The following is a 54,093-nucleotide window of genomic DNA, read 5'->3' as shown; positions in this document are numbered from 1 at the left end:
CCGACGTCGAACCGCTCGCAGACCTCGCGGACGCGCTCGACGTTCTCCGGCGCTACCTCGTAGCACATGCGCTCCTGGCTCTCAGCGAGCAGGATCTCGAGGGCGTTCATGTTCGGTTCGCGCTGGTGGACGTCCTCCAGGCGGAGGTCCGCGCCGAGGCCGCCCTTCGCGACGAGTTCGCTCGACGCACCGCCGAGCCCGGCGGCGCCGAGGTCGCGAGCGGACTCGACGAGGTTCTCCTCGACGAGCACCTCGTTCGTCTCGATGAGGAGCTTCTCCGCGTAGGGGTCGCCGACCTGCACCGCTGGCCGGTCCTCAGTTTCGGCGTCCTCGCTCAGGTCCTCGCTCGCGAACGACGCCCCACCGAGGCCATCTCGGCCCGTGGCGTTCCCGACGAGCACGAGCTTGTTCCCCGGCTCCTGCGCCACCGCCGTAATCATGCGGTCCTCGTCGGTGAGCCCGACGCACGCGACGTTCACGAGCGGATTCCCCTCGTAGTCCGCGTGGAAGTCGACGCTCCCCGCGACCGTCGGGACGCCGATGCAGTTCCCGTAGTGACTGATGCCCTCGACGACGCCCTCGAAGAGGTACTTCGAGTGCTCGCGGTCGAACGCGCCGAAGTACAGCGAGTCCGCGAGCGCGATGGGGTACGCGCCCATCGACATCGTGTCGCGGACGATACCGCCGACGCCGGTCGCGGCGCCGTCGAACGGGTCGACGTAACTCGGGTGGTTGTGGCTCTCGATACCGAGCGTGACGTACGTATCCGAGTATCCCTCCGTGTCGGGGTTCGGGAGTGCGACGACGGCGGCGTCGTCGCCGGGCCCGACGACGACCTGTTCGCCCTCGCTGTCGAACGCCGACAGCAGGGGTCGCGAGGAACGGTACGCGCAGTGCTCGCTCCAGAGGTTCTCGAACAGCGCCGCCTCCGCTGGCGTCGCCTCCCGGCCGAGCTCCTCCTCGACGAGTTCGCGGTCCGAATCGGCGAGACTCATTCACTTCGCTGTACATCGACCCCCAGTAAAGGCGTTTCCATGTCCACGAACGTGCGTATTCGACCGGTGTCAGCCGGGACGGCGGTCAGCCGTCGCGACGGAGCGACCGGACGAGCGCCGCCTCGGCCTTCCGGAGGTGCTCGGCGGCCGTGCTCGGCGCGCAATCCAGCGCAGCCGCGACGTCCTCGACGCTCGCTTCGCGAGGGACCGCGTAGTAGCCGAGAGCGCTCGCGGCCTCGACCGCGTCGCGCTGCCGGGGCGAGAGCCGCGACGCGGCGAGCGGTCGCATGGACCCGAGACTTCCCACGGCCTCGACCGTGACGTTCATCGGCGCGGGCGTCTCCTCGAACAGCACCTGTATCTCGTCGCTCGGGCCGAACGCGGAGAGCTCGATGGTGCCGTCGCCGCGGTACTCGATGGGCGGGACGACCACGACCCCGCCGTTCTCGAGCGGGTCGAGCATCGCGCGAAGCCCCGCGGTCGCCTCGTCCCGGACGTACGCGTAGAACGCGTCGTCGCCGACGGGTTCGACCTCGTAGTCCACCACGACGTCGACCGCCTCGGTCGCCGCCCGGAACGCGTCGACGTCCCCCTCGACGTAGTGGAGGATGCCGAACCCCCGGTCCGAGAGGTTCCACTGCATCGCGGTCGCGTACTCGACGAACGGCGCGTTCGCCATCACGTCGTACATCGGGTGGATCTCGTCCTCGCGGCCGTTCGCGGTCAGCGTCACCCGGACGTGCTTCATCGTTCGAACCTCCTCGACGCACGACTTAAACCCACCAGACGACTCCGGCACACGACCTTCGGGACTGCACGCCGTAGGCGACGTATGGGCAGAATCCTCGTAACGGGTGCCACCGGGACGCTCGGGAACGCGCTCCTCCCGCGACTACGGGACGCAGGCCACGCCGTTCGCGCGGCGAGCCGCACGCCCGACGCCGCCGCTCGAACCGATTCGACGGACGCGGAGTGGATGGAACTCGACCTCGTCGACGGGACCGGCGTCGAGCGCGCCGTCGCCGACGTGGACGTCGTCGTCCACGCCGCATCAGCGCCGACGGGTGACGCCGAGGCCGTCGACGTGGACGGCACGCGCCGACTCCTCGACGCCGCCGAAACCGCCGGCGTCGACCACGTCGTCTACCCGTCGATCGTCGGTATCGAGGACGTCCCGCTCTCGTACTACGAGCACAAGCTCGCCGCGGAGCGGGTCGTCGAATCCGGATCCGTTCCGTCGACGATCGTTCGCGCCACCCAGTTCCACCAGTTCCTCGACCGCCTCCTCGGCCCGCTCCGCTGGCTGCCCGTCTGGCCGCTCCCGACCGACTTCCGGATGCAACCGGTCGACGCCCGCGTGGTCGCCGACGAACTCGTCGCGCACGCCGACGCCGCACCGCGGGGACGCACCGATGCGGTCTGCGGCCCCGACGTCCTCGACCTCCGCGAGATTGCGACGGCGTACCGCGACGCCCACGGGTACCGACGCCCGATCCTCCGGCTGCCAGTCCCCGGTGCGACCGCGACGGCGTTCCGGGACGGGCACGCGACGCTGCCCGCGGCCGCGTCCGACACGACCACGTGGCGAGAGTACCTCGCAGAGACGACCGACGCGACCCCGGACCGCGCACGCCGGACAGCGTCCGCCTCGACGTGACCGAGGAGTTCGCCACCGGCAGCTCGGTCGCCTTCGCAGCCGGTAACCGAGTTGTTTTTTACCGCCCCCAAGTAACGGACAGGCGTGCTCTCGGTCGAGCTCCACTGTCATTCGGCGCTGAGTTACGACGGGCGAGACCCCGTCGAACTCCTCTTAGAGCAAGCCGCCGCGGTGGGGCTCGACGCCATCGCCGTCACGGACCACGACGAGATCGACGCGAGCCTCGAAGCCGCCAGCAAAGCGGGTTCGTACGGTCTCGTCGGGATTCCGGGGATGGAGGTGACCTCTGCGGCGGGTCACATCCTCGCGCTCGGCGTCGAGGAGAAGGTACCGAAGGGGATGGGGTTCGAGGAGACGCTGACGTACATCCGCGAACTCGGCGGTATCGCGGTCGTCCCGCATCCGTTCCAGGAGTCGCGCTCGGGCGTGATGGCGAACATCGACCGCGAGACGCTCGCGACCGCGGACGCCATCGAGGTGTACAACTCGCGGCTGCTCACGGGTCGCGCGAACCGGCAGGCCGAGCGGTTCGCGGTGGACTACAATCTGCCGCGGACCGCGGGGAGCGACGCGCACATCTCGGAGATGGTCGGGCAGGCGGTGACGAAGGTCGAGACGAACGGCGAGGAGACCGTGGACGCCATCCTCGACGCCATCCGCCGCGGCGATACGACCGTCGAGGGGAAGCGGACGCCGTGGCACATCAGCTTCCGGCAGGCCGCCGGCGGCGCGAAACGCCGCGTGAAGAACCGGTTCGCGGAGTTCCTGTGACGACCAGCGACGGAGACGCGCTGCCGGCGGTGGTGGCCGTCGAGCGCGCGCTCGCTCGTCCCCATCCCGAGACCGCGTCGGGCCGCGAGGCCGCGGTGCGCGGGGTGCGCGAGGCGGTCCGCGCCGCCGGCGAGGAGGTGGACGCGCCCGCTGGCGACGTCGCGGTCGGGTTCTCGGGTGGCGTGGACAGCGCGCTCGTCGCCGCGCTCGTCGACGCGCCGTGTTACGTCGTCGGGTTCCCGGGGAGTCACGACGTCGCCGCGGCGCGGTCGGCGGCGCGCGCGATGGACGTCGACCTGACCGTACTCGAACTCGACCACGACGCGCTCGCCGCGGCCGTCCCGCGGGTCGCCCGCGCTATCGGCCGGACGGACGCGATGAGCGTCCAGATCGCGCTTCCACTCTTCCTCGTCGCGGAGCGCGTCGCCGCGGACGGCTACGGCCACCTCGCGGTCGGCCAGGGCGCGGACGAACTCTTCGGTGGGTACGCGAAGGTCGCGAAGGCACCCTCGGACCCGCGCGTCGACGCGGACACCGTCCTCGGCGCGCGCGACGAGATGACGCGGACGCTCCCCGAGCAACTCGACCGGGACGTCCGCGCGCTCGCCGCCGCGGGCGTCGACCCGGTCGCGCCCCTGCTCGACGAGCGCGTCGTCGACGCCGCTCGCGCACTCCCCGCGAACTGCCTCGTGAGCGACCGCGGAGAACGCAAGTTCGCGCTCCGACTCGCCGCCCGCGAGTGGGTCCCGGACTCGGTCGCGTTCCGCGAGAAGAAAGCGGTGCAGTACGGGAGTCTCGTCGGCCGCGAACTCGACCGGCTCGCGCGGCAGGCCGGGTTCAAACGCCGCGAGGACGACCACGTCACGCAGTACGTCCGGTCGCGGGTCGACGAGTGAGCATCGACCGGTTCACGGGGCCGGGTCGCTCGCGGCGGTCTGAATCGACCGCTAGCGCTCGCGGCGGTCCGGGCCGCTGACGAAACGCAAATGTGCCTCCCGCCCGGGGTTCCTGTCGTGAACCGACTTGCCGCCGCCGCCGGCGTCCTCCTCGTCGGCGTCCTCCTGCTCGGTGCCGGCCTCGCACCGTCGTTCGGTTGCGACCGCACGTACGCGCTCGAGACGACGCCCGCGCCGGACGGCGACGCGCCGGTCGCGAACGCGAGCGCGCTTCCCGAGGACGTCCGCGAGACGTTCGTCGACGCGGTCGAGCGCGACGCGCAGGTGAACGTCACGCAGGCCGCGTACCTGACGCACCTCGAGGACCGCCGCGTGCGGTACGACGGGACGACGTACGCGACGAGCATCCGCGCGGTCGAGACGTGCGGTGGCGGGGTCGAGGACGCGCTGGTCGTCGCCGGCAGCACGCTCTCCGCGCTCGGCGCCGTCGCGCTCGTGCTGTTCGCGCTCTACCGCGACGAGCTCGGGCCGCCGCTGGGCGTCCTGCACGCGAGCGCCGCGATAGCGCTCGTCCTCGGCGTCGCGCTGTTCTCGGGCGGTATCGCCGCACCCGCTGGGTGCACGGACAACTTCGCGCTCGACACCACGGAGATACCGGGCGGCGAGAACGCGACCACGGAGCGCGTCGTCGACGCGAGCGCGCTCCCGCTCGACCTCGCGAACGCCACCGAGCGCTCCGTCACGTCGAACCAGACCGCGTTCGTCGACCGTACCGCGTTCCGCGAGCACCTCGAGAACCGGAGCGTCCGCTTCGGCGGCAGCGTCTACGACGCCGACGTCGTGCTCGTGCAGGACTGCGGCGGCGGCCTCGACGACGCCCTGCTCGTCGTCGGCCTGGCGTTCGCGACGCTCGGCGCGGTCGCGCTCGCGCTGCTCGTCACGTTCGACCACGGCGAAAAAGTCCTCTGAATCGACGACGCCCGCCACGACCACCCGACCGGTTTCTCGCTCTCAGTCCGGGCTCTCGCGTACAGTCAGACCGGCTGCGCCGCTTCGAGGAGTTCGTGGTAGCGGTTCCGGATGGTGACCTCGCTGATGTTCGCGACGGAACTGACCTCCTTCTGCGTGACCTTCTCGTTCGCGAGCAGGCTCGCGGCGTACACGGACGCCGCGGCGAGGCCGACCGGGGACTTCCCGGAGTGGATGCCCTTCTCCTTCGCGGCGTCTAAGAGTTCGCGAGCGCGGCGTTCGCCCTCGTCGCTCATCTCCAGTTCGCTCGCGAACCGCGGCACGTACTGGACGGGGTCGGCGGGCTCTATCTCGAGGTTGAGCTCGCGGACGACGTACCGGTACGTGCGAGCGATCTCGTCCTTCTCGACGCGCGAGACGTTCGTCACCTCGTCGAGGCTCCGCGGCGTGTTCGCCTGCCGGGCGGCGGCGTAGAGCGACGCCGTCCCGACGCCCTCGATGCTGCGCCCGGGCAGGAGGTCCTCGGCGAGCGCGCGCCGATAGATGACGCTCGCGGTCTCGCGGACGTTCTTCGGGAGTCCCAGGGCGGAGGCCATGCGGTCGATCTCGCCGAGGGCCTGCTTGAGGTTGCGTTCCTTGCTGTCGCGGGTGCGGAAGCGCTCGTTCCAGGTGCGCAACCGCTGCATCTTCTGGCGCTGGTTCGACGAGAGGCTGTTCCCGTAGGCGTCCTTGTTCTGCCAGCCGATGTTCGTCGACAGCCCCTGGTCGTGCATCATGTTCGTGGTGGGGGCGCCGACGCGGGACTTCTGGTCCTTCTCCTTGGAGTTGAACGCGCGCCACTCGGGGCCGCGGTCGACCTCGTCCTCGTCGACGACGAGCCCGCAGTCCTCGCAGACGGTCTCGCCCTGGGACTCGTCGCTGACGACCCGACCGTCGCACTCCGGGCACGACAGCGTCTCCGCGCCGGAGTCGGTCTTGGTGTCTGTCTTCGTTCTCGCTGTGTCCGTCTCTCGTCGCCGGATGCTGGTGTCTGTCATCGTGGTGGGGGGAGGGTGAGCCGCGTGGAAAAAGCCGGGCTCTCCCTATCGCGTTGCATCCACGGCGACTTAAACGCATTGGCCAGATGCGTTGGTTTCTTCATGATTCTTCGACTGAAACTCGATTCGGCCGACGAATCTTCGACCGAGTCGCCGTTTCGGGTGACGGGACGACGACGACCTCCGGGCGCCGACCGGCTCCCGGAGTCCGCCCAACACACGTCCAGCGATATCGCGCCGTCGCACCTCCAACACCGCGCCATCGCACGTCCAACACCGCGGCATCGCACGTCCAACACCGCGGCATCGCACCACCAACCCCACCCCGTCGCACGACCTTCGGCGGGCACGGTATCGAAACCCTTACTCATGCCAGTGGAGTGCTTTCGACCATGAGCGACGACGCCGCCACCGCCGAGGACGTCCGGCACGTCGCGGACCTGGCTCGCGTCGACCTCGACGACGACGAGGTCGACGACTTCGCCGAGCAGTTCGCGGACATCCTCGAGTACTTCGACGCGCTCGACGACGTTCCGACCGTCGACACCGACGCCGACCTCGTGAACGTCATGCGTCCGGACGAGGAACACGACTGTCTCACTCGCGAGGACGCCCTCTCGAACGCAGAAGGCACCGAGGACGGCTACTTCAAGGGGCCGAACGTCTCATGAGCGAGAACATCTTCATCACGCGCGAGACCGTCGACGGCGCCGACGACGGGCCGCTCGCGGACACCACGGTCGCGGTGAAGGACAACATCTCCACCGAGGGCGTGCGGACGACCTGCGGGTCGGAGATGCTCGCGGACTACGTTCCGCCGTACGACGCCACCGTCGTCTCCCGACTGAAGGACGCGGGCGCGACCATCGTCGGGAAGACGAACATGGACGAGTTCGGGATGGGAACGACCACCGAGACGAGCGCGTTCGGCGCGACCGAGAACCCGGTCGCGCCCGGGCACGTCCCCGGCGGCTCCTCGGGTGGGTCCGCGGCCGCCGTCGCGGCGGGCGAGGCCGACGTCGCACTCGGCTCCGACACCGGCGGGTCCATCCGCTGTCCGGCCGCGTTCTGCGGCGTCGCCGGCATCAAGCCGACGTACGGCGTCGTCTCCCGGTACGGGCTGGTCGCGTACGCGAACTCGCTCGAACAGATCGGGCCGCTCGCGCCGACCGTCGAGGAAGCAGCGGCGCTCCTCGACGTCATCGCCGGCCCCGATCCGAAGGACGCGACGACGCGCGACCCCGAGCGCGACGCGCCGTACGCCGACGCGGCCGACGGCGACGTGGACGGGATGACCGTCGGCGTCCCGACGGAACTCGTCGACGGTGCGGACGACGGCGTCCTGGAGACGTTCGAGGACGCGCTCGACGACCTCCGCGCGCAGGGCGTGGACGTCGTCGACGTCAGTCTGGAGTCCGTCGAGTACGCGGTGCAGGCGTACTACGTCATCGCGATGTCGGAGGCCTCGTCTAACCTGGCGCGGTTCGACGGCGTGCGCTACGGCAAGTCCGGCGGCTACGACGGGAACTGGAACGAGGTGTTCGGCGAAGCCCGCGAGGAAGGGTTCGGTGCCGAAGTGAAGCGTCGCGTCCTCCTCGGGACGTACGCGCTCTCGGCGGGCTACCACGACAAGTACTACAAGCAAGCGCAGAACGCTCGGGCGTGGGTGAAGCAGGACTTCGACGAGGCGTTCGCCGAGGTGGACGTGCTCGCGAGTCCGACGATGCCGGTGCCGCCGATGGAGCTCGGTGAGAGCCTCTCGGACCCGCTCACGATGTACCTCGCGGACGCGAACACCGTCCCGGTGAACCTCGCGGACCTCCCGGCGGTGTCGGTGCCGGCGGGCGAGACCGACGGGCTCCCGGTGGGGATGCAGTTCGTCGCGCCGGCGTTCGACGAGGCGACGGCGATTCGTGCGGCGAGCGCGCTCGAGTGACCGGTCGGGCAGTGTTCGAGCAGGCGAGGCACCGGTTCGGGGGGAGCGACCGGACCGACCCTGGTTACCAAAGGCATATCGGGTTACTGACTCTTCGGTGCTCTGGTCGTGAGGCGACGCCGGCCACGAACGTTTTGTAGAACGTTCGACTGCTACAACGGTAGCGGCAAATTAGCCAGAACGCTCCTTCGAGGGACCTAGACTACGGATATCGGGCGACTCAGTTCTCGAAACGAAGCGGAGAACTATACGTGTGTCTCGTCTATGTGCAGGTACACACGACCCCTCCACAGCAAAGGTGACATACAAATGAAAATCTCTCACAACACTGACGTCGAATTCGGCGAGTTCTCGCGCGCCTGCGACCTCGTCGAGGACTACTACGGCGACCTGGTCGACGACGTGGCCCTCCACGCACCGGTCTCCCGTCGACAGCTCGTCGCCGTCCTCGCCCGCGCGCAGCTCTCCGGCCGCGACCTCGGCCCGGACGGCCTCGCCGAGGTCGGCGAGGAGACCTACCAGTCGAACGACGAGACCCTCTACTGGGTCGACGGCGAGTTCTGGTCGCGCCTCCGCCGCGAACACAACCTCCACCCCGACGAGGGCCGCGCCGCCCGCGAGGTCCACCGCCGACTCATCGAAGCCCTCGACGGCGACGTCTCCTACTACAACCGCGACCGCGACCCGTTCGTCCTCGTCGAACGCGTCACGCCCGTCGACTGACGGCGACGCCACGCGGACCGCGACCCCGTCCCCGTCTCGAACAGTTAACCGCCTCGGGGTCTAGCCTCCGGGTATGCGTTCCCGTCGATACGTCGACGCCGTCCGTCTCTCCAAGCCCGAGCTCGCGGTGTTCGTCTCTGGCGTGGCGAGCATGGGCCTCGAGATACTCGCCGGCCGGATGATCGCCCCCCAGTTCGGGAGCAGTATCTACACGTGGGGGAGCATCATCGGCGTGTTCCTCGCCGCGCTCAGCTACGGCTACTGGCGGGGCGGGAAGCAGGCGGCGCGGATGGCGACGAACGGCCGGATGGCGCGCGTGTTCCTCCTGACCGCGGGCTACGTCGCCGTCCTCATCGTCCTCGGGGACCTCCTCGTTCGCGGGCTCGCGACCGTCCCGCTCCCGAGCCGGTTCGCGTCGCTCCCCGCGATAACGCTCCTGTTCGGGCCGCCGACGTACCTCCTCGGGTACGTCAGTCCGTACGCCGCCGAGCTCTCCGAGAAGGACGGACTCGGCGAGGCGTCCGGGCACGTGTACGCGCTCGGCACAATCGGGAGCATCGTCGGCGCGTTCGCGACGACGTTCTTCCTCATCCCGTCGCTGGGCGTGGAGGAGATCGCGTTCGTGTTCGGCGTGCTCTCGGTCGGGACCGCCGTCGCGCTCCTGCGCCCCGGGTGGACCCGGGAGAACGTCGCCGTCAGCGCGTTCTTGCTCGTCGTCCTCGTCGCCGCGCTCGCCGGCCCCGCGCTCGGACTGTCCGTCGAGGGCCGGGTCGTCTACGAGACCCAGACGCCGTACCAGGAACTCCAGGTCGTCGACCGCGGCGACACGCGCGTGCTCTTCCTCGACGGCCAGAAGCACAGCGCGATGGACCGCTCGGACCCGAACCGGCACGTCTTCGATTACACGCGGTACTTCCATCTGCCCTTGCTCCTGACGGACCGCGACGACGAGGTCGAGAACGTCCTGTTCGTCGGCGGCGGCGGGTTCACGGGCCCGAAGCGGTTCGCGAACGACTACGACGCACGAGTCGACGCCGTCGAGATAGACCCCGAGGTCATCCGCGTCGCCAAGGAGTACTTCCGACTGGAGGAGTCCGACCAGTTGAACGTGTACAACGCGGACGGCCGCGAGTTCCTCCGGGAGACGAATCGCACGTACGACGTCATCGTGCTCGACGCGTACAAGAAGGACAAGGTCCCCTTCCAGTTGACCACCCAGGAGTTCATGGAGCTCGCGAAGCAGCGCCTCGACGACGACGGCGTGCTCCTGACGAACCTCATCAGCGCGCCGAGCGGCCCGGCGTCGAAGTTCTACCGCGCCGAGTACAAGACCATCGACAGCACGTTCGAGACGGTGTACACGTTCCCGACGGTCGGCGGCGCTGTCGTCCAGAACGTCGAGGTCATCGCGACGAAGAACGCGACGCGCGTCAGCGAGGAGACGCTGCTCGCGCGCAACGACCGCCGCGACATCGGCATCGACCTGGAGAGCGAGATACGGAACTACCGCGACCCGCCGAAGACGAGCGACGTCCCCGTCCTCACCGACGACTACGCGCCCGTCGACAGCCTGCTGGACCCGATGGTCGGCCAGCAGTACGTCGTCCAGGAGACGAACGAGAGCGACGGCGACGCGGCGACGAACGACAGCGACGACGTGGCGAACGCCACGGACGGGAACGAGTCGGTCGCGTCGAGCGCGACCGTGATTGACCCGAGCGAATCGACCGTCAGCATCGACGCGCCGGCGCGGCCAGCCGTCGCTCCGCGGGCGGCGGTACAATCGAGAACGGGACGTGTCGTCGACGTGCGGGCCTGAGCGTCGACGGGCGAGCGCGAGCGACTACTCCTCGTACGCGAGGTTCATGATCCACTGCGAGAACGCGTCGGAGTTCCCGTCGACCTCCTCCTCGCCGATGAATGGCGACAGCATGTCGCCCGCCATCAGTAGCGAGAAGTCGAGGTCGCGCGCGGTCGGCGAGATGTAGTACGTGTTGTGTCCGTTGTAGATGGTGTCGTCGCGGTCGACGAGACCCTTCTCGACGAGGCTCTCGACGATGCGCGAGCCCTTCCGCGAGGAGACGCCGAGTTCCTTCCAGAAGTCGCTCTGGTGGATGCCGCCCGTCTCGCGGACGAGTTCGAGCCCCGCGTGCTCGTCTTCTGTGAGTTCCTCCTCTGCGGCGACGCTCACGCGGACCACCTCGGCGACGATTGTCCGGACATGGGTTCGTTGGAACGAAATAGCGGCGACGGCTTAAATGTCACCGTCTCGCCGCGGGACGCCCGGTCGAATCCACGACCGGGTTTCGGTCCGTCTCACCGACCCGGACCGTGAGGGTTCGCCCACTGCGTAAGGGAACGGCACTGGGCGTCGAACGCGAACGTATGCCAGCAGAATCAGGGCGAGCGACGACGCAATCACCGCACGACCTCGACCCGCGCGTCGAACGCGCGATCGAAGCGTTCAACGACCAGGACGTCGGGCGCGTCCTGGGCGCGTTCGCCGACGACGGGACGTTCTTCGACCCGCTCCTCGACGAACCCGTCTCCGGCCGCGAGTTGCGCGAGTACACGACCGAGATCTTCGAGGCGTTCCCGGACCTCACCATCGACGTTCGGCGCGTCGTCGCGTCGACCGACCGCGACGTGGCGCTCGAACTGACGTACGTCGGGACCCACCAGGGCTCGATGGACGGCATCCCGGCGACGGGGCGTCGCGCCACGACCGAGACGATCGCGGTCATCGAGTTCGGCGAGGACGGTATCGAGTCGTGGCGCGACTACTTCGACCAGGTCGGGTTCCGCGAGCAACTCGGGCTGACGTTCCCGTCGGTGCTCTCGCTCGCACCGAAGCTCGCGGTCCGGAAACTGAAGGCCGTCGTCTGAGTCGACTGGGGCGCGGTCGGCGCGTCCCGGTCGGCGGTCGGTCCGCGCGTCTCGGTCGGTGCAGGTCGGTCCGCGCGTCTCGGTCGACGCTCGGTCAGAACGTCGCGTCGACGCGCTCGTACTCGGTCTCGCAGGGGGCGCCGTCGGCGTACCAGTACCCGAACTCCTCGCCGACGTGGACGAGCGACGACGACCGCGTGCCGTAGCCGTCGCCGTGGATGCAGACGCCGTAGTCGTGGTCGCGGAGCACCGCTGCGGCGCGCTCGCGCCACTCCTCGGGCGTCTCGCCGGCTTCGACCTGGAGGGCGTCGTGGACGGCGCGCGCGTTCTCGGCCTGGCGCTGGGCGTACTCGCGCCGGAGGTCGGGTATCTCGAAGTCGTCGACCGCGCCGACGTTCACCACGACGTGGACGCCCGGGTCGAGGGAGTCGACGACGAGGTCGCCGTCCCATTCGAGGTAGTTGGCGTCGTCGGCGTCGGCGACGACGAGGTTGAACCCGTCGTACTCGTGCGTGGCGACGGCGTCCTCGACGACGGCGGTCGCGTCCGCGGCGCTCGCCTCGGCGAGCGCGTCCCGGACGAGGAGGCCTCTGGAGCGTTCGGCGGCGAGGTCGGCGTCCGTCCAGCGGTTCGTGATACCGACGAACACGCCGTGTTCGTTCGTCCCGATCCACGTGCCGCCGGCTTCCTCGTCGCGCGGCGCGACGACGACCGGGTCGCCGTCCTCGCCGTCGATGCGGGCGGGACCGACGGCTGGTCTGTCGAGCGCTTCGTCGCGGTTCGCCGCGACCACGAGCGGCGCGTCAGCGAACGCGCGCCACGCGAACGTCAACGTACACACGTCGACGCGTAGGTGCGCTGGCAACTTAAGGGGTGCTTCGGCGGGTGCGCGTGCCCGTTCGGGTTCGCTCCTGCCCGGTCAGTCGTCGGCGAGGCGCTCCCGGACGGCCGGCCGGTCGACCGTCCCGGACGCGGTGCGTGGGATGGCGTCGGCGAACGCGACGGTCTTCGGGAGTTCGTGTGCTGCGAGAGTATCGCGGAGTGCGTCGCGGACCGCATCGGGCGTCGACGGCCCGACGTCGGCTTCGGAACGGACGACGAGTGCGACGACGCGCTCGCCCCACTCGGGGTCCGGGAGGCCGACGACGGCGGCGTCCGCGACGGAGTCGAGCGCGCGGAGCGCGTCCTCGACGACCGCGGGCTGGACGTTCTCGCCGCCGGTGACGATCATGTCGTCCACGCGCCCCGTGACGTACACCTTCCCGTCGACGTCGCGGTATCCACGGTCGCCGGTGTGGAACCCGCGCTCGCCGAACCGGCCCGCGACGTCGCGCTCGCCGGCGCCCGAACCGGTCGTCGCGCTCTCGTCGGCGTCGTCGTGCGCGTCGAGGTACCCGGGCGTGACCGTCGGCCCGGAGACGACGAGTTCGCCGACCTCGCCGGGCGGCACGGTCTCGTCGTCGGCGTCGACGACCGCGACGGTCGTGTTCACGAGCGGCTGCCCGACCGTCTCGGGGTCCGCGAACGCCTGCCCGGGGGTCGCGGTCGCTATCTGCGAGGCGGTCTCGGTCATCCCGTACGTCGGGTAGACGGGGACGTCGGCGCGCTCGCAGCGCGCGAGCAACGCGGGGTCGGCGGCCGCGCCACCGAGGAGGACGAACCGGAGCGACGCCGGTGGCGTCCAGTCCGCGTCGAGCAGCCGGTCGAGCGCCGTCGGGACGAGCGAGACGCCCGTCGCGTCGTGGTCGTCGAGCGCGCTCGCGGTCGCGTCGGCGTCGAACTCGCGCTGGAGGACGACCGTCGACCCGTAGAGCGCGCACCGCACGATGGGTGCGAGCCCGCCCATGTGGTACGTCGGGAGCGGCGACAGCCAGCGGTCCGCGCGCCCGACGCCGAGCCGGAACGCGCTCGCGGTCGCCGACGACAGCAGGTTCCCGACCGTCACCCGCACCGCCTTCGGGTCGCCCGTCGACCCGGACGTGAACATCGTCACCGGAACGTCGCCCGGCGTGACCCGATGCGATGGCGCCGTCGCGTCGGGCACGTCGCTGGCAGCGCTCCCGGTCGGCGCGTCCGGTTCGCCCGCGACGGTCCCGAGACCCTCGACCGTCACGCCCGAGGGCGACTCCAGTGCGTCCACGGCGGCGTCGGCGCGGTCGCGACCTGCCGCGTCCGCGAGCAGCGTCTCGACGCCCGCGTGGTCGAGTTGCGCGCCGAGTTCGCCGGGTGCGAGGTCGACGTTCAGGAGGACGAGCTCGCGGCCCGCGCGCCACGCGGCGTGCACGAGCGCCACCACCCTGGGGTGGGGGTCCGCGAGCACACCGATGCGTCCGGGCACCCCACCGCCATCGTCGCCGTCCCCGAGTTCGTTCGCGACCGCAGCGACCCACGCGTCGAGCTCGCGGTACGTCCACGGATCGCCCGTCGGATGGTCGACGAGCGCTTCCCGGTCGGGGGTCGCCGCCGCGCGCGCAGCGACGAGGTCCGTCGTCGGCCAGTCGCCACCCGCGCCCGCCGCGCTCGCGGCGTCGGTCGCGTCGGCTCGCTCGCCTCCGTCGCTACGTGCGCGGTCAGGCATCGTCGTCCTCCCAGACGCCGTGAACGCCGAGTCCGGCGTCCTGCGGGACGCGAACCGCGCCGTCGTCGACGAAGCACGGGTCCGGGCCGAGGTCCGTCGACAGCCAGTCGCCGGTCGCGAGGCCGCAGGGGAGGACGCCCGGGAGCGACGCGGCGACGTGCACGGCGCCGGCGCGCGCGACGACGGCGTCGATCGTCGTCGTCACCACGCTCGCCACCTGCTGGGCTTGCGCCTCCACGGCCGCGCGGCGTGCGCGCTCGACGCCGCCGAGCGCCATCGGTTTCAGGACGAGGACGTCCGCCGCGTCCGCGTCCAGGACGCCCTCGACGGAGTGCGTCGCGAGCGTCTCGTCGACCGCGACGCCGACGCGACCACCGCGGAGGTCCGCGAGTCCCGCGAGGTCGTCCGCGGGCAGCGGCTGTTCGACGTACCGCACGTCGGCGTCCGCGAACCCGTCGAACGCTCTCGCCGCCTGGTCGCGGGCCCACGCGCCGTTCGCGTCCGCGCGGAGCGCGACGTCCTCGCCGACCGCGTCGCGCACGGCGCGCAGTCGTTCGACGTCCCGGTCGACGTCGCCCGCGCCGACCTTCACCTTCACCGTCTCGTAGCCCTCCTCGACCGCGCGTTCGGCGGCCGCGGCGGTGTCGGCGGGCGCGGCGTCGCCGACGGTCGCGTTCACCGGCACCCAGCGGCGCTCGCTCTGCCGACCGAGCAAGCGGTACAGCGGCCGGTCGTGTTGCTTCGCGCGGAGGTCCGCGAGCGCGAGCGCGACGCCGTGACGCGCCGCCGGATTCCGGTCCAGGTCCGCGCGCAACGCCGCCTCGTCGTCGCGGAGTCGCGACACCGCGTCCTCGAGCGCCCCCCGGCACTCCGCGGTCGACTCCGTCCACGGCGCGAGCGGCGTCGCCTCCCCGAACCCCTCGTGCTCGCCGTCGCTCACGCGAACGAGGAACCCCTCGCGGTCCGTTATCTCGCCGTTCGCCGTCGCGAGCGGTTGCGAGAGCGACACCGTGAAATCGCGGATTTCGGCGTCCATCTACGCCACCCCCGCGGCCGCGAGCGCGCCGGCACCCAGCACGTTCCCGCTCGCCGCGGCGAGTCCGAGCGCGAACAGGACGGCGTACAGCGCGAGCAACTGCCCGACCCGCTCCAGCGCCGGGTTCAGTGCCGCACCGCCCGTCTCCGTCAGGACGGTTCGGGCGACCATTCCCGCGAGCGGGAGCGACAGCACGGGCGCGAGCACCGTCACCGCGAGGTCGGCGCCGAGCCAGAGGTAGAGCGGCGTCGCGTACGCGAGCGCGAGCAGGGCGACGAACTCCGTGCGAGCGAACCCGTACCCGAACGCGACGGCGAGCGTCGTCTTCCCCGTCTGCGCGTCCTCCTCCTTGTCGCGGACGTTGTTCACGACGAGGATGTTCGTCGAGATCGCCGCGACCGGGAGGCTCGCGACGACCGCGAGCCAGAGCGCGTCCATCGGCGCGAGTCCGACCGCGAGCGGGCCGTAGTCGACCGCGGCAGCGGCGGCCTGCACGTAGTACGTCCCCGTCACGGCGACCAGTCCGAAGAACACGAACACGAACAGGTCGCCGAGGCCGTTGTACCCGAGCGGGTACGGCCCGCCGGTGTACGCGACGCCGCAGACGACGCTCACGAGCCCCACGACGAGGATCGGAACGCCGCCGACGTACACGAGGTACGTCCCGGAGACGATGGCGAGCGCGAACGTCAGAATCATCGCGCGCTTGACCTCCGCGGGCTCGATGAGGCCGCCCGCGGTCACCCTGGTGAACCCTTCGCGGTCCGCGGTGTCCGCGCCCTGAACGGCGTCGTAGTAGTCGTTCGCGAAGTTCGTCCCCACCTGGATGAGCGCCGCGCCGACGAACGCCGCGATAGCGGGCAGCGCCTCGAACACGCCAGCCCAGGCCGCGACCGCCGACCCCACCAGGACCGGCGCCGCGGCCGCCGGGAGCGTCTGCGGGCGCGCCGCCATCACCCACGCCTTCCGTCGCGAGACCGCTTCCGTACTCATTACCAGCGAGTCGGGCCCGCTCGTACCAAAACGTTCGGCTTCGCTACCGGTGGCGGTCCGTTCGTCCCGCGACCGCTACGGGGTCAGTCGTCGGCGTCCCAGTCCACCCACAGCCAGCCGGTCATCTCGATGGCGCCCGCGTCGGCGCCGTCACTGTCGTCGCTGCACGGCCGGTCCGTGCCGGGGTCGTACTCGCCGTTCCCGTTCACGTCGTGCAGCATCACGACCGCGTACCGGCCGGTGCCGTCGTCGTCGACCGGGACGCCGGCGCCGTCGGCGGTGACGGCGTTCTCGTACGCGACGTGGTCGACGCCGACCGCGGTCCCGTTCTCGAACGCGACGAACAGCGTCGACTGGTTCCCGGGGACCGTCCAGCCGACGCGGAGCGCGCCGTCGTCACTCCAGAGCATCTCGGCGTTCCCGGTCCCCCAGTAGCTCACCCAGCCGCCGTCGCACGCCACCGGCTCCGGGAGGGACGCGGCGAGGTCCGGGGCGTCGCCGGGGTCTGCGTCCCACACGCGGACGTCGTTGTACTCGGTGGTGCCGTCGGTCGACCCGGTGTGACTCGACTCGCGGTGCTCGGTCGCGGGACCGTCGGTCGTCGTGCGCTCGGTGTCGACCGTCGTCGCCTCGTCGGTGTCGTCCCCGATGGGGTCGGCGAGACACCCGGCGGTCGCGGCGAGCGCGACGACGGCGAGCGCGACGAGAAGCCGCTTGGAGGGCTGCATACCACCACGTTCCGTCGATTCGGATAAGTGCCTTCGGCAAGGTGAAACGCGGATAGTAGCACGCCCAGGGTTTACACGAGACGTAAACCTCAAGCGTCCGCGTCGCCAGTCGGGCGTATGGTTACTGTCACGCTCGACGCGCCGATCCCCGGTTCGACCGTCGAGACGGTCGCCGGTCGCGCCGACGCGGACCCGCGAGCGCTCACGAGAGCCGTCGACGCGCTCCACGAGTCGCTCGTCGACGGGAGCGACGCCATCCTCCAGCACTACCGGACCACGGACGCGCCAGACTCGGTCACGGTCGCGGACGGACTCGCCACCGTCGTCTACGTCGACGACGACACCTGGACGCGAACGCTCGACACGCACGGCGTCCCAGCCGACGTCGCCCCGGCGGTACGCGCGGTCCACGCCGCGTTCGCGACCGACGAAACGGGACGGCCGGGCGACGAGTCGCGGCGCGAACCGATGGTCCTCCCGTCGCGCGACGTCGCCGAACTCGTCCGCGCAGGACTCTCGACGCGCCAGGCCGAGGTCCAGGTCCTCCACGACGCCGGCCTCGACTACGCCACTATCGCCGACCGTCTCGACGTCGCGGAGAGCACCGTCAAGGTCCACCGCCACCGCATCCAGGAGAAGGTCGCGAACGCGAAGCGACTGCTCGACGCGGTCGCGGACTGACGCGGAGCCCGACCGGAAGGAAGGGTCGACGGTCGAGGACGCGGCCGCGTCCGGTCGACTCCGTCGGTCACCACGCGTCGACGGTCACCACGCGTCGACCGACACGGCGTCCCCGCTCGGTCGCGCGGTCGCGACGAGGGAGCCGTCCGCGACGACGGCGTGCACGAGTTCGTCGACGTCGAGGCCCTGGCGTTCGCGGACGGTTCCGTCCGCGAGCGCGTGCACCGAGAGCGCCGGTCCCGTTCGCTGGGCGTCGTCGCCGTCGTCGCCCGCGGCCGCCGCCTCGACCGGGACGTACAGCGCGTCGCCGCAGACGAACGGGAGCGCGGTCGGTGCACCCGAGGAGTCGTCGTCCCCGACCGTCCACGTCACGTCGCCCGTCGCGGCGTCGCGCACGACCACGCGATTCGGGGCGCGGCCGTGGAAGTCCTGGCTCGCGACGACGAACGCCTCGGTCGCCGCCGCGACCGTCTCCTCGCCCGCGACCACGCCGTCGTCGGTCTCCCGCTCCACGGGCGGCGACCGCGACCACGCCGAGTCGCCGTCGCTCGCGCCGAGCGCGAGCAGTTCGCTCCCCTCCGACGCAGCTATCGACGAGAACGCGCGGCCGCCGCCGACGACCAGCGACCGCGGCGCCACTCCTCCGGCCGACCACGCGTTCTCGCCCGTCCGCGGGTCGAGCGCGAGGAGCGCGCCCGCGCCGTCGCCCTCGACCGTCCGCGTCACGTAGAACCGCTCGTCGTCGGCCGCATGGGGAATCCAGCCGCGCTCGGCTTCACGGCGCGTCCACACCGCGTCGCCGTCCCGCACGTCGACCGCGACCAGCTCCTCGGCGCCCTCGCCTGCCTCGGCCGGCACCGTCACGAGCGCGAGACCGCGCGCGACGACCGGCTCGACGTGGTTCCGGACGCGCCACGTCCACCGCTCGCTGCCGTCCGCCGCGTGGAGCGCGTACAGCGTGTCCGCGCCGCCGCGCCACAGCACCGTCTCGCCCGCGACCCGCGGCGCACCCGCGTACGCCGTCCCCGACACTTCGACCGTCCACCGGACCGCACCGGTATCGAGGTCGAGCGCGACGAGGCGCGCGAACTCCGTCCCGCGATCCAGGCCGACGAACGCGACGTACGCGACACCGTCCGCCACCACGGGTGGCGCGACCGAATCGACCGTCGACGCCGACAGCGACCGACGCCACGTTGCCCCGTCCGAGAACTGTCGTGGTGCGGCGTCGCCCGGTGCGCGCCGCGCGTTCCCAGGACCATGCCCGGGGTGCGCCCAGTCGCCGGGTTCCACGAGGAACGGCGCGGGCATCGTCGACCCGTCGCTATCGCCGTCGTCCCCACTGAACGCGCTACAGCCGCCGAGGAGGGCGGTCCCGGCGGTCGCCAGGACCCTGCGTCGAGAAGCCCGCATCGCCCGACGGTTCCAGCCCGCGGCGTAAGTGTCTCGTGGTCGCACGAACCGGGACGAACCCCGGCTAGAGTGCGGTGCGGTCGCGGTGCGGTCGCGGTGCGGTCGCTGTCGCGGTGCGGTCAAGCGCACTCACCGAGCGCGAGCGAGCGAAGCGAGCGAGTCGCTCGGGAGTTTTTCGCCCACGTTTTTGCAAGGAGCGGTGCGCGAACGCAGTGAGCGCACCCGACGCAGCAAAAAGGTGGTCGCTTAGTAGTGGTACTCGTAGTCGTCGAAGTCGGGGTCGCGGCCTTCGTTGAAGGCGTCGCGGCCTTCTTGGGCTTCGTCGGTCTGGTAGGCGAGGCGGGTGGCTTCGCCGGCGAAGACTTGTTGGCCGACCATGCCGTCGTCGGTGGCGTTGAACGCGTACTTGAGCATGCGCATGGCGGTGGGGGATTTGCCGAGCATCTCCTCGGCCCAGTCGAGTGCGACGTCTTCGAGGTCGTCGTGTGGGACGGCTTCGTTCACCATGCCCATGTCGGCGGCTTCGTCGGCGTCGTAGGTCTTCCCGAGGAAGAAGATCTCGCGGGCTTTCTTCTGGCCGACCTGTTTCGCGAGGTACGCGCTCCCGAAGCCGCCGTCGAAGCTTGCGACGTCCGGGTCGGTTTGCTTGAATTTCGCGTGTTCCTCGCTGGCGAGGGTCATGTCGCAGACGACGTGGAGGCTGTGGCCGCCGCCGACCGCCCAGCCGGGGGCGACGCAGACGACGGGTTTGGGGATGTGGCGGATGAGCCGTTGGACTTCGAGGATGTGGAGGCGGCCGGCGCTGCTGGCGTCCTCGCGCTCGGCGTCGTCGCCCTGGTACTCGTAGCCGTCGGCGCCGCGGACGCGCTGGTCGCCGCCCGAGCAGAACGCCCACCCGCCGTCCTTCGGGCTCGGGCCGTTCCCCGTCAGGAGCACGCACCCGACGTCAGTCTGGCGTTTCGCGTGGTCGAGAGCGCGATACAGTTCGTCGACCGTGCCGGGCCGGAACGCGTTCCGGACCTCGGGGCGGTCGAACGCGATGCGGACCGCGCCGACGTCCGTCCCGCGGTGGTACGTGATGTCCCGGAAGTCGTCGTTCAACTCGGTCGCCTCCCAGCGCTCCGGGTCGAAGAGCTCGCTGACCATACCGGGGACTCGCCGCGGCGCGCACTTGGAGGTTCGCGTCTCGGCTGGCCCTCGCCGAACCGGGGACGCGGCCGGATACGGCGTCGGCGTTCGCGAAGACGGGATACGTGCCGGTTCGTTGCCGGGAACGTTTTTCTCCGCTCGGTTACAAACACGCACGAGGCATGGGTGAGACGTTCTACGACGTCCTCGGGGTGGACGCGGCCGCGAGTCAGGACGAGATCGAGGCCGCGTACCGCGAACGCGTCAAGGAGACCCATCCGGACCTGAACGACGCGCCGGACGCGAGCGACGCGTTCCAGCGCGTGCAGACCGCCGAGGAGGTGCTCGGCGACCCGGACGAGCGCGCTCGCTACGACCGCCTCGGGCACGCGTCGTACACGAGTCACTTCGGTGGCGGGACCGGCGACGGTGGCGGTCGCTGGGACGTCGGCGCGGACCCGACCGCGGACGCCCGGGGCGACGCGTCCGGGAGTCGCTGGGGCGCGAGCGGTCGTGGGAGCGAGAGCGATAGCCGCGGAAGCGCTGGCGGGCCGGGCGACGACGGCGTGAACGACGGAGGCGTGGGCGCGGATGGCGGGTTCGGGTTCGACCCGGGCGCGTACGACCGGACGCGCCGCTCCGGGTCGAATCCGAGCGAGCGGAGCTACGACGTCGGCGGGTCCAGCGGAGAGGGACAGGCGTCGGCGAGCGCGACCGGTGCGAGCGCGAACGCGACCGGCACGACCGCGCCCGGTGGCGGTGCGAGCACGTCGACGGACGCGGGCGGCGCGACCGTCGGCGACCCGACCGACAGCCGGCACTGGCGCGAACGAGAGCGCGAACGCTCGAAGCACGCGCAACGCGAGGGCCGCGGGACCGCCGCCGACGACACCGACGGCGGGTACTCGGTGCACGACTGGAACGACGACGAACTCGACACCGCGCGGACGCCCTACAAGCTCCAGGGGAGCGAGTTCGTCGTCGTCGGCATCATGTTCGTCCTCTACCCGTTCATGGCGTACTCCGCGATAACGCCACAGTTCTCGCTCGTCGTGAACGTCACCGTCGCCGCGTGCGCGCTCCTGCTCACCGGGTACCTCCTGACGATGCCACGCATCGCCATCTACGTCTTCGGCGCGTGGAGCGTCATCGCGCCGCTCGCACTCCTCCTGTTCCCCGCGCTCGACCCCGTCTCGCTGCTCGGCGTCGTCGTCCTCGGGAGCACGTGGATACCGTTCGGGTACAGCGTGCTGTTCATGCAAGTGCTGCGGTGACGGACGGGACTCAACCGTCTACCGCGTCTCGCTCGCGGAGCGAGCGCGCTCGCGCGCTCGGTCGGTGACGGCGTCGCGAGCGTCGTGGCTCGCGGCCGCGTCGAACCCGACCTCGAGGACGTGCGAGCCCTCGGCAGCGACCGCGTCGCGGTACGCGCTCGCGAACGCGTCGACCGGGACGCGCTCGAACGCGAACTCGTAGAGGTCACCCGTTGGCTCGAAGTCGATGCCGTGGGGCGTCTGGAACTGCTCGGTGAACGGCGGGTCGAACTCGCTGATGGGGAGCTCCTGGAAGATGCCGCCGCCGTCGTTGTTCACGACGACGATCGTCGCGTCGACGTCACAGCGCGAGAGCGACAGGAGGCCGTTCATGTCGTGGTAGAACCCGAGGTCGCCCGTGACGTACACGAGCGGGTCGTCGGTGGCGCTCCCGGCGCCGAGCGCGGTGGAGGTGACGCCGTCGATGCCGCTCGCGCCGCGGTTCGCGAGCACCGTCACGTCGCGCTCGCTCGCGGGAGCGAACCGGTCGGCGTCCCGCACCGGCATCGAGTTCCCGACAACCAGCGTCGCCGGTGCGGGCGCGTTCGCGACCGCGTCCGCGAGCACCGCGCCCTCGAACGCACCGACCGAATCGTCTTCGCGGGCGTCCGCGACCCCCGAGGTGAACGCCTCGTCCATCGCGAGCGCGCGCTCGACGGTCGCGTCGCGGTCGGTCCCCGTCGGTCGGTCGCGGTCCGCAAGCCGGTCCGCGACGCCGCGCGCGACGTGGACGGGGTCGGCCGCGAGGAGGGCGTCGGCGACGAACTCGGCGTCACGCCACTCGCCAGCAGGGTCCACGAGCACCTGGCGGACGTCGCGCGCAGCGAGCGCCTTCCGGAGCGGTTTCGACGTCGGTGACGCCCCGAACCGCAGGACGAGGTCGGGCTCGACCGCGTCCAACAGCTCGTCGACGTACCCGTCGTACGAACCGAGAATCGGTGCCTCAGCGACGTGCTCGCCGTGGCGGACGGTCGATAGCGTATCCGCGAGCACCGGGAACCCCGCGGTCGCACCCAGTTCCGCGAGCGCCGGCGCGTACCCATCGCGAGCGACGTCGACGGGGTCGGCGGGGCCGGCGACGACGAGTCCCGCGTCCGCCGACGCGACCGACGCCGCGAGCGCATCGAGGCGTCCGTCGTCGAGCGTCGGCCGCCCCTGCGCCGTCTCGACGTACGCACGCCCCGGCCGTCCCTCGCTCGCTCGCACGTCGCCCTCGTCCCAGCCCGCCGGCACGTCCCCCTCGACCTCGAGTGGCTCCAGGGGCTTCCGGAACGGACAGTTCACGTGGACGGGTCCCGCGGGCGTCCCCGTCGTCTCCGCGAGCGCTCTCGCCGCGTCCGTCCGCAGCCGCCGGAGCTTCCGCGGCGTCGCCTCCGGCTCCGGGAGGTCGCGATACCACCGCACGGTCGACCCGTACAGCTTCTCCTGGTCGACCGTCTGGTTCGCGCCGGAATCCCGCAACTCCGGCGGCCTGTCCGCCGTGAGCGCGAGCAATGGCACGCGCGCCTGGCTCGCCTCCACGACAGCGGGATGATAGTTCGCCGCCGCCGTCCCCGACGTGCAGACGAGCGCCGTCGGCTCGCCGGTACGGCGGGCGCGACCGAGCGCGAAGTACGCCGCCGACCGCTCGTCGAGGATCGAGAACACGTCGACGTCGTCGTTGGCCGCGAACGCCATCGTCAGCGGCGTCGACCGGCTCCCCGGCGACACCACGACCGCATCCAGTCCGCCCGCCGCGAGCTCGTCGACGAGCGTCTCCGCCCACAGGACGTTCCGGTTCGGGTACCCGCCGTCCTCGGCGTCACCGCGGGCGCGGTCGTCGTCGCTCATCTGAACTCTTCGAGCAACGGCCGGTACTTCAGCTGGATCTCGTCCCACTCCTCCTGGGGGTCCGAGTCCCGGACGATGCCGTTCCCCGCGAACAGCGTCGCGCCGTCACCGCCCGCGACCCCCGAGCGGATGGCGACGAGGAACTCCCCGTCACCGGTCGCGTCGAACCACCCGATGGGGGCCGCGTACCACCCGCGCTCGAACGTCTCCACGTCCCGGATGGTCGCCGCGGCCGCCGCCGGCGGCAGCCCGCCGACCGCGGGCGTCGGATGCAGTGCCTCCACGATGTCGAGCACGTGCACGTCCGACGCCAGCTCGGTCGTGATGGGCGTCTGCAGGTGCTGGATATTGTCGAGTTTCCGTACGCGCTGCTCGCCCTCCGTCACGTCGCCGAACCCCGCGAGCTGCTCGCAGATCGTGTCGACGACGAGACGCTGCTCGTGCTGTATCTTCTCCGAGTCGACGAGCGACTGCGCGAGTTCGGCGTCGGCCTCCGGCGTCCCGCCGCGCCCGACCGACCCCGCGAGCGCCTCCGTCTCCACGCGCCGGCCGTCGCGCTTCACGAGCCGCTCCGGTGGGGCTCCCAGGAACCCGGCGTCCTCGGTGGGCTGTACGAGGAACCGGTAACAGTTCGGGTACGTCCGCCGCAACCGCTCGAGGACGTCCGGGAGGTCGACGGGCCCGTCGAGGTCGACCTCGAGCGCGCACGCGAGGACGACCTTCTCCAGGTCGCCGGCGCGGATGCGCTCGGTCGCGTCCGCGACCTGCGTCGTCCACGCGTCCTTCGGCGTCGTCCGCCGCGTCGCCCGCACGCCCGGCGGCGTCCCCACCGGCCGCATCTTCGGAAGGGCTTGGACCGACTCGACCGCGTCGTCGAGCGCGCGCTCGACCGCCTCCGGGTCGGCGTCGGGCCCGTACGCGTTCACCGTCACCCACGTCCCGTCGTCCGTCCGCGTCAACTGCACTTCCGGGAGGACGAACGACGCCGCCGGGAACCCGCTCCAGGAGCCCTCCGGGGCGTGGTCGTCGCGGAACGCGAACCCGCCGACGAACCGCGGGCGCGGCGCCTTCCCGCTCGCGCCGTTCGCGTCCACGTCCGCGAACGCCGCGGCCGCGGCCGACCGCACCGCATCGAAGCGCTCCGGGCCGTCCGCGGTCACCTCGGCGGCGACCCCCGCACCCGCCAGTTCCAGGCCGCCGGGGCTCGCCCACTGGAGCCGCGGCGGTTCTCGCGACGCCAGGAACGCCTGGAAGGACACGTCGCCGACCTCGCGGCTGCGACTCACCAGGCGTCCCGCGTCGAGCACGACGTCTCCCGACGCCCCGCCGCTCTCCGCTCGTTCCATCGCACGCAACTCAGGGACGGGCCGTATAAAGGGTGTTCATATCCGAGAACCTAAGGAGAAAGCACTTCACGCGACCGCTCGACGCCCCGCGCATGCGACGCCGCCGTACCCTCCACGCGTTCGCCGCGACCGCCCTCCCCACCGCGTTCGCCGGCTGTCTCGGCGACGACACCGTCGGCGAATCGACCACCGGCGTCTCGACCACCGATGCCTCGACGCGGACGACCGCCGCGACGACCACGGTGCCGTGCGACGCGCCGTCGTCGCTCGAACTCGGCGAGCCCGAGTACGAGCTGGGGCCCTCGAACGAGACCCCGCCGGTGTCGACGAGCGAACTCCCCGACGCCGAACGGCGGGTCGTCGAGGCGGCGGTTCCACCGGACTCGTACGTGACCTGTGGCGACGCGAGCGCGCTCCAGTCGCTCGCGGAACGGATCGAGGAGCGAAACGAACTGCGCTCGAAGCGCCACGAGGAACGGTGGACCGAGCAGGACGCGACCGTGACCCCGCCCGCGTACCTCCATCTCTACTACCTCGAACACGATGGCTCGACCTACGAGGTCGAACTCGTCGTCGACGGCGAGATATCGCTCCCGTGACCGCCGACCGCCGGACCGCGAGTCAGGCGTAGCGCTCCCGGACCGCGACTCACGCGTAACGTTCCTCGTTCCACGGGTTCGCGGTGTTCGAGTACCCGCGTTTCTCCCAGTACCCGCGCTCGGGTTCGGTGAGGAACTCGACGCCGTCGACCCACTTCGCGCCCTTGTACGCGTACCGATGCGGGGTGACGACCCGGAGCGGGCCGCCGTGCTCGCGCGGGAGGTCGTCGCCGTCGAACGCCCACGCGAGCATGACCTCATCGCGCATGCACTCCTCCAGCGGGAGGTTCGTCGTGTACCCGTCGAGCGCGTGGAACATGACGTGGACGGCGTCGTCGTGAACCCCCGCGAGGTCGGCGAGGGTCGGGAACGTCACGCCAGTGAACTCGCAGTCGAGCTTCGACCAGCCGGTGACGCAGTGGAAGTCCTGGCGCTGCGTCTCGCTGTCGACCGCCTTGAACTCGTCGAGCGAGAACGAGCGCTCGTCGTCGACGGCGCCCCAGACGTCGAGCGAGTACTCGTCGGGGTCGTAGTTCGGCGTGCCGCTCTTCGAGAGCACGGGGAACTTCGACGTCTCGCGCTGCCCGGGCGGTACGCGCTCGCCGTCGAACTCCTCGTGGAGGTCCGTGACGTCCCTGACTGTCATCGCGGACTCGTAGCGCGCGAACGACCGTAGGCGTGACGGACCCGAGTTCGCGTCGCGGTCCGCGACCACTCGCCCGACGTCGGAGGACCTTGCCAATCCAGGGCGAGGAGCGTGTACGGACTCGTTCATCGACGGACACGAACGGCCCCGAAAGTCCGCCGAGGGGGCTTGAGGCGGCCTCCCGCGGCGGATTCACGTCCCCAACAGGCTTAAATACCCCCTTACCGATAGCCCCAATTACTGATGCCCAAGGTCGAGATAAACATCCCCGAGCATCTCGAGATGCAGATCACGCAGATGGTGGAGCAGGGCGAGTTCGTCAACCGCGACGAAGCCATAGAGGACCTCCTGGCGGCCGGACTCAAGGCGTACAAGACGAGCGGCCCGATGGACGACGAGGACGAACGCCTCGACTCCGGCTTCGAGGACGACGGCATGATGGGTCACGACGACGAGTACGTCTTCTAACCGCGGCGCCTTCTCGCCTACTTCCGTCTCTCCGCTCCCGTCTCGTCGACGCCCGAGTACGGCGGCGGCAGCAACACCTCCGACTCCGCGTGTTCGCGGCGCCAGTCGCCCCACGTGGCGACCTGCGACGGCCGAATCGCGAGCGCCTCGTTCTCCAGGGGCCCGCAGATGGCGCGCGCGAGCAACTGGCTCCAGTAGCTCCCGCTCTCCCGGTCGACCATGACGAGGTTCCCGGCGTTCCGGACGCCGACGTCCGTGTCCCTGACGGTCGCGCCGAACGACCGGTTGTCCTCCTCGGCGGCCGCGGCGAACACGTCCTCGGGCCGCCAGAGCAGGCCCGTCGCGCGGAACGACCGCGTCTCGCCCGCGACGACGCGGGACGCGACCATCCCGCTCCGGCACAGCGAGCAGTACGTCACGAGCAGCGGTTCGCCCGCGTACTCGTCCTCGACGACCTCGTGCCGCCACAGGACCGTCACGGGGTACGCGCGCGGGCGGTCGCCGCCCGTGAGCCCGACGACGACCTGCGAGTCGTCGAGTCGGCCGTCGTCCGCGTACCGTTCGTCGACGTCGCGCGGCCAGTCGCGCGCGAACTGCGGGTCGTCGATCTCGAGGAGCGCCCACGGCTGCGTTGACTCCTCGCAGACCGTCGGCGGGAACCCCGTCTGCGCGAGCGACGGGTACGCGTCCTCGCCGCCCGTTCCCGGGCCAGCGCGCCCGCTCGCGGTGCCGCGGTCCGCGCCGAAGGAACTCGCGAGGTCGAGGCAGCCAGCGAGTCCGCCGAGGCCGACCGCCGCCGCCGTCGCTCGCAGGAGGGCACGCCGATTCATGGCGTCCGGTACGCGTCGTCGACGCATGAACGCGGGGCGGTCGTGCGCCAATCCCTCACACCCCCGCTAGCCCGATACCCCCAGTCGTCGTAGGACGGGTATGGAACCGCTCTCCCGTCGACGACTCCTCCGAAGCGGCGCGGTCGCCGCGAGCGCCGCGCTCGCCGGCTGCCTGGGGAGTCTCGGCGTCGGCGACGGGGGCGTGGATGCCATCGAACTGGAGCGCGCCGCCGGCCCCGGCCCCGACCGCGTCCCGCTCGCGGTCGCCGACCGCCCCATCGTCCTCGACTTCTTCGCGACGTGGTGCGCGCCCTGCATCCCGCAACTCGACACCATCTGGGCGGCCGCACAGGAACGCCCGGACGCGTACGTCGTCTCCGTGACGAACGAGGGGAACGAGGCCGCCATCCGGCAGTGGTGGGGGGACTACGGCGGCGACTGGCCCGCGGTCATGGACCCGGAGGCGCGAGCGACGAGCACGTACAGCGCGCCGCGGCTGCCGACGACGCTCGTCCTCCCGCCCGGCGGCGGCCCAGGGAGCGAGGTCTGGCGGCACGTCGGCGTCGCCCGGGCGGACGCGGTCGTCGCCGCCATCGACGAGGCCGCCGCCACTTCGAACGTGGGGCCGGGAGAGCAGCGATGATAGACCCGTTGTTCGTGCTGGCGTTCTCCGCTGGCGCGCTCGCGTTCGCCGCGCCCTGCGCGTTCCCGCTGCTCCCGGGGTACGTCGCGTTCTTCGTCGGCGCGAACACCGAGGGGTCCAGCCCTGCAGGCCCCGCGGACGACGACGCCGGCGGCACCGCCACGGACGGCGGCGCGGCGACCGCCGCGCGACCGTCGCTGCGCCGTGCGGGATTCGTCGCGGGCGTCACGGGACTCGGCGCGACCGTCGTCTTCGTCGCGTTCGCCGCAGTCGTCGCCGTCCTCGGCGCTGGCGTGGCGTCGCTCGCCGGCGAACTCGAGCTGGTCGTCGGCGCGCTCGTCGTCCTCGTCGGCGTCGCGTTCGCGAGCGGCCGGACGTTCGGCGACGTCTCCGTGCAACTCGCCGAGCGCTCGCGCTCGCCCGGCGGGTTCTTCGCGTTCGGCGTGACGTACGGCGTCGCCGCCGCCGGCTGCAGCGCGCCCGTGTTCGTCGGCGTCGCCCTCGCTGGCGTCTCCCGCGGCCCCGTCGCCGCAGCCGCGGTCGTCGGACTGTACGCGCTCGGGCTCGTGCTCGCGCTCGGCGCCGTCACGCTCGCCGCCGCGCTCGGCCACACCGCCGTCGTCGACCGGTTGCGCGCCAGCACCGGCCGCATCACGCGCATCGCCGGCGTCCTCCTCGTCGTCGCCGGCATCGCACAGATACACTACGCCATCACCGTCGCGAACGCACTCGGCTGAGCGGGGCCGGCGCCCACTCCCGGAAGCGCTCGACCGGGACTCGCCGGGTTTTTGCCGTCACGTTGCGGACTCGTTCTCGATGACCGACGGCCACCCGCTCGCGACCGTGGAGACGTACGCGCTCGTCGCGCTCGGCGGGTTCGCCGGTGCGAACGCCCGGTACGTCGTCGACGGCGCGTTCGGTGCACTCCCCGCGACGCTCGCCGTGAACGTCCTCGGGAGCGCGCTCCTCGGATTCCTGCTGTACGAGGAGGCGTACCTCGGCGTGTTCTCCGGGCCGATGCGGACCGCCGTCGGCACCGGCTTCCTCTCCTCGCTCACGACGTACTCGACGTTCGCCGTCCAGACCTACCAGGCCGCACCGCTCGTCGCCGCCGGGAACGTCGCCGCGAACTACGCGCTCGGCGTCGCCGGCGTCCTCGTCGGCCGCCACGTCGCGCTCGCACTCGCCCGGAGGACGAACCAGTGAACCCCGCGTACCTCGTCGGCCTCGGCGGTGCACTCGGCGCGGTCGCGCGCCACGCCGTCTACGAGCGCGTCGACAACACCACCGACGTCCCGCGAGCGACGCTCGCCGTGAACGTCGTCGGGAGTCTCGTCCTCGGGCTCGCGACCGGGCTCGGCGCCGCGGGCGTCCTCGGGGGCGACGCCCTCCTGTTCGTCGGTACCGGCGCGTGCGGCGCGTTCACCACGTTCTCGACGTTCGCGTTCGAGACCGTCGACCGCCAGACCCGAAGCACGCGCGCCGCCGCCGCGAACGCGTTCGGCACGCTCGCACTCGCACTCGCCGCCGCCGCACTCGGATTCTGGCTCGCGACGCTCGCCTGACAGCACCGACGCTCGCCTGACAGCACCGACGCTACCGAGTTCGAGGACTGCAAGAACGATTGCTCTCGGCTCGATCCGACCGATTCAGAGCACGAACCCGACGCCGAACGTGAGCAGGAGGCCGACGACGAGCACGAGCGCGCCGCGAGCAACCTGGCCGGTCGTGTACTCCTGCATCGGCGAGGTGACGCGCCCCTCGCTCTCGCCGTGGTCGTGGTCGTCCTCGTGGTGAGAGTCGTCGCTCATGCCTCGTGCTCCTCACCGCCCGCACTTGACGATTGCCATCCCGCCCGACCGACCGGGACGACGCCCGGAACCGAGGACGCGCGAGTCAGGAACTCACCGGAACCGGGATCGGCGACACCCCGAAGATACCGAGGAACAGCCACGCGACGAACACCGCGTACGCCCCCAGCAGGAAGTACGCCTCCCTGTTCGTGAGGTGGAGGTCGGTCCGGAGGAGCGTGAACAGGAACACCGTCGCGACCGTCAACGCGGTCATCATCGGGACCGCTATCGCGAAGTCGATGACGACCGCGTTCCCGACCGCCGCGGCGACGAGGATGCCCGCGGGCACCGCGACGAGGAGATCGAAGACGTTGCTCCCGAGGACGTTCGCGAGACTCGTCGCGGACTCCCCGGCCTTCGCCGCGCGGATGGACACGAGCGCGTCCGGGAGGCTCGTCCCGGCCGCGATGACCGTCATCCCCCACACCCACAGGAGGTCCGGCGAGAATCGTGCCGCCGTGTACGTGATACCGGAGACGAGCGCCTCCACCGCGAGCGCGATCGTCAGCAGGCTCACCGCGAGGAGCGCCCACTGCTTGCCGACGTTCAGCGAAGCGGGTGGTGCCTCCGCGTCGTAATCGCTCGTGTCCTGGTACTGGATGAAGATGTAGAGCACGTACAGCGCGATGGGGAGGAGCGCGAGCGCCGGCGTCACCACGCCCTTGAACTCGCCGGGCGCGCCGTTGTAGATGACCGCGAGCGAGAACGTGATGAGGACGACCGCGACCGAGAGCATGTAGAACTGCGCCTCCTTGAAGACGATGTCGCGGTTCGCCTCCACGCGATGGTCGACCGCGAGCGAGGAGAGCGCCGGGATGACGAGGATGTTGAATATCGCGGAGCCGACGATAGCGCCGACGCCGAGCCCGAACTCGCCGTGCAGCCACGTCGCGATCACCGCCGAGGACAGCTCGGGGAACGACGACCCGACCGCGACGACGATAGCGCCGTGCACGACCGGCGGCAGGCCGTAGTACAGCGACAGGTTCGCCGCGGAGTGCTCCAGCCACTCGCTGCCCTTCCAGATGACCGCGAGCGACCCGAGGACGAACACGGCGGCGACCGGGAGCGAGTTCACGAACGGACTCAGCAACGACATCGTCGGATTCGAGGGGCGACCGTCGCAAGAACCTTGTCGTTCGAGCCGACGCGACCGCCGCGTCGGAAGTGGATTCGCGTCCGGCGACGCCTCACCCGTCGTCGACGTCTCGGAGCAGTTCGCTCGTTCGCTGCGCGACCGCGTCCCGGAACGCGCCGAGGTCGAACCCGCGCCCCGTCGCCGTCCCGCCACCCGACGGTTCGTCCAGCAGCCAGTCGCCCTCCTCGCGGTAGATAGCGGCGAGCAGGCGGTCGTAGACGGTGTCGAACGACACCGGGAGTCCGCGGTCGCGGACCGTCGCCGCAACGCGCCCGAACCGTGCCGCCGTCGCGGTCTCGGCCGCGGCCGCGGTCGCGTCCGCGACGTCGCGCTCGCGGTCGGGAGCCTGGTCGGGTGCGGAAGCCTCTCCGCGGAAGGCGAGTCGTTCGCCGGTCTTCTTCCGGACGACGACACCCGCCGCCGGGCCGTCGTACCACGCGGACGCCGGGAGCGACTCGTCCGCGAACCCGTAGTCGCGGACGTGCACCTCCTTCCGAAATACGTTCACGGGGTCGAGCCCGAACGCGTCGAACGCTCGCTCGGCGGCGTCGACCCGCAGGAGTGCCTCGCGGTCGGCATCCCAGACGTCGACGCCGAGGACCGACGGCGTCCGCCCCCAGTCGTACGGATAGCCCGCGTACTGGGTGGCGACCCCGAAGAACGTCACCGACTCGACGTCCTCGACCGCGTCCCGGAGCGCGCTCGCGTCCAGCGAATCGCGGACGTACTGGACCGCGTGCCGGAATCGCAGCGGCGCGTCCTCGGGCGCGAACTCGCGACGACGCGTCCCCACGCGGACCGCACCCGACTCCCCCAGCTGGAAGCGGAACAACTCGCCGGCGACGAGTTCCTGCACCCAGACGTGCCCGCCCTCGTCCGCGAACCCCGGCAGGACCTCGCTCGCGTCCGGAACCCCAGGATAACGCTTCATCGAACTGCGCGAACCGACGCACCCCGGGTACTTGTAGGTTCCACGCATCGGTCGGCGCGCACGGGACCGCGGCGACCGGTCCACGCTCGCGTCCACCGCACGGCCTGTCGCGAGCGGACGCCTTTTGTCCGACGGCCTCGCACGTGGAGGTAGTAACCGTGACTCTCACGAAGCGCGTCATCCCCTGCATCGACGTCGACCTCGACGACGACGGCAACCCCGCCGTGTACACGGGCGTGAACTTCGAGGACCTCGAGTACACCGGCGACCCCGTCGAGATGGCAAAGCGATACAACGAAGCCGGCGCCGACGAGTTCGTGTTCCTCGACATCACCGCGAGCGCGGACGGCCGCGAGACGATGCTCGACACCGTCTCCGCGGTCGCGGACGAGGTGTTCATCCCACTCACCGTCGGCGGCGGCATCCGAACGAAGGAGGACATCAAGGAGACGCTGCGAGCGGGCGCGGACAAGGTCTCCATCAACTCGGGCGCCATCGCGAACCCCGACCTCATCGACGAGGGTGCGAAGGCGTTCGGGAACCAATGCATCGTCATCAGCGTCGACGCGCGCCGCCGGTTCGACGACGAGGGCGAGCACTACGTCGAGGTCGACGGGGAATCCTGCTGGTTCGAGTGCACGGTCAAAGGCGGCCGCGAAGGCACCGGATTGGACGTCGTCGAGTGGGCGCGCGAAGCCGAATCCCGCGGCGCCGGCGAACTCTTCGTGAACTCCATCGACGCCGACGGCACCAAGGACGGCTACGACATCCCGCTCACGAAAGCCGTCTGCGACAACGTCACCACGCCCGTCATCGCCTCCTCCGGGTGCGGGAGCCCGGACGACATGTACGACGTCTTCACGGACGCCGGCGCCGACGCCGCACTCGCCGCGAGCATCTTCCACTTCGACGAGTACAGCGTCGAGGAATGCAAGGCACGGCTCGACGAACGCGGCATCCCGATGCGTCGCTGACCACCGAACAACCGCAGAAGACCGCTCAGAGACGTCGGTTCGGTCGGCAGGGACGAGTCAGAGCGCGACTCAGGCGGCCGCGTCGTCGAACGCGTCCGTCAGCGCCGCCGTCTTGTCCCGGATGTCGGCCGCCGCCGCCTCCAGTTCCTCGAGCGGGTCCGCGCCGTTCTCGGTCTTGATGGTCAGGATCGGTTCGGTCTGCCCACCGGACTGCTCGGGGTTCATGTCGTACGTCGCCGCGCCGACGTTCTCCGCCTCCAGGAGCGTCCCCTTCAGGACGTTCATGAACGTGTGGTCCTCGCCCGCGATCTCGATGGAGAGTTCGTCCTCCGTGTTCTCGATGACCCGCAGTTCCATACGACCCAGTACCCGGGACGTGCGTTTACAGGTTTCGGAACGCCGCGCGTCCGGGACGCCGGACGTGCAGGGGTCGGCGGGTCAGTCGATTCCAGCGGAGTGGAACGAACGCGTCGGCTTCGTCCGGGTCGGGTCGACGGCGTCGAGGCCGCGAGTCGGGGGCAGTTGTCTGCGTCGAGGCCGCGAGTCGGGAGCAGTTGTCGGCGTCGTTTCGCAAGCAGGCGATATTCTGTCGGCCGCGGCCGAACGTTTTTGACCCCGGGGCCGGTACCTTTGACGATGACCAACGACGCGCTCACGTTCCTCGCGGACTCGCCAGTCCGCGCGCGCGTGCTGGGGGCACTGCAGTCACTCGGACCCGCTCGTCCGAGCGATCTCCGCGACGAACTCGACGTCTCTCGCGCCACCGTCCACCGGAACCTCTCCGCGCTCACCGACCGCGGGTGGGTCCGGCAGGACGCCGACGGCTACCACGTCACGACCGCCGGCGTCCTCGTCCACGACCGCTTCGAGCACTTCCGGACCGGGATGGAGACCATCGACCGATTCCAGCAGCTGCTCGAGACCATCCCATCCGAGGGCGTCCCACCGCTCGACGTCCTCGCGACCGCCGACCTCGTCACGACCGCCGAGGACAAACCACACGCCCCAGTGATGCGGTACGTCGAAGAACTCACCGCCAGCGACACCGACCGCGTGCACGGGCTCTCGCCCGTCCGCAGCGAGATGTTCGACTTCGGGCACGACCAGCTCATCGAAGCGGGCGTCGAGACCGAACTCATCATCCCCAGGGACGTCCTGGAAGCCGAACGCGAGGACGCCGGCGACGAGTTCGGCGAGACGCTCGCAACCGACGGGTTCTCGCTGTTCGTCCTCGAAGACGACCCCGGGTTCGGGCTGACGGTACTGGACGATAGAGCGTTCGTCGGTGGGTACGGACCGGACAATCAGTTGGTGGCGCTCGCGTACGCCGTGGACGACTCGTTCGTGTCGTGGGCAACCGACACGTTCGAGTCGCTACGGTCGAGGGCTACTTGCGTCCCGGGCGAGCAGGCCGAGGTGGAAGAATCCGCTCGGCCCGAGTGAGAGGGCAATCAGGGCAGTTTCCAGCGTGGGGACCCCGGCCACGGGGCGGGGGCAATGCACCGCGGCCGGCGGCATCTACACGTACGGGGTGATACTGGAAGTATGTACGCCACGAGACGTGTTGCAACCCCTGAAACACCATGCGGAGGTCGTGCGGTTTCGCCCCGACCACCGAGGAATACCGTCCAGTGTTGGGTCGGTCGCTACCAGGTGCCGTGGAACGTGTCGAACGACAGGTCCTCGAGGGGCTTGTTCCCGACCGCGATCTCGTACTCGCCGGGCGTCAGCATCGGCTTGTGGAACTGCGGGCCGTCGTCCGTCGTGATGCGCGGACAGCCCGTGTTCACGAACGCGTCCATGTCGAAGTTCCGGAGGCGGTCCGGCGTCACCTCGTCCATCGTGATGAGGTACGCGTCGTCGTTCCCGTCGATTATCTCCTGGGCCTGGTCGAACCGCCCCTGCCCGATCTTCGTACAGAAGATGACGCCCCACTTCTCCGCGTCCATCGCGCGATGCACCGCCCCGTACCGTTGCTTCATGAACTTCTCCGTGTCCGCGACCGTCACGACGTTGTTCACGGGGTCCGCGATGACGACTTTCTTCTCGGGGTGCTCCATCGCCAGCCCGAGCGGGTGGAACTTCCCGCCGCCGACGTAGAGGATGTGGTCGGCGTCGACGTCCGCGCTCGCGTAGTTACAGCCGAGCACCTGCCCCTCGTGCGTGAGGCGGTCGTCGCCGCGACGCGTGTGGACCTCGTACCCGCGCGCTTCGAGCCACTCGCGCATGTCGCCGAACAGGTTCATGTGCTGCGCGGTCGTCACGAGCCCCACCTCGTCGTCGACGTCCGGATCGGGGAGTTCCTCGAGGGACTCCTCCATGATGGGTTCGACGTCCACGTTCGAGAACAGCGGCACGTAGATTATCTTGTCCGACTCCTTCATCGGCGAATGCCCGAAGTGCACGAACACGTCCGTGCGCCGCATCAGGAACGTGTCCAGGTCGCACGCGCCGTAGCACGGCTGGCCGGACAACATGATGGTGACGTCGTCGGGAACGAGTTCGCGGAGGTCGTCAGCGACCGCCGGGCCGCGTCGCTTCAGGCCCTCGGGGAACTGCAGGCCGACCTTCTTCGCGTCCCGGTCGTGGACCGCGTCGACGATGCGGTCCAGCTCGTAGTCCCACTCGCGGTCGTGCTTGAGGGACATGCCGGTATTGCGGAGGTCGCCTTCGGAGTACGACTCTTGACTCATTGCCCCGTCGTAGCCGGCACGGACGGTTAACTCGTACGGTTCCCGGACTTCGAGGAGAGCGCGGAGGCGTCGGTTCGGAGGACCGAGCGGAACGCCGCTGTCCAGTCCGTGGGCGAGAAGTCGGTCTGGACGCTGCGGGCGTCGCTCGCGAGTCCGGCGACCTGTTCGGCGAGCGCGTGCGACGGTCGGTCGCTCTTGGCGGCTTCGGCGGCGACCGCCGAGAACGCAGCGACGCGACGCGTGTAGTTCGCTCGACCGACCGCCGCCTCGACGGCGTCGGCGACCGCCGGCGCGGTCGCGTCCGCTGGCAGGTGGTCGCCGGGGACCGTGTCGAACGCGTCGGCGTCGTCCGCGACCAGCACGTTCGGTCGGACGACGCCGGGTGGCGTGGTCGCGTCGAGCACGACGCGCGCGACCTGCGGCGGGTAGCCGCCGACGAGAACGACGTCGGCGTGCCGGATGCGGTCGACTGCTCGAACGCCGTCGTCGGCCGTTCGGACGTCGTGGCCGTTCTCGCCGATCAGTTCGACGATCCGCCCGCGTCGCTCTGTCGGGGGCATCGCCACCAGTACCGTCACGTCGTTCTCGCCCATCGTATCTCTCACTGGACGGCCCCACGTATTGAAGGGGGTCTTCCGTTCAGTCGGTTCACGCACCGTTCAAACCGTTCAATCGTTCGTTCAACCGGCTGTAGCCGCCGAAACTGGGCAAGACCGTGCGGTTTGGTGTCGCGCGCCTCGCTGGTGTCCATCCGGGACGGGCAGTTCGCGGGTTCCGGCAGGTTCAAACGCGTTCGGTCCAAGACTCGGATATGAGCGTGGAGACCGACCGCGAGTCGACGACGACGGAGAGCGTGGAGGCGCTCGGACGGGAACTCGGCGCCGCCATCACCGAACTGGACGAGTACCAGCGGTTCGAGGACGCGAAGGCGGCGGTTGAGGCGAGCGAGGACGCGCAGGCGAAGATCGACGAGTTCGAGCAGATCCGCCAGGAGTTCATGCTCGCGCGCCAGACCGGCGAGGCGACGCAAGCGGACCTCCAGAAGGTCCAGGACGCGCAAGCGGAACTCCACGAGATGCCGGTCATGGCCGAGTACCTGGAGGCGCAGAACGCGCTCGATGCGCGCCTGGAGGCAGTGAACGAGGCTATCAGCGACCAGCTCATCGTGGACTTCGGCGAGGAAGCGGGCGGCTGCTGTCAGGACTAGCTGCGAGTCACTTGCCGTCGAACGGGCGACGGCCGACCGCGAGTCACTTGCCGTCGAACGGGCGACGATCGAGTTCGACGGGTGGGAGTTCGCGCGAGGCTTCGCCGGACTCCAAAGGTACTTTTCGCTCGCCACCGGCGGTTCTCGTATGTTCGTTCTTGTGAACCTGAAGGCGTATCCGTGCGATCACCTGGAAGTAGCGCGTGCTGCGGCGGACGTCGCGGACGATACGGGCGTTCGCGTCGGCGTGGCGCCCCAGGCCGCGCACCTGTCCGCGGTCGCGGACACGGGCGTGGAGACGTGGGCGCAGCACGTGTCGCCGAACGACTACGGGAGTCACACCGGGAGTACGCTCGCGGAAGCGGCCGCCGATGCGGGCGCGACGGGGACGCTCCTGAATCACTCGGAGAACCGCCTGAAGCTCGCCGACATCGACGGATCCGTGCAGGCCGCGGAACGGGCGGGGCTGGAGACGTGCGTCTGCGCGAACAACCCGGCCCAGATCGGGGCGGCGGCGGCGCTCGGCCCGGACGCTGTCGCGGTCGAACCGCCGGAACTCATCGGAACGGGGACGCCGGTCAGTCAGGCGGACCCGGACGTCGTCACGGGCGCGGTCGACGCTGCGGCGGCGGTCGACGAGTCCGTGGACGTGTACTGCGGCGCCGGTATCTCGACCGGTGACGACGTGACGGCCGCGAGCGACCTGGGCGCGACCGGCGTCCTGCTCGCGAGCGGGGTGGCGAAGGCCGACGACCCGGAGGCGGCACTCCGCGACCTCGTCTCCGGCGCGAAGTGACTTAATTTCGAAGCTCTAAGAGAGCAATAATTAAGGTGGATGGGGTCGTTCGTTCAGTCGATGCAGACCCAGGACGTCCTCGCTCGACTGAAGCGAGCGACCACCGACCGCGTCCCCGCAACGCGCAACGACCGCAGCGTCGGCGCCGCTCGCGAGTTCGTCCTCGGCGACACCTGCCAGAACTGCGCGCGCGACAATCTCGCCGCCGCCGTCGACGACCACGCACTCGTCCCAGACGAGCCCGTGGACGGCCGGAATCAGGTGACGCTCTGCGACGACTGTCACGCGGCCGCGGCGACCGCAGCCTCCCCGAGCACCGACGACTCGACCAACGTGGACGACAGCACCGGCGACGACCGGTCGTTCGACCGCTGCGCGCACGACGGCCACGCCGTCGACGCCGACACCGTCCGCGCCCGCGACGACCACCGATGCCGCGGCTGCGGCGTCCGCGAACACATCGTCGTCGGCGACACCCTCCACGTCCACCCCATCGTCCCCATCGACGCCACCGGCTACCGGCACGCACACAACTACGTCAGCCTCTGCCCGACCTGCCACCGGCGACTACACGAGTGACTGCAGCCAGAACACCGCCGACGCCACGACTGACTGCGGCCGATGCGACCAGTCGAGAACAGACATATTAGGGACCGCCACGATTCGGACAGCATGATAGACGAGACGGTCTACGTGACCCACGGGCCTGCGGACCTCTCGCTCGCCCAGGACCTCTTCTCGACCATCCGGAACTTCCCGTTCACCGTGCACGTCGCGATGGAGGAGCTCGAATCCGGGCGTTCGCGGAGCGAGCTCGGCGGCCGCATCGCGAACGCGGACCTCGTCGTCGCGCTGTTCACGGAGGACGGCGCGACCGACGCGTGGCTCAACCAAGAGGTCGGGTACGCGGTCGCCAAAGGCGTCCCCGTCCTCCCCATCTACGAGTCGCCCGACGACCGCGGCGGGTACGTCGCCGACACCGAAGGCGTCGAACTGCAGCGCGACGACCTCACCGTCACCGTCTTCAACCTCGTCTGTCGGCTCCGTGCCGCACTCGCCCCACTCGGCGCACTCTCCGTCCCGAACTGGTTCCTGCGATTCCCGTGTAGTCTCGACGGCTGCGACGGTACCGTCACCATCGAGGTCGAACGCAGCCAGAAGGACCTCTGGCGGATGCACGAACACAACCAGCCCGTCCGCCAGGACTGCAAGACCTGCCAGTCCTCGTACTTCTTCGACGCCGGCACGTTCGGGTTCCTCCACCGCGAAGACGGTGCCCTCCCCGACGACTGACTCGCCGTCAGTCCGTCAGTCGTTCGTACGCCCGCTGGACGCGCCGGAACGCCTCGCGACTCCCGTCCTCGCGGTCCGGATGCACCTCCTTGATCCGCGAGAGGTACGCGTCCCGGACCACCGCCTCGGCGCGACCCGGGTCGACGTCCAGGACCGCGTACGCTTCGGACCGCCGCATCCGTACCTCGCGGACGACGCCGTTCCGGCGCGCCCGATCCTTGCACGGCGGACAGAACTCCTCGACGCGGTCCGCAGCCGTCACCACCTCGAACAGCTCGACGTCCACCCAATCACCGCACTGGTCGCATATCGACGGCGTCTCCGCGAGCGCCGTCTCCTCGGCGTCGGCCGCCGTCACGACGTCGTTCGACCGGTCGTCGTCCGCGTCGACGGCGGCTGCGTGACCGTGCTTCGAGCGGTCGTCTTCAGCGCACTCGTCCCCTTCAGCATCGTCGACGCTGCCGTGGTCATCGACCTCGTCGACGCTGCCACCGTCGCCGGCGCCGTCGCCCGCGGGACCCGCGTCCGCCCCCGTGGCGTCGGTCACGTCGTCGAAGGCCGCGTCGTCGCGGGTCGTGCGAGCGGCGGCGCGAGCGTACGACGCGCACTCCTCGCAGCACGCGACGGTCGTCCCGTCGTCCAGTTCGACCGCGGTCATGTCGTTCACGTCGAAGCGCTCCCCGCACCCCGAACAGCTCCCGCGGTGCCCGTCGACGCTCGTCCGTCGCGACATCGACTCCGCGTGCTCGCGGCAGTCCTCGCAGACCGCGACCGTCTCGCCGTCCGTCACGTTCACCGTCTCGAACTCGTCGACCGGACGGGTCGTCCCGCAGCCCTCGCACTCGCCGCGCTGGCGGGCGACCGCGGTCGGTTCGTCGTCGACCACCGACTCCGCGTGCTCGCGGCAGTCCGGACAGCACACGGCGTGCTCGTCGCCCGGGAGGGACACCGCGACGAGCTCCTCGACGGGGAGGGAGCGACCACAGCCGTCACAGCCGCGTCGGTCGACAACAGCCATCGCGTACACGTTGCGGTTCGACCCATATTAGTTTTCAGTATTCTACGACGAGGATTAAGTCGCAAGAAGCGACCAGGCGCGGTCGTGGTCGGCGCCGACGTCGCACGTCCAGCGTCCGCGACCGACGTCGCACGTCCAGCGCTCGCGGGGGCCGGCAGCGGCGAGCACGTCTACAGCCAGCCTTCGCGCCGGAAGTACGCGACCAGGACGATGGTCACGCCCGCCATCCCCAACAGGACTGCCGGATAGCCGTACGTCCACGCGAGCTCGGGCATGTTGTACGGCGACTCGCCGCCGAAGTTCATGCCGTACACGCCGACGACGAACGTCAACGGGAGGATGATGGTCGCGACGACCGTCAGGCGCTTCATGACCTCGTTCGTCGACATCGACAGCGAGTTCAGGTAGATGTCGCGCGCGCCAGTGACGAGGTCGCGGTACGTCTCGACGAGTTCGACGAGCTGGACGACGTGGTCCTGGACGTCGCGATAGTACTTCTCGTTCTCGTCGGCGACCACGTCGACGTCTCCTCGCGCGAACGTCGACAGCGCGTCTCGCGTCGGCCAGAGGAGCCGTCGCGTTGCGAGCAGCTCTCGGCGGAGGCTGTTGATGCGTTCGAGCGTGTCGATGCCGGTCGCGCCGACGACCGCGTCCTCGACGGCTTCGATGTCGGTCTCGATCTCGTCGAGGACGTCGAAGTACTCGTCGACGAGGGCGTCCAGGACGCGGTACGCGAGGAAGTCCGGGCCGCGGGAGAGCAGTCGTTTCTCCTCGCGCGTCGCCGCGTCCCAGACCCGACCGACCGCGGGGAGGGTGGCGGTCGAGAGCGTGACGAGCCAGTCGTCGCCGAGGAACACGCCGACGGGCTGGTCGGAGAGTTCCTCCTCGAACGTCGTGTCGCCGCCGCGGAGGCGCACGCTCTTGACGAGCACGAACGCGTGGTCGTCGAACTCCTCGACCTTCGGACGGACGCCCTGGCGGACGTCCTCCAGTTCCAGGTCGTGGATGCCGAACGTCTCGCAGACCGCGCGCATCTCCTCGCTGGTGCCGTCGGAGACGCGAACCCACGTCGTCCCCGTCGCGGCCTTCGCCTCGCCGACGTCCTCGTGCGATTCGACGCCCTCCGGCGTGAGGACGTGCGTCTGGATCACGCGCCCTCACCCGTCGAGATCGCGGCGACCGTGATGCCGACCATGAGCCCTGAGAGCGCGAACGCGCGCCCCGGGTAGGGCGCGAGCACGCCGACGACGTACCCGAGGACGCTGACGGCAGTGAGCGCGACCCCCGCAGCGAACGTTCGGTTCATGCCACGGTCGTCGACTGCCTGCGGGAAAAGCGTTCGCGGGCCGAGACGACCGCGGGCTACCTCGTGAATCGGCCCGCATCACCGCCATGGATCGAGGTCGCGGTCACCATTCCGCCACGCTCCCGTCCTCCAGTCGCCACACGGGGTTGTGCCAGTCCACGGCGCCCGCGCGGTCCTCGACGACGTCGCGGTCTATCTCGACGCCCAACCCGGGGCCGTCGGGGAGCGGCAGGTAGCCGTCCTCGAACTCGAACACGCTCGGGTCCGCGAGGTAGTCGAGGACGTCCGCGGTCTCGTTGTAGTGGATGTCGAGGCTCTGCTCCTGGATGAGCGCGTTCTGCGCGACGGCGTCGACCTGGACGCACGCCGCGAGCGCGATTGGACCGAGCGGACAGTGCGGGGCGAGCGCGACGTCGTACGTCTCCGCCATCGACGCTATCTTCGCGACCTCCGTGATGCCGCCGGCGTGACTCAGGTCCGGTTGGATGACGTCCACCGCACCGGTTTCGAGGACGTCCCGGAAGTCACCGCGCGTGTAGAGGCGTTCGCCCGTCGCGATGGGCGTCGACGTCTGCGCCTGTATCGCGGGGAGCGCGTCGAGGTGCTCGGGGAGGACGGGCTCCTCGACGAAGAACGGCTCGTGCGGTTCGAGCGCGGCGACGAGTCGTTTCGCCATCGGTTTCGAGACGCGGCCGTGGAAGTCGACGGCGACGTCGACGTCCCGCCCGACGGCCTCGCGCACCGTCCGCAGGCGCTCGACGGCGTCGTCGACCGCGCTCGGCGAGTCCACGCGCCGGAGTTCGGCGGTCGCGTTCATCTTCAGCGCGTCGTAGCCCGCATCCACCTTCTCGCGTGCGGCGTCGGCGACGTCGTCCGGTCGGTCACCGCCGACCCACTGATACACCTGTATCTTCTCGCGGACGGGTCCACCCAGCAGTTCGTACGCCGGCGCGTCGAAGTGCTTCCCGCGGATGTCCCAGAGCGCCTGGTCGATGCCCGCGATGGCGCTCATGAGGACGGGGCCGCCGCGGTAGAACCCGCCGCGGTACATCGTCTGCCAGTGGTCCTCGACCGGCAGCGGGTCCTCGCCCACGAGGTAGGCGTCCATGAGTTCCTCGACGGCGGCGCGGACGGTGTGCGCGCGGCCTTCGACGACGGGCTCGCCCCACCCGACGAGCCCGGTGTCGGTCTCGACGCGGAGGAACAGCCACCGCGGCGGGACCTCGTACAGGTCGTAATCGACGATCTCCATACCGCCGCGTTGACCCACGCCGTACTTGGCACTGCCGACGCCGGCACGACTCCCGCGGGCGGTCGTCAGCTTGAAGCGCCGCAGGACGCGAGTCGGGGACGTGACCGACGCCGACACGACCGCGAGCACGGTCCGCGACCGCGTTCGCAGCGAGCACGCCGACTTCCTGGACGCCGTCGCCGCCGCCGGGCGCGTCACTGCGGCGTCGTGGGACGGCGACCACGCCTCGTCGCGGAGCGCGGTCGTCGACCGGTTCGAGCGCGTGCTCCGGGAGACCGGAACGCTCGACGCCGCGCCCGCTGTGCTCGCGACCGCCGTCGACGCCGCCGGCGGCAGCCTCCGCGCGGACCCGGTCCCTGCGCCGCCGTACGTCGCCGTCACCGCCGAAGGCGTCGTCCTGCGCGCGACCACCGACGTCGGGCGCGTCGTCGTCACCGTCGCGCCGTTCGCGGTCGCTCGCGACCCCGTGCAGTACGTCCACCGGGACCTCGACGCCGACGACCCTGGACTGGTCGACGTCGCCGTCCACGACTGACCGGCAGCATCCGCTTCCACGCCCACGTTTATGCGCTGGCGGGTAGTCGAGCCTCGCATGCACGAGCGCGCCGCCGACTTCACGAAGCGAGCTCGCGAGGAGCACGGCCTGGAACTGGAGACGACGGAGTTCCCGGAGGGCACGAAGACCGCCGAAGATGCCGCGGACGCGGTCGGCTGTGACGTCGCACAGATCGCGAGCAGCATCGTCCTGATGGCGGGCGACGACCCGGTCGTGGTCGTGACGAGCGGCGCGAACCGCGTGTCGATGGCGAAGCTCGCCGCCGAGCGCGGCGTCGACGAGAGCGCTGTCCGGATGGCGGACGCGGACGAGGTCCGCGAAGCCACGGGGTACGCCATCGGCGGCGTCCCGCCGTTCTGTCACCACGGCGAGATCGAGGGCGTTCCGACGTACCTCGACGAGACCCTCACCGACTACGAGGTCGTGTGGGCCGCCGCCGGCACCCCGGAAGCCGTCTTCCCCGTCACGCCCGATACCATCGAGGCGACCGCCGAAGCGACGGTTCTGGACGTCGCGGAGTGACGCGGCCGACGCCTCGAACCTGGTCGCGTCGTCGCCGCGTGATTCTCATCCGATGACAGCGACGCCCACCTTTATCGGGGCGCCGGCCGTCGGTTCGAGTGATGGGACGCTTATCAGCTGTGTTCGCGCCGGACCGCGTCGCCGTGGTCGGGGCGACGGACCGCGAGGGGTCCGTGGGTCGCGCCATCCTCGAGAACCTCGACTCGGGGTTCGTCGGGGACGTCATCGCGGTGAACCCGAACCGCGACGAGGTGCTCGGGCACGAGTGCTACGACGCGCTCACCGACGCGCCCGCGACGGACCTCGCCGTCGTCGTCGTCCCGCCCCAGGTCGCGGTACCGGTGGTGCGGGACGCCGGCGAGGCGGGCGTCGATGCGGCGGTCGTCATCACGGCCGGGTTCGGTGAATCCGGCGGTGAAGGCGCGACTCGCGAGCGCGAGCTCGCCGAGGTCGCCGCCGAGTACGACATCGACCTCGTCGGCCCGAACTGTCTCGGCGTGATGAACACCGGCGTCGACATGAACGCGACGTTCGGCCCCGAGATGGCCCAGCCCGGGAACATCTCGTTCATGAGTCAGTCCGGGGCGTTCATCACCGCCGTCCTGGACTGGGCGAACGACGAAGGCATCGGGTTCCGCGACGTCGTGTCGCTCGGGAACAAGGCGGTGCTCGACGAGACGGACTTCGTCGACCACTGGGGCGGCGACGACGACACGGACGTCGTCATCGGGTACCTGGAGTCCATCAAACGAGGCCGGGAGTTCGTCGACACCGCGCGCGAGGTCACCGACGACACCCCGGTCGTGCTCGTGAAGTCCGGGCGGACGGACGCCGGCGCGCACGCCGCGTCCAGTCACACGGGCGCCATCGCGGGCAGCGAGGCCGCCTACGAGGCCGGCCTGGAGCAAGCGGGCGTGCTCCGCGCCGACAGCGTCGAGGAGTTGTTCGACTGGTCGCGCGTCCTCGCCGACCAGCCACTCCCGGACGCGGACGGCGTCGCCGTCGTCACGAACGCCGGCGGCCCGGGCGTGCTCGCGACCGACGCCATCGGCGACGCCGACCTCGAACTCGCGTCGTTCGCGGACGACACCGTCGAGGAACTCCAGTCGTTCCTCCCGGACAACGCGAACGTCTTCAATCCAGTCGACATCATCGGGGACGCGAACGTCGAGCGGTTCGCGCGCACGCTCGACACCGTCCTCGGCGACCCGAACGTCGGGTCCGCTGTCGTCGTCTCCGCGCCGACCGCGATACTGAGCTTCGACGACCTCGCCGAGGAGATCGTCGACACTCAGGCGAAGCACGACCTCCCGGTCGTCTCGTGTCTCATGGGCGGCGAGCGCTCCGAGGCACCCGCGGCCGCGATGAGCGAGCACGGCATCCCGAACTACTTCGACCCCGCACGCGCCGTGTCGGGCCTGGACGCACTCAGCGACTACCGCGAGATACGGGAGCGCGAGTACGACCAGCCCCGCGAGTTCGACGTCGACCGTGAGCGGGTGCGAGAGATACTCACCGAGGCCGCCGACAGCGGCGAGAACCGCATCGGCGTGGAGGCGATGGAGATACTGGACGCGTACGGCATCGACACGCCAACTGGCGAGGTCGCGACCAGCCCGCACGAGGCGCTGGACGTCGCTCGCGGCATCGACGGCCCGGTCGCGATGAAGATCGTGAGCCCGGACATCCTCCACAAGTCCGACATCGGCGGCGTGAAGGTCGGCGTGGAGTTCAACGACGTCTACGACGCCTACGAGGACCTCGTCACGCGAGCGCGGAACTACCAGCCGGACGCGGACGTCCTCGGCGTCCAGGTCCAGGAGCTCGTGGATCTGGACGACGCCGTCGAGACCATCGTCGGCGTGAACCGCGACCCGCAGTTCGGGCCGCTCGTCATGTTCGGTCTCGGCGGCATCTTCGTCGAGGTTATGGAGGACACGAGCCTCCGGGTCGCCCCCGTCGGCGAATCGGAAGCTCGGCAGATGACCGAGGAGATACAGTCCGCGCCGCTCCTCCGAGGGGCGCGCGGCCGCGAGCCAGTGGACGTGGACGCTGTCGTCGAGACCGTGCAGCGTCTCAGCCAGCTCGCGACGGACTTCCCCGCGATACTCGAACTGGACGTGAACCCGCTCGTCGTGCAACCCGACGGTGCGACCGCCGTCGACCTGCGACTCACCACCGACCTGGAGGAACTATGACCGACTCGTTACTCGTCACCGGCACGGAGGATAGCATCGGGAAGACCGGCATCGCGCTCGCGCTCGCACGACTCGCTCGGGACAGCGGCGAGGGCGCGACAGTCGGGTACATGAAACCGAAGGGCACGCGACTGGAGTCGAACGTCGGGAAGACCCTCGACGCCGACCCCATGCTCGCCCGCGAACTCCTCGACCTGGACGAGGAGATGCACGAACTCGAACCGGTCGTGTACTCGCCGACGTTCGTCCAGCAAGCCGTCCGTGGCCGCGAGAACGCCGAGGACGTCGCCGACCGCGTCAAGGAAGCGTACGACGCCATCGCCGCGGACCGCGACCTCGTCGTCCTCGAAGGGGGTGGCGGTCCCGAAACGGGGAGCGTCATCTCGCTCACCGACCGGGACGTCGCCGACCTCGTGGACGCGCGCGTGCTCGTCGTCGCGAGCTACGAGGAGCCGTGGGACGTCGACGCGGCGCTCGCGTACGCCGAGTCGTTCGGCGACCGGCTCGCGGGCGTCGTGTTCAACGGCGTCCCCGACCAGGCGTACGACGAACTGGAGACGGACGTCCTGCCGTTCCTCGAGGGCCGCGGCGTCCCCGTGCACGGCGTCGTGCCGCGCGTCCAGGACCTCGCGGGCGTCACCGTCGGCGACCTCGCGGAGGAACTCGGTGCGACGACGTTGACGGACGTGCCGACGGACGCGTACGTCGAGCGGTTCTCCGTGGGCGCGATGAGCGGCGACGAGGCGCTCAGGCAGTTCCGCCGGACGAAGGACGCCGCCGTCATCACGGGCGGTGACCGTAGCGAGATACACACCGCCGCGCTCGAGGCGCCGGGCGTGAAGTGCCTCATCCTCACCGGCGGGCACCGCCCACCGGGCGCGGTCCTCGGGAAGGCCACGGAGAAGGGCGTGCCCGTGCTGTCGGTGCAGTCGGATACGCTCACGACGGTCGAGCGCGCAGACGCTGTCGTCCGCTCGGGCCGCGCTCGCGACGAACGGACCGTCGACCGCGTGCAGGAACTCGTCACCGCGCACGTCGACGTGGACGCCATCCTGAACTGAGTCCTCTCGGCCAACGTCATCGGGCGCCGGTGAAGTGGCCGACCGCCGCTATCTCAACGAGCTGAAGAATTCTCCACGCCCAAAGAGTTTTCCAATCCCGGCGCAACGTTCCGGCAGTGACTGCGACGACCACGGGGGGTGAACGCTGATGGCCGAGTTCCCCGACTGGTACTGGGTACTCGTCCAGTTGTTCTCGCTCCTCAACATCGTCGTGCAAGCCACCGCCATCGTCCTCTCGCTCATCGCCGTCCGCGGGTTCCGGGGCGCACCCATCAATCGCGTCCTGAAACCGATTCCCGTCGTGATGGCGTGCATGCTCGTCGTGAACATGCCGTGGGCGGCGTTCTTCCTGTTCTCGATCCCGTACGCGACCGAGATATACGCCGTCGTGTTCTCCGTCGGCGTCATCGCGGGCGTCTACGCGGCGTTCCAGGCGACGATGCTCCTCACCGAACGGAGGGACCTCTGATGACGGTCGTCGACGCCATCCTCAACAATCCCTATCAAGTCCTCGGTGCCGTCCAGATAGCGGCGTTGCTCGCCGCCAGCCTCCTCCTCGCGTACCCGGTCTACGCGTACGCGCAGAACGTCGCGTACACGGAGGGGTTCGTCGGTATCGCCGTCGGGTTCTTCCTCCTGACGCTCTCGAACCTCCTCGGGCTCCTCATCGACAACGACGTCTTGGCGCCCGGCCTCGAGTCGTCGGCGGCGATCACCGCCCTGATGAACCTGGGGGCGTCCGTCGCGGCGACCATCGGCATCTACTACTTCGCGAGACAGTTCATCAGAACGGACTCGACCGAGTTCGAAGTGACCGAACCGGAGGGTTCGGGGGGGTTCGACGATGCCGACGACTAGCGACCCGTCGCGACGCGAGCCCGAGGACGCCCTCGACGTGCCCTCGGGCACGCAGGCGCTCGTCCTCTCCCCGTCGCTCGAATCCCCGCTGTCGCGCGTCCCCGTCGAGGCGTTCGACAACATGCTCGTGGTGTCGACGACCCGGTCGCCCCAGAAGGTCGAGCAGTTGATCCGTGAACGCGGCGGGGACCCGAACACGGTCGGGCTCGTTCCCGTCTCCGGGTCGCCAGTGGACTACGACGGGCCGCTGTGGACGACGAGCGTGGTTCACCCGAACGACCTGTCGGGCATCTACGAGCGCTTCGACCGAGGGATGAATCACGTGAAACCCGGCGAGGGCTGGGTGGTGTTCGACAACGTGAACGTCCTGCTGATGTACGCGGAGCGCCCGAGCGTCGGGAATTTCCTCGACAGCGTCGCCACGAACGTCCGCCGTCGGAACGCCTCGGGTGCGTACGCGCTCGTCAGGGACGCCGTCGCCGAGGGGACGCACGACCGCTTCGTCGACATCTTCGACGTGGAGCTCGACGAACGCGACCACGGCGAGCCCACCAGGTAGTCGAGCGCTGCGAACGACGTCCTCGAACGTGCTGGCGTCGCCGTCGACGAGTTACGAGACCTGCGCCCAGCGTCAATCACCACGCGGACCGTACGTGTCGCTAACGGGTTTCGTTCTCTAAGATATACACCACGAGAAGATAACATTAGTTGGCCATAATGGCAACCCACCCGAACAACTTACACCTAACAGGATAGTTCGTCTTGTATGGGTGAGTATAGCAGACGAAGCGCGCTGCGTGCTGTGGGTGCAGCGATCGGGGGGCTCTCGGTGGGAGTCACCGTCACCGCCGCCGAACGAACCGACCGGTTCGTCGTCCGGACGAAGGGCCGGACGACCGCGGGCGACGTGGAGGCAGCGGGTCTCTCCGTCGTTCACGACCTCACTGAGGTCGGATACGTCGTCGCCGAGGGGAGCGAACGGGACGCGAAGCGCGCACCGGGCGAGTACGCACCAGACGTCTCGTTCGCGTTGGATGGCGCGGTGGAATCCGCGAGCGTCGACGAGCACGCGGCGTCCGCGACCGACGAACCGTTCTACGGCCTCCAGTGGGACAAGCGAGCACAGGGCGTTCCGACGGCGCACGAGACGACGCGCGGCGAGGGTGCGCGCGTCGCCATCATCGACACGGGCGTCGCAGCGTCCCACCCGGACCTCGCGCACGCCGTGAACGAGGACCTCTCGCGGAACTTCACCGGCGACGGGCAGGGCGCGGCGAACGCCGCCGGCGGCTACCACGGGACGCACGTCGCGGGCATCGTCGCCGCGAACGACGAGAACGAGTTCGGGACCGTCGGCACCGCTCCCGGCGCGGAGCTCGTGGACTGTCGCGTGTTCGCCGACGACGGCGATGCGACGTTCGGCGGCATCATGGCGGCGATCGCGTACAGCGCGTCCGCCGGGTGCGACGTCGCGAACGTCAGCCTCGGCAGTTACCCGATTCCGCGGGCAGCGTACGGTCGGTTCCTCGCGCAGTTCCTGCATCGGACGACGTCGTACGCGACCCGGAACGGGACGCTCCTCGTCGCGTCGACGGGGAACGACGGCGCGAACCTGAAGTACGACGGGCCGGTCGTCTCGATACCCGCGGAAGCGCCGGACGCGCTCGCCGTGTCCGCGACCGGCCCCATCGGGTTCAACCACGGCGACCCGGGGGTGGAGGACGGGCCGGACACGCCCGCGCCGTATTCGAACCACGGCTCGAACGTCGTCGACCTGAGCGCGCCCGGCGGTAACTACGATACGGCGTTCCCCCAGGGGTGGTTCTACGACCTCGTCCTCAGCACCGCGTCCGTCCCGCAGTTCGACGCCGCTGGCGACTACGCTGGGGCTGCTCACACGCACTTCTGGATGTCTGGAACGTCGATGGCGGCACCGCAGGTCGCTGGCGTTGCCGCGCTCGTCTCGGCTGTCGACGGACGACTGAAGCCCAAGCAGGTCCAGCGCGTGCTCGAGCAGACCGCGGCCGACGCACCGGGGGGCAAGGAGTACCACGGGAAGGGGTTCGTCGACCCGGTCGCGGCACTCGAATCGCTCTCCTGACGGGCTGACTGCCAGGGTCGGCCGAGGCCCTCGCAACGGTCCACATCCCCTGTTCCGTACGCCAGTTCCGTCACGCTGGCAGTCCCCAGCCTCAGTTGGCAACCCAGCCATCGCGTCGAGGCGGTACGCAGCCATCGCGTCGAGGCGGTACGCAGCCATCGCGTCGAGGCGGTACGCAGCCATCGCGTCGAGGCGGTGTCCGGCTGAGGGGGTTCGGTCGCGGTGGACACGGTGGCGTGACCGAGTACCGACCACGCGCTGCCTCCTTGAACGTGGTTGTCGTTCCGGCGTGTCGGCGAAGCGCGAACGGTGCGAACCAATCGTTGCACAGCGGCGCGTCGACCGCTACCAGTTAATTAATCGGTCTTTGTTCTTGCGCGAATATTCAATACATTGCAATAATCAGGTCTAAACCAGAAAATATTATACGGGAGATTCGGTACTACGACCCATGGTAGACAGGTCCAGGCGAGACGTACTCAAGTTCAGTGGCGCACTCCTCGGCGGCATCGCGGTGGGCTCGACCGTCACGGCGGCCGAGTCCAGCGACCGCTTCCTGCTCGAAGCCAAGAAGCGTAGCGCGAGCGACGTGGAGGCCGACGGACTGGACGTCGTCGCCGACCTCTCCGAGGCCGGCTACTTCCTCGTCGAGGGCGCCGAGACGGACGTCGAGGCGACGAAGGGCAAGTACGCGCCCGACATCGAGCTCTCCTTCGACGGCGGCGTCAAGCGCGTGGACGCCGACGTCGACGCGGAATCCGCGACCGACGAACCCCGCTACCCGCTCCAGTGGGACAAGCAAGTCCAGGACATCCCGACGGCGCACGAGACGACGCGCGGCGAGGGCGCGCGCGTCGCCATCATCGACAGCGGCGTCGACGCCGCCCACCCGGACCTCGCGCACGCCGTCAACGAGGACCTCTCCGTGAACTTCACCGACGACGGGCAGGGCGCCGCGAACGCCGCAGGCGGCTACCACGGCTCGCACGTCGGTGGAATCGTCGCCGCGAACGACGAGAACGAAGCCGGCGTCGTCGGCACCGCACCCGGCGCCGAGCTCGTCGACTGTCGCGTGTTCTCGGCGGCCGGCGGCGGGTCGTTCGGTATCGTCCTCGCCGCGATCGCCTACAGCGCACAGATCGACGCGGACGTCGCGAACCTCTCGCTCGGCGCGTACCCCGTCCCGCGCCAGAGCCTCGGTACGTTCTACGGGAAGGCCCTGAACAGCGTGATGACGTACGCGAACAGCCAGGGCACGCTGCTGACCATCTCCACGGGGAACGACGCCGCGGACCTCCAGCACGACAAGAACTTCATCAGCATCCCCAACGAGGGCGCGCAAGCAGTCGGTGTGTCAGCGACCGGCCCAGTCGGGTTCGGCTGGGGTGACGACGGCCTCGAGGAAGCCCCCGACTCGCCCGCGAACTACACGAACTACGGGACGAACGCCGTCACGCTCTCGGCGCCCGGCGGCGACTACGACCCCGAAGCGGCCGAGGCCGACGAGACGACGTGGTACTACGACCTCGTCCTGAACACCATCTCGATACCGAGCTTCGACGACGACGGGAACTACCTCGGCGCCACCCCCACGTACTCGTGGATCGCCGGCACGTCGATGGCGGCACCGCAGGTCGCGGGCGCCGCGGCGCTCGTCAAGTCCGAAGCCCCGGACATGAACGCGAACCAGGTCGAGAGCCTCCTGAAGCGCACCGCGGCCGACGGCACCGGCGGCAAGGAGTACCACGGGAGTGGCTTCGTGAACCCGGTCGGCGCACTCGAAGAACTGTAACGCGACATCCGCCGTCTCACTCCTCCGTTCGACCCCGTGACAGGTACACGAGACGACGCTCGCTCACCAGCACAGTCCGGATTCCTCGCGTCGCTCGTCGCGCCGTGACCGCGGCCGATGAGAACGACGAGCGACGCGCTCGATGCGTGAACCGTCCGAAAAGCGGGATATCCCGCACGACGCCAGGCTCGGGCAAAGCCCCGCGTCGTCGTGCCGGCTTGTCAGAGGCACCCGGCATCTGCACGAAACGGCCGCGGGTGCTTAACCCTACGGGCTTCGTCCGACGTCGCCGTCCGGTACACGTACTTGAACGTGATGGCCATTTAAGTTATCTCGGGGTCGCGGTGAGTGCAACCGCCGGTCGAGGGATGGATTCTTGCGGGGGGAGCGCGCACGGTCGGTCGTGTTCCCGGTAATCGAGTACCTGGAGTGGATCGACGGACGACCCGAGGCGGTCACGCACGACCTCGCGTCCAGCGACCTGCGGCCGGCGACGCACGCCGACGGTCCGATACCCGACCGGCTCGCCGACCGCGCGGACCCACCAGGCCAGCCGCGGGTCGACGCGCTCGTCGCGGACCAGTACGACGTCGCACCCGAGAACGTCCTCGTCACCGCGGGCGCGTCGAACGCGAACGCGCTCGCGTTCGCCGTCGCCGCACAACGCCTCGCCCGCGACCCCGAAGCGACCGCCGTGGCGGACGGCGACCGCGAGGACGACGCGCGACGCTCGCGCGTCCTCGTCGAGAAACCCGGGTACGAGCCCCTGACCGCCACCCCGCAAGGGTTCGGCGCGCGCGTCGACCGGTTCATGCGGCCACAGGGCATCCTCGACCCGGCTCGCGTCGACGGTGCACTCACCGACGCCACCGAACTCGTCGCCGTCACCGACCGCCACAACCCCTCCGGTCGACGCGCCGACCGCGACGCGCTCGCAGCCACCGCCGACGTCGTCGCCGACGCGGACGCCCGCCTGCTCGTCGACGAGGTGTACGCGCCGTTCACCACCACACCGACCGACGCGCCCTTCGGCGCCCCGTCGATGGCCGGCACCGACCGCGTCGTCACGACCGGGTCGCTCACGAAGTTCCTCGGGCTCGGCGGCCTCCGCATCGGCTGGCTCGTCGCCGACCCGGCGTTCGTCGCCGCCGCCGAACGCGTCCGCCACCACCTCCCGAGCGTCGCCCGACCGTCCGTCGCCCTCGCACGCCGCGCGCTCCACCACCTCGACGACCTCGCCGCCGACAGCCGACGACGCATCCACCGCAACCACGACCTGCTCGCGGACTTCGCCGACGACCGCCACGACCTCGCCGGACACGTCCACGACGGCGCGACGTACGCCGTCCTCGAACACGACGACGTCGACGGCACCACCCTCGCCGAGCACGCCCTCGACGCCGGTGTCCTCGTCGTCCCCGGTCGCTTCTTCGACCGGCCAGAGGCCGTCCGCGTCAGTCTCGGACGCCCAACCCAACAGGTCACCGCCGCACTCGACGCGCTCGCCGACGCTCTCGACGACCTCACGTGACCATACCGACGGGACCAGCGACGCAGCGACGGGCGTCTCGTCACGCCCGACGACCAACTTATAAGACCCGCCATCCCGACGGACGACGTATGGACGGCACCCCACAGGAGATCACGTCGGTCGTCGGACGGGAGGTGTACTCGAACAACGGCGTCTACGTCGGCGAGATCGAGGACGTCAGGCTCGACATCGAACGCGAGACCGTCACCGGACTCGCCCTCTCGACGATCAACTCGGACATCTTCGGGAACTCGATGCAGGACTCGCGCGGCATCATCATCCCGTACCGCTGGGTTCGCGCGGTCGGCGACGTCGTCCTCGTGAACGACATCGTCGAACGGTACCGGGGCGCAAGCGACGAGGAAGAAGCCGCCGCCTGACCGACCCACGACGCACTTCTCGACGCACACGCGTCTCGATACGACGGTTCCAGCGCTCGCACGTCCCGCGGAGAAGCGTCTACGGGTCGACTACGAGCCGTTCCCTGACTCGCCGCTCTCGACGCCCATCGCCTCGAAGAGCTTTCGCTTCACGGCCTCCTCGGTGAGCTGGAGGAGCGTGTCGCGGTTGTCGTCGTTCGTCTCGATACCCGTGAAGATACCGAGCGGGATCTCCGCGCTCGCCTGCGTCGAATGCCCGGCGGCCTCGCCGATGTCGCCGTACGCGTCGGAGAGCATCTTCCCGATGTTCATCCGGATGTCCTTCGAGCGCGCGGCGAGATAGATGCGGTCCTCGCCGATCCCGAACACCGCGGTCGTCGTGATGCCTTCGAGGTTCAGGAGGTGCTGGGCGGCTTGCGCGAGCGCGTCCCGGTCGCGGACGAACCCCGCGTTCGACACGAGGTGACTCCCCTGGACTTCGCGACTCTGGATGGCTTCCGCGAGCACGTCCAGCGTCTCCGGACTCATGCT

At 70.1% G+C, this 54,093-nt stretch carries 59 protein-coding genes and 1 pseudogene (2 of these 60 running past the window's edge); 34 read left to right on the top strand and 26 right to left on the bottom strand.

All coding sequences use genetic code 11. The features are described 5' to 3' along the window. Both purL and ACZ48X_RS21900 read right to left on the bottom strand, forming a co-directional pair. Positions 1–995, bottom strand: partial view of a phosphoribosylformylglycinamidine synthase subunit PurL gene (gene purL / locus ACZ48X_RS21905; protein WP_336350370.1) — the 5' end (the start) only. 1,186 nt of this gene lie to the left of the window's left edge; only the first 995 of its 2,181 coding nucleotides appear in the window; its start codon is at positions 993–995; its stop codon lies off the left edge, out of view. 85 nt (positions 996–1,080) lie between these two features. Continuing rightward, a complete protein-coding gene (locus ACZ48X_RS21900) occupies positions 1,081–1,743 on the bottom strand; it encodes a helix-turn-helix domain-containing protein (protein WP_336350371.1) in 663 nt (220 codons plus the stop codon). An 84-nt stretch (positions 1,744–1,827) separates the two neighbouring features. On the opposite strand from ACZ48X_RS21900, the gene ACZ48X_RS21895 reads away from it, so the two are divergent. The 4 genes and pseudogenes from ACZ48X_RS21895 to ACZ48X_RS21880 all read left to right on the top strand — a co-directional run bounded on the left by ACZ48X_RS21895 (position 1,828) and on the right by ACZ48X_RS21880 (position 5,288). Next, complete coding sequence (locus tag ACZ48X_RS21895) at positions 1,828–2,652, top strand: SDR family oxidoreductase (RefSeq protein WP_336350372.1); 825 nt, start codon at positions 1,828–1,830, stop codon at positions 2,650–2,652. Positions 2,653–2,736: 84 nt separating this feature from the next. Next, positions 2,737–3,423, top strand: coding sequence for a PHP domain-containing protein (locus ACZ48X_RS21890; RefSeq protein WP_336350373.1), 687 nt, complete (start codon positions 2,737–2,739; stop codon positions 3,421–3,423). A 59-nt stretch (positions 3,424–3,482) separates the two neighbouring features. Then, positions 3,483–4,319 (top strand): annotated as a pseudogene (locus ACZ48X_RS21885) (asparagine synthase C-terminal domain-containing protein); the annotation flags it as partial. Positions 4,320–4,436: 117 nt separating this feature from the next. Then, the gene (locus ACZ48X_RS21880; RefSeq protein ID WP_336350374.1) at positions 4,437–5,288 is read left to right on the top strand and encodes a hypothetical protein; all 852 of its coding nucleotides are present in this window, start codon (positions 4,437–4,439) and stop codon (positions 5,286–5,288) included. Positions 5,289–5,353: 65 nt separating this feature from the next. Here ACZ48X_RS21880 and ACZ48X_RS21875 read toward each other — a convergent pair whose 3' ends face one another. After that, positions 5,354–6,325, bottom strand: coding sequence for a transcription initiation factor IIB (locus tag ACZ48X_RS21875; protein WP_336350375.1), 972 nt, complete (start codon positions 6,323–6,325; stop codon positions 5,354–5,356). A gap of 392 nt (positions 6,326–6,717) precedes the next feature. On the opposite strand from ACZ48X_RS21875, the gene gatC reads away from it, so the two are divergent. From gatC to ACZ48X_RS21855, 4 genes are all read left to right on the top strand, one after another. After that, positions 6,718–6,996, top strand: a complete 279-nt coding sequence (gene gatC / locus ACZ48X_RS21870) for an Asp-tRNA(Asn)/Glu-tRNA(Gln) amidotransferase subunit GatC (protein WP_336350376.1) — start codon at positions 6,718–6,720, stop codon at positions 6,994–6,996. After that, the gene (gene gatA, locus ACZ48X_RS21865; RefSeq protein ID WP_336350377.1) at positions 6,993–8,261 is read left to right on the top strand and encodes an Asp-tRNA(Asn)/Glu-tRNA(Gln) amidotransferase subunit GatA; all 1,269 of its coding nucleotides are present in this window, start codon (positions 6,993–6,995) and stop codon (positions 8,259–8,261) included. Before gatC ends, gatA begins: the two co-directional genes overlap by 4 nt. A gap of 309 nt (positions 8,262–8,570) precedes the next feature. Next, positions 8,571–8,984: a DUF8048 family protein gene (locus ACZ48X_RS21860; protein WP_336350378.1), complete on the top strand. Its 414-nt coding sequence runs from the start codon at positions 8,571–8,573 to the stop codon at positions 8,982–8,984. A gap of 73 nt (positions 8,985–9,057) precedes the next feature. Beyond that, positions 9,058–10,803: a spermidine synthase gene (locus ACZ48X_RS21855; RefSeq protein ID WP_336350379.1), complete on the top strand. Its 1,746-nt coding sequence runs from the start codon at positions 9,058–9,060 to the stop codon at positions 10,801–10,803. A gap of 24 nt (positions 10,804–10,827) precedes the next feature. On the opposite strand, the gene ACZ48X_RS21850 is transcribed toward ACZ48X_RS21855, so the two are convergent. After that, the gene (locus ACZ48X_RS21850) at positions 10,828–11,175 is read right to left on the bottom strand and encodes a helix-turn-helix transcriptional regulator (RefSeq protein ID WP_336350380.1); all 348 of its coding nucleotides are present in this window, start codon (positions 11,173–11,175) and stop codon (positions 10,828–10,830) included. A 194-nt stretch (positions 11,176–11,369) separates the two neighbouring features. Here ACZ48X_RS21850 and ACZ48X_RS21845 point away from each other — a divergent pair, with 194 nt between their 5' ends. Next, positions 11,370–11,870 (top strand): ester cyclase, encoded by a 501-nt coding sequence (locus tag ACZ48X_RS21845; protein WP_336350381.1) that lies wholly within the window; start codon positions 11,370–11,372, stop codon positions 11,868–11,870. A 94-nt stretch (positions 11,871–11,964) separates the two neighbouring features. On the opposite strand, the gene ACZ48X_RS21840 is transcribed toward ACZ48X_RS21845, so the two are convergent. The 5 genes from ACZ48X_RS21840 to ACZ48X_RS21820 form a co-directional block, all read right to left on the bottom strand. Then, positions 11,965–12,711, bottom strand: coding sequence for an NRDE family protein (locus tag ACZ48X_RS21840; protein WP_336350382.1), 747 nt, complete (start codon positions 12,709–12,711; stop codon positions 11,965–11,967). A gap of 78 nt (positions 12,712–12,789) precedes the next feature. Continuing rightward, positions 12,790–14,448 (bottom strand): class I adenylate-forming enzyme family protein, encoded by a 1,659-nt coding sequence (locus ACZ48X_RS21835; protein ID WP_336350383.1) that lies wholly within the window; start codon positions 14,446–14,448, stop codon positions 12,790–12,792. Continuing rightward, on the bottom strand, positions 14,441–15,484 hold the full coding sequence (locus ACZ48X_RS21830; RefSeq protein ID WP_336350384.1) for a mandelate racemase/muconate lactonizing enzyme family protein: 1,044 nt from the start codon (positions 15,482–15,484) through the stop codon (positions 14,441–14,443). Before ACZ48X_RS21830 ends, ACZ48X_RS21835 begins: the two co-directional genes overlap by 8 nt. Further along, positions 15,485–16,477: a 1,4-dihydroxy-2-naphthoate polyprenyltransferase gene (locus ACZ48X_RS21825; RefSeq protein ID WP_336350385.1), complete on the bottom strand. Its 993-nt coding sequence runs from the start codon at positions 16,475–16,477 to the stop codon at positions 15,485–15,487. 83 nt (positions 16,478–16,560) lie between these two features. Further along, positions 16,561–17,205: a hypothetical protein gene (locus ACZ48X_RS21820; protein WP_336350386.1), complete on the bottom strand. Its 645-nt coding sequence runs from the start codon at positions 17,203–17,205 to the stop codon at positions 16,561–16,563. A gap of 117 nt (positions 17,206–17,322) precedes the next feature. On the opposite strand from ACZ48X_RS21820, the gene ACZ48X_RS21815 reads away from it, so the two are divergent. Next, the gene (locus tag ACZ48X_RS21815; RefSeq protein WP_336350387.1) at positions 17,323–17,886 is read left to right on the top strand and encodes a helix-turn-helix transcriptional regulator; all 564 of its coding nucleotides are present in this window, start codon (positions 17,323–17,325) and stop codon (positions 17,884–17,886) included. Between the two features lie 84 nt (positions 17,887–17,970). Here ACZ48X_RS21815 and ACZ48X_RS21810 read toward each other — a convergent pair whose 3' ends face one another. Together ACZ48X_RS21810 and ACZ48X_RS21805 are read right to left on the bottom strand one after the other, a co-directional pair. Next, a complete protein-coding gene (locus tag ACZ48X_RS21810) occupies positions 17,971–19,299 on the bottom strand; it encodes an outer membrane protein assembly factor BamB family protein (protein WP_336350388.1) in 1,329 nt (442 codons plus the stop codon). Between the two features lie 246 nt (positions 19,300–19,545). After that, positions 19,546–20,445 carry a 1,4-dihydroxy-2-naphthoyl-CoA synthase gene (locus tag ACZ48X_RS21805; protein ID WP_336350389.1) on the bottom strand — a complete coding sequence of 300 codons (900 nt, stop codon included), beginning with the start codon at positions 20,443–20,445 and terminating at the stop codon, positions 19,546–19,548. Positions 20,446–20,609: 164 nt separating this feature from the next. Between ACZ48X_RS21805 and ACZ48X_RS21800 the strand changes: the two genes are divergently transcribed. After that, positions 20,610–21,701, top strand: coding sequence for a J domain-containing protein (locus ACZ48X_RS21800; RefSeq protein WP_336350390.1), 1,092 nt, complete (start codon positions 20,610–20,612; stop codon positions 21,699–21,701). An 18-nt stretch (positions 21,702–21,719) separates the two neighbouring features. Here ACZ48X_RS21800 and menD read toward each other — a convergent pair whose 3' ends face one another. Continuing rightward, the gene (menD, locus tag ACZ48X_RS21795) at positions 21,720–23,570 is read right to left on the bottom strand and encodes a 2-succinyl-5-enolpyruvyl-6-hydroxy-3-cyclohexene-1-carboxylic-acid synthase (protein ID WP_336350391.1); all 1,851 of its coding nucleotides are present in this window, start codon (positions 23,568–23,570) and stop codon (positions 21,720–21,722) included. Beyond that, entirely contained in the window at positions 23,567–24,916 is a 1,350-nt protein-coding gene (locus tag ACZ48X_RS21790) for an isochorismate synthase (RefSeq protein ID WP_336350392.1), read from the bottom strand. Before ACZ48X_RS21790 ends, menD begins: the two co-directional genes overlap by 4 nt. 92 nt (positions 24,917–25,008) lie before the next feature. Here ACZ48X_RS21790 and ACZ48X_RS21785 point away from each other — a divergent pair, with 92 nt between their 5' ends. After that, positions 25,009–25,515 carry a hypothetical protein gene (locus tag ACZ48X_RS21785; RefSeq protein ID WP_336350393.1) on the top strand — a complete coding sequence of 169 codons (507 nt, stop codon included), beginning with the start codon at positions 25,009–25,011 and terminating at the stop codon, positions 25,513–25,515. A gap of 49 nt (positions 25,516–25,564) precedes the next feature. Here ACZ48X_RS21785 and ACZ48X_RS21780 read toward each other — a convergent pair whose 3' ends face one another. After that, positions 25,565–26,161, bottom strand: coding sequence for a sulfite oxidase-like oxidoreductase (locus ACZ48X_RS21780; RefSeq protein WP_336350394.1), 597 nt, complete (start codon positions 26,159–26,161; stop codon positions 25,565–25,567). A gap of 243 nt (positions 26,162–26,404) precedes the next feature. Here ACZ48X_RS21780 and ACZ48X_RS21775 point away from each other — a divergent pair, with 243 nt between their 5' ends. Further along, positions 26,405–26,629: a ribbon-helix-helix domain-containing protein gene (locus tag ACZ48X_RS21775; protein WP_227131023.1), complete on the top strand. Its 225-nt coding sequence runs from the start codon at positions 26,405–26,407 to the stop codon at positions 26,627–26,629. Positions 26,630–26,646: 17 nt separating this feature from the next. Here the strand turns inward: ACZ48X_RS21775 and ACZ48X_RS21770 are convergent, their stop codons facing one another. Next, complete coding sequence (locus ACZ48X_RS21770; protein ID WP_336350395.1) at positions 26,647–27,459, bottom strand: DUF3179 domain-containing (seleno)protein; 813 nt, start codon at positions 27,457–27,459, stop codon at positions 26,647–26,649. Positions 27,460–27,559: 100 nt separating this feature from the next. Between ACZ48X_RS21770 and ACZ48X_RS21765 the strand changes: the two genes are divergently transcribed. The 4 genes from ACZ48X_RS21765 to ACZ48X_RS21750 all read left to right on the top strand — a co-directional run bounded on the left by ACZ48X_RS21765 (position 27,560) and on the right by ACZ48X_RS21750 (position 29,667). Then, the gene (locus ACZ48X_RS21765; RefSeq protein WP_336350396.1) at positions 27,560–28,102 is read left to right on the top strand and encodes a TlpA family protein disulfide reductase; all 543 of its coding nucleotides are present in this window, start codon (positions 27,560–27,562) and stop codon (positions 28,100–28,102) included. Then, positions 28,099–28,839, top strand: coding sequence for a cytochrome c biogenesis protein CcdA (locus tag ACZ48X_RS21760; protein ID WP_336350397.1), 741 nt, complete (start codon positions 28,099–28,101; stop codon positions 28,837–28,839). Before ACZ48X_RS21765 ends, ACZ48X_RS21760 begins: the two co-directional genes overlap by 4 nt. Positions 28,840–28,918: 79 nt before the next feature. Further along, complete coding sequence (locus tag ACZ48X_RS21755) at positions 28,919–29,308, top strand: CrcB family protein (RefSeq protein WP_336350398.1); 390 nt, start codon at positions 28,919–28,921, stop codon at positions 29,306–29,308. After that, positions 29,305–29,667: a fluoride efflux transporter FluC gene (locus ACZ48X_RS21750; RefSeq protein WP_336350399.1), complete on the top strand. Its 363-nt coding sequence runs from the start codon at positions 29,305–29,307 to the stop codon at positions 29,665–29,667. The genes ACZ48X_RS21755 and ACZ48X_RS21750 overlap by 4 nt, the downstream gene beginning before the upstream one ends. A gap of 84 nt (positions 29,668–29,751) precedes the next feature. Here the strand turns inward: ACZ48X_RS21750 and ACZ48X_RS21745 are convergent, their stop codons facing one another. The 3 genes from ACZ48X_RS21745 to ACZ48X_RS21735 all read right to left on the bottom strand — a co-directional run bounded on the left by ACZ48X_RS21745 (position 29,752) and on the right by ACZ48X_RS21735 (position 32,024). Further along, positions 29,752–29,913, bottom strand: coding sequence for a DUF7550 family protein (locus ACZ48X_RS21745; RefSeq protein WP_336350400.1), 162 nt, complete (start codon positions 29,911–29,913; stop codon positions 29,752–29,754). Between the two features lie 85 nt (positions 29,914–29,998). After that, positions 29,999–31,054 (bottom strand): sodium:calcium antiporter, encoded by a 1,056-nt coding sequence (locus ACZ48X_RS21740; RefSeq protein ID WP_336350401.1) that lies wholly within the window; start codon positions 31,052–31,054, stop codon positions 29,999–30,001. Between the two features lie 91 nt (positions 31,055–31,145). Continuing rightward, a complete protein-coding gene (locus tag ACZ48X_RS21735) occupies positions 31,146–32,024 on the bottom strand; it encodes a hypothetical protein (protein ID WP_336350402.1) in 879 nt (292 codons plus the stop codon). A gap of 158 nt (positions 32,025–32,182) precedes the next feature. On the opposite strand from ACZ48X_RS21735, the gene hisF reads away from it, so the two are divergent. Then, positions 32,183–32,998, top strand: coding sequence for an imidazole glycerol phosphate synthase subunit HisF (hisF, locus tag ACZ48X_RS21730; RefSeq protein ID WP_336350403.1), 816 nt, complete (start codon positions 32,183–32,185; stop codon positions 32,996–32,998). A gap of 69 nt (positions 32,999–33,067) precedes the next feature. Here hisF and ACZ48X_RS21725 read toward each other — a convergent pair whose 3' ends face one another. Continuing rightward, positions 33,068–33,355 carry a DNA-directed RNA polymerase subunit L gene (locus ACZ48X_RS21725; RefSeq protein ID WP_336350404.1) on the bottom strand — a complete coding sequence of 96 codons (288 nt, stop codon included), beginning with the start codon at positions 33,353–33,355 and terminating at the stop codon, positions 33,068–33,070. A 279-nt stretch (positions 33,356–33,634) separates the two neighbouring features. On the opposite strand from ACZ48X_RS21725, the gene ACZ48X_RS21720 reads away from it, so the two are divergent. Beyond that, complete coding sequence (locus tag ACZ48X_RS21720) at positions 33,635–34,441, top strand: helix-turn-helix transcriptional regulator (RefSeq protein WP_336350405.1); 807 nt, start codon at positions 33,635–33,637, stop codon at positions 34,439–34,441. 203 nt (positions 34,442–34,644) lie between these two features. Here ACZ48X_RS21720 and dph2 read toward each other — a convergent pair whose 3' ends face one another. Both dph2 and ACZ48X_RS21710 read right to left on the bottom strand, forming a co-directional pair. Continuing rightward, positions 34,645–35,691 (bottom strand): diphthamide biosynthesis enzyme Dph2, encoded by a 1,047-nt coding sequence (dph2, locus tag ACZ48X_RS21715; protein ID WP_336350406.1) that lies wholly within the window; start codon positions 35,689–35,691, stop codon positions 34,645–34,647. A gap of 26 nt (positions 35,692–35,717) precedes the next feature. Then, complete coding sequence (locus tag ACZ48X_RS21710; RefSeq protein ID WP_336350407.1) at positions 35,718–36,284, bottom strand: ANTAR domain-containing protein; 567 nt, start codon at positions 36,282–36,284, stop codon at positions 35,718–35,720. 218 nt (positions 36,285–36,502) lie between these two features. Between ACZ48X_RS21710 and ACZ48X_RS21705 the strand changes: the two genes are divergently transcribed. The 4 genes from ACZ48X_RS21705 to ACZ48X_RS21690 all read left to right on the top strand — a co-directional run bounded on the left by ACZ48X_RS21705 (position 36,503) and on the right by ACZ48X_RS21690 (position 38,987). Continuing rightward, positions 36,503–36,898 carry a YlbF/YmcA family competence regulator gene (locus ACZ48X_RS21705; RefSeq protein ID WP_336350408.1) on the top strand — a complete coding sequence of 132 codons (396 nt, stop codon included), beginning with the start codon at positions 36,503–36,505 and terminating at the stop codon, positions 36,896–36,898. Positions 36,899–37,046: 148 nt separating this feature from the next. Beyond that, positions 37,047–37,694, top strand: coding sequence for a triose-phosphate isomerase (gene tpiA, locus ACZ48X_RS21700; protein WP_336350409.1), 648 nt, complete (start codon positions 37,047–37,049; stop codon positions 37,692–37,694). Between the two features lie 60 nt (positions 37,695–37,754). Then, positions 37,755–38,273, top strand: coding sequence for an HNH endonuclease (locus tag ACZ48X_RS21695; protein ID WP_336350410.1), 519 nt, complete (start codon positions 37,755–37,757; stop codon positions 38,271–38,273). Between the two features lie 93 nt (positions 38,274–38,366). Next, complete coding sequence (locus ACZ48X_RS21690; protein ID WP_336350411.1) at positions 38,367–38,987, top strand: hypothetical protein; 621 nt, start codon at positions 38,367–38,369, stop codon at positions 38,985–38,987. Between the two features lie 7 nt (positions 38,988–38,994). Here ACZ48X_RS21690 and ACZ48X_RS21685 read toward each other — a convergent pair whose 3' ends face one another. From ACZ48X_RS21685 to dgoD, 4 genes are all read right to left on the bottom strand, one after another. Continuing rightward, a complete protein-coding gene (locus ACZ48X_RS21685) occupies positions 38,995–40,005 on the bottom strand; it encodes a J domain-containing protein (RefSeq protein WP_336350412.1) in 1,011 nt (336 codons plus the stop codon). 170 nt (positions 40,006–40,175) lie between these two features. Next, entirely contained in the window at positions 40,176–41,156 is a 981-nt protein-coding gene (gene corA, locus ACZ48X_RS21680) for a magnesium/cobalt transporter CorA (protein WP_336350413.1), read from the bottom strand. Next, the gene (locus tag ACZ48X_RS21675; RefSeq protein WP_336350414.1) at positions 41,153–41,311 is read right to left on the bottom strand and encodes a hypothetical protein; all 159 of its coding nucleotides are present in this window, start codon (positions 41,309–41,311) and stop codon (positions 41,153–41,155) included. Before ACZ48X_RS21675 ends, corA begins: the two co-directional genes overlap by 4 nt. A gap of 103 nt (positions 41,312–41,414) precedes the next feature. Beyond that, positions 41,415–42,563: a galactonate dehydratase gene (gene dgoD / locus ACZ48X_RS21670; RefSeq protein WP_336350415.1), complete on the bottom strand. Its 1,149-nt coding sequence runs from the start codon at positions 42,561–42,563 to the stop codon at positions 41,415–41,417. Positions 42,564–42,663: 100 nt separating this feature from the next. On the opposite strand from dgoD, the gene ACZ48X_RS21665 reads away from it, so the two are divergent. From ACZ48X_RS21665 to ACZ48X_RS21615, 11 genes are all read left to right on the top strand, one after another. Then, positions 42,664–43,098, top strand: a complete 435-nt coding sequence (locus ACZ48X_RS21665; protein WP_336350416.1) for a DUF7988 family protein — start codon at positions 42,664–42,666, stop codon at positions 43,096–43,098. 57 nt (positions 43,099–43,155) lie between these two features. Further along, on the top strand, positions 43,156–43,641 hold the full coding sequence (locus tag ACZ48X_RS21660; RefSeq protein WP_336350417.1) for a YbaK/EbsC family protein: 486 nt from the start codon (positions 43,156–43,158) through the stop codon (positions 43,639–43,641). Between the two features lie 101 nt (positions 43,642–43,742). After that, positions 43,743–45,839 (top strand): acetate--CoA ligase family protein, encoded by a 2,097-nt coding sequence (locus ACZ48X_RS21655; RefSeq protein WP_336350418.1) that lies wholly within the window; start codon positions 43,743–43,745, stop codon positions 45,837–45,839. After that, positions 45,836–46,900, top strand: a complete 1,065-nt coding sequence (locus ACZ48X_RS21650; protein WP_336350419.1) for a phosphotransacetylase family protein — start codon at positions 45,836–45,838, stop codon at positions 46,898–46,900. Before ACZ48X_RS21655 ends, ACZ48X_RS21650 begins: the two co-directional genes overlap by 4 nt. Before the next feature lie 148 nt (positions 46,901–47,048). Beyond that, the gene (locus tag ACZ48X_RS21645; RefSeq protein WP_336350420.1) at positions 47,049–47,369 is read left to right on the top strand and encodes a hypothetical protein; all 321 of its coding nucleotides are present in this window, start codon (positions 47,049–47,051) and stop codon (positions 47,367–47,369) included. Continuing rightward, a complete protein-coding gene (locus ACZ48X_RS21640; protein ID WP_336350421.1) occupies positions 47,369–47,758 on the top strand; it encodes a hypothetical protein in 390 nt (129 codons plus the stop codon). Before ACZ48X_RS21645 ends, ACZ48X_RS21640 begins: the two co-directional genes overlap by 1 nt. After that, positions 47,745–48,317, top strand: coding sequence for a DUF7504 family protein (locus tag ACZ48X_RS21635; RefSeq protein WP_336350422.1), 573 nt, complete (start codon positions 47,745–47,747; stop codon positions 48,315–48,317). The genes ACZ48X_RS21640 and ACZ48X_RS21635 overlap by 14 nt, the downstream gene beginning before the upstream one ends. A 207-nt stretch (positions 48,318–48,524) precedes the next feature. Further along, positions 48,525–49,859: a S8 family peptidase gene (locus tag ACZ48X_RS21630; protein ID WP_336350423.1), complete on the top strand. Its 1,335-nt coding sequence runs from the start codon at positions 48,525–48,527 to the stop codon at positions 49,857–49,859. A 451-nt stretch (positions 49,860–50,310) separates the two neighbouring features. Further along, positions 50,311–51,651: a S8 family peptidase gene (locus ACZ48X_RS21625; RefSeq protein WP_336350424.1), complete on the top strand. Its 1,341-nt coding sequence runs from the start codon at positions 50,311–50,313 to the stop codon at positions 51,649–51,651. Between the two features lie 403 nt (positions 51,652–52,054). Beyond that, positions 52,055–53,182, top strand: a complete 1,128-nt coding sequence (locus ACZ48X_RS21620) for a pyridoxal phosphate-dependent aminotransferase (RefSeq protein WP_336350425.1) — start codon at positions 52,055–52,057, stop codon at positions 53,180–53,182. Between the two features lie 89 nt (positions 53,183–53,271). Then, positions 53,272–53,562, top strand: a complete 291-nt coding sequence (locus ACZ48X_RS21615) for a PRC-barrel domain-containing protein (protein WP_336350426.1) — start codon at positions 53,272–53,274, stop codon at positions 53,560–53,562. Positions 53,563–53,652: 90 nt separating this feature from the next. Here the strand turns inward: ACZ48X_RS21615 and ACZ48X_RS21610 are convergent, their stop codons facing one another. After that, on the bottom strand, positions 53,653–54,093 hold the 3' portion of the coding sequence (locus tag ACZ48X_RS21610) for a DHH family phosphoesterase (RefSeq protein ID WP_336350427.1). It continues 1,011 nt past the right edge of the window; the window shows 441 of its 1,452 coding nt (coding positions 1,012–1,452); its start codon lies beyond the right edge, outside the window — the gene reads right to left on this strand; it ends in the stop codon at positions 53,653–53,655.

Source organism: Halorubellus litoreus (assembly GCF_055378595.1).
The sequence above is the reverse complement of the archived record's forward strand: the minus strand, read 5'-3'. Positions and strand labels throughout refer to the sequence as shown.

What these genes read in the sequence shown, in the direction of transcription:
- ACZ48X_RS21685 (WP_336350412.1), bottom strand. Translation starts at nt 40,005, where the DNA reads ATGGCTGTTGTCGACCGACGCGGCTGTGACGGCTGTGGTCGCTCCCTC.
- gatA (WP_336350377.1), top strand. Translation starts at nt 6,993, where the DNA reads ATGAGCGAGAACATCTTCATCACGCGCGAGACCGTCGACGGCGCCGAC.
- ACZ48X_RS21785 (WP_336350393.1), top strand. Translation starts at nt 25,009, where the DNA reads ATGCGACGCCGCCGTACCCTCCACGCGTTCGCCGCGACCGCCCTCCCC.
- ACZ48X_RS21625 (WP_336350424.1), top strand. Translation starts at nt 50,311, where the DNA reads ATGGTAGACAGGTCCAGGCGAGACGTACTCAAGTTCAGTGGCGCACTC.
- ACZ48X_RS21820 (WP_336350386.1), bottom strand. Translation starts at nt 17,205, where the DNA reads ATGCAGCCCTCCAAGCGGCTTCTCGTCGCGCTCGCCGTCGTCGCGCTC.
- ACZ48X_RS21815 (WP_336350387.1), top strand. Translation starts at nt 17,323, where the DNA reads ATGGTTACTGTCACGCTCGACGCGCCGATCCCCGGTTCGACCGTCGAG.
- ACZ48X_RS21710 (WP_336350407.1), bottom strand. Translation starts at nt 36,284, where the DNA reads ATGGGCGAGAACGACGTGACGGTACTGGTGGCGATGCCCCCGACAGAG.
- dgoD (WP_336350415.1), bottom strand. Translation starts at nt 42,563, where the DNA reads ATGGAGATCGTCGATTACGACCTGTACGAGGTCCCGCCGCGGTGGCTG.
- ACZ48X_RS21640 (WP_336350421.1), top strand. Translation starts at nt 47,369, where the DNA reads ATGACGGTCGTCGACGCCATCCTCAACAATCCCTATCAAGTCCTCGGT.
- ACZ48X_RS21735 (WP_336350402.1), bottom strand. Translation starts at nt 32,024, where the DNA reads ATGAAGCGTTATCCTGGGGTTCCGGACGCGAGCGAGGTCCTGCCGGGG.
- ACZ48X_RS21695 (WP_336350410.1), top strand. Translation starts at nt 37,755, where the DNA reads ATGCAGACCCAGGACGTCCTCGCTCGACTGAAGCGAGCGACCACCGAC.
- ACZ48X_RS21800 (WP_336350390.1), top strand. Translation starts at nt 20,610, where the DNA reads ATGGGTGAGACGTTCTACGACGTCCTCGGGGTGGACGCGGCCGCGAGT.
- ACZ48X_RS21655 (WP_336350418.1), top strand. Translation starts at nt 43,743, where the DNA reads ATGGGACGCTTATCAGCTGTGTTCGCGCCGGACCGCGTCGCCGTGGTC.
- ACZ48X_RS21755 (WP_336350398.1), top strand. Translation starts at nt 28,919, where the DNA reads ATGACCGACGGCCACCCGCTCGCGACCGTGGAGACGTACGCGCTCGTC.
- ACZ48X_RS21895 (WP_336350372.1), top strand. Translation starts at nt 1,828, where the DNA reads ATGGGCAGAATCCTCGTAACGGGTGCCACCGGGACGCTCGGGAACGCG.
- ACZ48X_RS21845 (WP_336350381.1), top strand. Translation starts at nt 11,370, where the DNA reads ATGCCAGCAGAATCAGGGCGAGCGACGACGCAATCACCGCACGACCTC.
- ACZ48X_RS21790 (WP_336350392.1), bottom strand. Translation starts at nt 24,916, where the DNA reads ATGGAACGAGCGGAGAGCGGCGGGGCGTCGGGAGACGTCGTGCTCGAC.
- tpiA (WP_336350409.1), top strand. Translation starts at nt 37,047, where the DNA reads ATGTTCGTTCTTGTGAACCTGAAGGCGTATCCGTGCGATCACCTGGAA.
- ACZ48X_RS21725 (WP_336350404.1), bottom strand. Translation starts at nt 33,355, where the DNA reads ATGGAACTGCGGGTCATCGAGAACACGGAGGACGAACTCTCCATCGAG.
- ACZ48X_RS21830 (WP_336350384.1), bottom strand. Translation starts at nt 15,484, where the DNA reads ATGGACGCCGAAATCCGCGATTTCACGGTGTCGCTCTCGCAACCGCTC.
- ACZ48X_RS21835 (WP_336350383.1), bottom strand. Translation starts at nt 14,448, where the DNA reads ATGCCTGACCGCGCACGTAGCGACGGAGGCGAGCGAGCCGACGCGACC.
- ACZ48X_RS21765 (WP_336350396.1), top strand. Translation starts at nt 27,560, where the DNA reads ATGGAACCGCTCTCCCGTCGACGACTCCTCCGAAGCGGCGCGGTCGCC.
- ACZ48X_RS21635 (WP_336350422.1), top strand. Translation starts at nt 47,745, where the DNA reads ATGCCGACGACTAGCGACCCGTCGCGACGCGAGCCCGAGGACGCCCTC.
- ACZ48X_RS21805 (WP_336350389.1), bottom strand. Translation starts at nt 20,445, where the DNA reads ATGGTCAGCGAGCTCTTCGACCCGGAGCGCTGGGAGGCGACCGAGTTG.
- ACZ48X_RS21855 (WP_336350379.1), top strand. Translation starts at nt 9,058, where the DNA reads ATGCGTTCCCGTCGATACGTCGACGCCGTCCGTCTCTCCAAGCCCGAG.
- ACZ48X_RS21860 (WP_336350378.1), top strand. Translation starts at nt 8,571, where the DNA reads ATGAAAATCTCTCACAACACTGACGTCGAATTCGGCGAGTTCTCGCGC.
- ACZ48X_RS21630 (WP_336350423.1), top strand. Translation starts at nt 48,525, where the DNA reads ATGGGTGAGTATAGCAGACGAAGCGCGCTGCGTGCTGTGGGTGCAGCG.
- ACZ48X_RS21780 (WP_336350394.1), bottom strand. Translation starts at nt 26,161, where the DNA reads ATGACAGTCAGGGACGTCACGGACCTCCACGAGGAGTTCGACGGCGAG.
- ACZ48X_RS21650 (WP_336350419.1), top strand. Translation starts at nt 45,836, where the DNA reads ATGACCGACTCGTTACTCGTCACCGGCACGGAGGATAGCATCGGGAAG.
- ACZ48X_RS21770 (WP_336350395.1), bottom strand. Translation starts at nt 27,459, where the DNA reads ATGAATCGGCGTGCCCTCCTGCGAGCGACGGCGGCGGCGGTCGGCCTC.
- dph2 (WP_336350406.1), bottom strand. Translation starts at nt 35,691, where the DNA reads ATGAGTCAAGAGTCGTACTCCGAAGGCGACCTCCGCAATACCGGCATG.
- gatC (WP_336350376.1), top strand. Translation starts at nt 6,718, where the DNA reads ATGAGCGACGACGCCGCCACCGCCGAGGACGTCCGGCACGTCGCGGAC.
- ACZ48X_RS21660 (WP_336350417.1), top strand. Translation starts at nt 43,156, where the DNA reads ATGCACGAGCGCGCCGCCGACTTCACGAAGCGAGCTCGCGAGGAGCAC.
- ACZ48X_RS21615 (WP_336350426.1), top strand. Translation starts at nt 53,272, where the DNA reads ATGGACGGCACCCCACAGGAGATCACGTCGGTCGTCGGACGGGAGGTG.
- ACZ48X_RS21675 (WP_336350414.1), bottom strand. Translation starts at nt 41,311, where the DNA reads ATGAACCGAACGTTCGCTGCGGGGGTCGCGCTCACTGCCGTCAGCGTC.
- ACZ48X_RS21810 (WP_336350388.1), bottom strand. Translation starts at nt 19,299, where the DNA reads ATGCGGGCTTCTCGACGCAGGGTCCTGGCGACCGCCGGGACCGCCCTC.
- ACZ48X_RS21745 (WP_336350400.1), bottom strand. Translation starts at nt 29,913, where the DNA reads ATGAGCGACGACTCTCACCACGAGGACGACCACGACCACGGCGAGAGC.
- ACZ48X_RS21645 (WP_336350420.1), top strand. Translation starts at nt 47,049, where the DNA reads ATGGCCGAGTTCCCCGACTGGTACTGGGTACTCGTCCAGTTGTTCTCG.
- ACZ48X_RS21705 (WP_336350408.1), top strand. Translation starts at nt 36,503, where the DNA reads ATGAGCGTGGAGACCGACCGCGAGTCGACGACGACGGAGAGCGTGGAG.
- ACZ48X_RS21740 (WP_336350401.1), bottom strand. Translation starts at nt 31,054, where the DNA reads ATGTCGTTGCTGAGTCCGTTCGTGAACTCGCTCCCGGTCGCCGCCGTG.
- ACZ48X_RS21720 (WP_336350405.1), top strand. Translation starts at nt 33,635, where the DNA reads ATGACCAACGACGCGCTCACGTTCCTCGCGGACTCGCCAGTCCGCGCG.
- ACZ48X_RS21875 (WP_336350375.1), bottom strand. Translation starts at nt 6,325, where the DNA reads ATGACAGACACCAGCATCCGGCGACGAGAGACGGACACAGCGAGAACG.
- ACZ48X_RS21760 (WP_336350397.1), top strand. Translation starts at nt 28,099, where the DNA reads ATGATAGACCCGTTGTTCGTGCTGGCGTTCTCCGCTGGCGCGCTCGCG.
- ACZ48X_RS21775 (WP_227131023.1), top strand. Translation starts at nt 26,405, where the DNA reads ATGCCCAAGGTCGAGATAAACATCCCCGAGCATCTCGAGATGCAGATC.
- ACZ48X_RS21825 (WP_336350385.1), bottom strand. Translation starts at nt 16,477, where the DNA reads ATGAGTACGGAAGCGGTCTCGCGACGGAAGGCGTGGGTGATGGCGGCG.
- menD (WP_336350391.1), bottom strand. Translation starts at nt 23,570, where the DNA reads ATGAGCGACGACGACCGCGCCCGCGGTGACGCCGAGGACGGCGGGTAC.
- ACZ48X_RS21900 (WP_336350371.1), bottom strand. Translation starts at nt 1,743, where the DNA reads ATGAAGCACGTCCGGGTGACGCTGACCGCGAACGGCCGCGAGGACGAG.
- ACZ48X_RS21690 (WP_336350411.1), top strand. Translation starts at nt 38,367, where the DNA reads ATGATAGACGAGACGGTCTACGTGACCCACGGGCCTGCGGACCTCTCG.